Source organism: Nostoc sp. FACHB-110, from assembly GCF_014697425.1.
Classification (GTDB): domain Bacteria; phylum Cyanobacteriota; class Cyanobacteriia; order Cyanobacteriales; family Nostocaceae; genus Nostoc_B.
Window position 1 is genome coordinate 115343 of sequence record NZ_JACJRU010000012.1, and the last position, 57671, is coordinate 173013.

The 57671-nt window shown below is 41.1% G+C and carries 40 protein-coding genes and 1 tRNA gene (1 of these 41 cut by a window edge); 17 read left to right on the forward strand and 24 right to left on the reverse strand.

All coding sequences use genetic code 11. The features are described from left to right. Positions 1–23 precede the first annotated feature (23 nt). Both H6G69_RS14050 and H6G69_RS14055 read left to right on the forward strand, forming a co-directional pair. Positions 24–470 (forward strand): hypothetical protein, encoded by a 447-nt coding sequence (locus H6G69_RS14050; RefSeq protein WP_190687729.1) that lies wholly within the window; start codon positions 24–26, stop codon positions 468–470. Positions 471–816: 346 nt separating this feature from the next. Then, positions 817–3942, forward strand: coding sequence for a PAS domain S-box protein (locus H6G69_RS14055; RefSeq protein WP_190687732.1), 3126 nt, complete (start codon positions 817–819; stop codon positions 3940–3942). A gap of 280 nt (positions 3943–4222) precedes the next feature. On the opposite strand, the gene purH is transcribed toward H6G69_RS14055, so the two are convergent. The 3 genes from purH to H6G69_RS14070 form a co-directional block, all read right to left on the reverse strand. Further along, positions 4223–5743 carry a bifunctional phosphoribosylaminoimidazolecarboxamide formyltransferase/IMP cyclohydrolase gene (gene purH / locus H6G69_RS14060; protein WP_190687734.1) on the reverse strand — a complete coding sequence of 507 codons (1521 nt, stop codon included), beginning with the start codon at positions 5741–5743 and terminating at the stop codon, positions 4223–4225. Positions 5744–6140: 397 nt separating this feature from the next. After that, positions 6141–6950, reverse strand: a complete 810-nt coding sequence (locus tag H6G69_RS14065; RefSeq protein WP_190687737.1) for a carbonic anhydrase — start codon at positions 6948–6950, stop codon at positions 6141–6143. Positions 6951–7176: 226 nt separating this feature from the next. Continuing rightward, entirely contained in the window at positions 7177–8097 is a 921-nt protein-coding gene (locus H6G69_RS14070) for an LPS biosynthesis glycosyltransferase (protein ID WP_242072061.1), read from the reverse strand. 1284 nt (positions 8098–9381) lie between these two features. Between H6G69_RS14070 and H6G69_RS14075 the strand changes: the two genes are divergently transcribed. The 6 genes from H6G69_RS14075 (at position 9382) to H6G69_RS14100 (ending at position 21767) form a co-directional block, all read left to right on the forward strand. Continuing rightward, positions 9382–10305 (forward strand): DUF11 domain-containing protein, encoded by a 924-nt coding sequence (locus H6G69_RS14075; protein WP_190687740.1) that lies wholly within the window; start codon positions 9382–9384, stop codon positions 10303–10305. A 1-nt stretch (position 10306) separates the two neighbouring features. Next, positions 10307–13933 carry a hypothetical protein gene (locus H6G69_RS14080; protein ID WP_190687743.1) on the forward strand — a complete coding sequence of 1209 codons (3627 nt, stop codon included), beginning with the start codon at positions 10307–10309 and terminating at the stop codon, positions 13931–13933. A 98-nt stretch (positions 13934–14031) separates the two neighbouring features. Beyond that, a complete protein-coding gene (locus H6G69_RS14085) occupies positions 14032–16092 on the forward strand; it encodes an OmpA family protein (protein WP_242072063.1) in 2061 nt (686 codons plus the stop codon). A gap of 211 nt (positions 16093–16303) precedes the next feature. Next, a complete protein-coding gene (locus H6G69_RS14090; protein ID WP_190687746.1) occupies positions 16304–18985 on the forward strand; it encodes a DUF11 domain-containing protein in 2682 nt (893 codons plus the stop codon). Positions 18986–19970: 985 nt separating this feature from the next. Continuing rightward, complete coding sequence (locus H6G69_RS14095; RefSeq protein WP_190687749.1) at positions 19971–21266, forward strand: glycosyltransferase family 4 protein; 1296 nt, start codon at positions 19971–19973, stop codon at positions 21264–21266. Between the two features lie 300 nt (positions 21267–21566). Continuing rightward, complete coding sequence (locus H6G69_RS14100; RefSeq protein WP_190687752.1) at positions 21567–21767, forward strand: hypothetical protein; 201 nt, start codon at positions 21567–21569, stop codon at positions 21765–21767. Between the two features lie 289 nt (positions 21768–22056). Here the strand turns inward: H6G69_RS14100 and H6G69_RS14105 are convergent, their stop codons facing one another. Then, positions 22057–22737: a GntR family transcriptional regulator gene (locus H6G69_RS14105; protein WP_190687755.1), complete on the reverse strand. Its 681-nt coding sequence runs from the start codon at positions 22735–22737 to the stop codon at positions 22057–22059. 87 nt (positions 22738–22824) lie between these two features. Here H6G69_RS14105 and H6G69_RS14110 point away from each other — a divergent pair, with 87 nt between their 5' ends. Continuing rightward, positions 22825–24429, forward strand: coding sequence for a 2-isopropylmalate synthase (locus H6G69_RS14110; protein WP_190687757.1), 1605 nt, complete (start codon positions 22825–22827; stop codon positions 24427–24429). Between the two features lie 704 nt (positions 24430–25133). After that, the gene (locus tag H6G69_RS14115; RefSeq protein WP_190687760.1) at positions 25134–27419 is read left to right on the forward strand and encodes a glycoside hydrolase family 65 protein; all 2286 of its coding nucleotides are present in this window, start codon (positions 25134–25136) and stop codon (positions 27417–27419) included. Between the two features lie 201 nt (positions 27420–27620). Here H6G69_RS14115 and H6G69_RS14120 read toward each other — a convergent pair whose 3' ends face one another. From H6G69_RS14120 to H6G69_RS14140, 5 genes are all read right to left on the reverse strand, one after another. After that, on the reverse strand, positions 27621–28946 hold the full coding sequence (locus H6G69_RS14120; RefSeq protein WP_190687763.1) for a CO2 hydration protein: 1326 nt from the start codon (positions 28944–28946) through the stop codon (positions 27621–27623). Between the two features lie 27 nt (positions 28947–28973). Further along, positions 28974–29570 (reverse strand): CDP-alcohol phosphatidyltransferase family protein, encoded by a 597-nt coding sequence (locus tag H6G69_RS14125; RefSeq protein WP_190687766.1) that lies wholly within the window; start codon positions 29568–29570, stop codon positions 28974–28976. Positions 29571–29603: 33 nt separating this feature from the next. Then, complete coding sequence (locus tag H6G69_RS14130; RefSeq protein WP_190687770.1) at positions 29604–31106, reverse strand: NADH-quinone oxidoreductase subunit M; 1503 nt, start codon at positions 31104–31106, stop codon at positions 29604–29606. Between the two features lie 37 nt (positions 31107–31143). Further along, positions 31144–33003, reverse strand: coding sequence for an NAD(P)H-quinone oxidoreductase subunit F (locus H6G69_RS14135; protein ID WP_190687772.1), 1860 nt, complete (start codon positions 33001–33003; stop codon positions 31144–31146). A 523-nt stretch (positions 33004–33526) separates the two neighbouring features. Continuing rightward, complete coding sequence (locus tag H6G69_RS14140; RefSeq protein ID WP_190687775.1) at positions 33527–34036, reverse strand: GNAT family N-acetyltransferase; 510 nt, start codon at positions 34034–34036, stop codon at positions 33527–33529. A gap of 165 nt (positions 34037–34201) precedes the next feature. Between H6G69_RS14140 and H6G69_RS14145 the strand changes: the two genes are divergently transcribed. Beyond that, positions 34202–34288, forward strand: a tRNA-Ser gene (locus tag H6G69_RS14145). Between the two features lie 83 nt (positions 34289–34371). Here H6G69_RS14145 and queA read toward each other — a convergent pair. Further along, entirely contained in the window at positions 34372–35538 is a 1167-nt protein-coding gene (gene queA, locus H6G69_RS14150; protein ID WP_190687777.1) for a tRNA preQ1(34) S-adenosylmethionine ribosyltransferase-isomerase QueA, read from the reverse strand. Between the two features lie 220 nt (positions 35539–35758). Here queA and H6G69_RS14155 point away from each other — a divergent pair, with 220 nt between their 5' ends. Continuing rightward, the gene (locus H6G69_RS14155; protein WP_190687779.1) at positions 35759–36148 is read left to right on the forward strand and encodes a DUF732 domain-containing protein; all 390 of its coding nucleotides are present in this window, start codon (positions 35759–35761) and stop codon (positions 36146–36148) included. A gap of 100 nt (positions 36149–36248) precedes the next feature. Here H6G69_RS14155 and H6G69_RS14160 read toward each other — a convergent pair whose 3' ends face one another. Continuing rightward, positions 36249–36758, reverse strand: coding sequence for a YraN family protein (locus H6G69_RS14160; protein ID WP_190687782.1), 510 nt, complete (start codon positions 36756–36758; stop codon positions 36249–36251). A gap of 13 nt (positions 36759–36771) precedes the next feature. Between H6G69_RS14160 and H6G69_RS14165 the strand changes: the two genes are divergently transcribed. Then, positions 36772–37278: a pentapeptide repeat-containing protein gene (locus H6G69_RS14165; protein WP_190687785.1), complete on the forward strand. Its 507-nt coding sequence runs from the start codon at positions 36772–36774 to the stop codon at positions 37276–37278. A gap of 193 nt (positions 37279–37471) precedes the next feature. Here the strand turns inward: H6G69_RS14165 and H6G69_RS14170 are convergent, their stop codons facing one another. Beyond that, positions 37472–39118, reverse strand: a complete 1647-nt coding sequence (locus H6G69_RS14170; protein ID WP_190687788.1) for an iron uptake porin — start codon at positions 39116–39118, stop codon at positions 37472–37474. Positions 39119–39537: 419 nt separating this feature from the next. Next, entirely contained in the window at positions 39538–40440 is a 903-nt protein-coding gene (locus H6G69_RS14175; RefSeq protein WP_190687791.1) for a choice-of-anchor L domain-containing protein, read from the reverse strand. Positions 40441–41537: 1097 nt separating this feature from the next. Here H6G69_RS14175 and H6G69_RS14180 point away from each other — a divergent pair. Next, a complete protein-coding gene (locus tag H6G69_RS14180; RefSeq protein ID WP_190687793.1) occupies positions 41538–42356 on the forward strand; it encodes a SirB1 family protein in 819 nt (272 codons plus the stop codon). A 162-nt stretch (positions 42357–42518) separates the two neighbouring features. On the opposite strand, the gene H6G69_RS14185 is transcribed toward H6G69_RS14180, so the two are convergent. The 7 genes from H6G69_RS14185 to dusB form a co-directional block, all read right to left on the reverse strand. Then, the gene (locus tag H6G69_RS14185; RefSeq protein WP_190687796.1) at positions 42519–43808 is read right to left on the reverse strand and encodes a Glu/Leu/Phe/Val dehydrogenase; all 1290 of its coding nucleotides are present in this window, start codon (positions 43806–43808) and stop codon (positions 42519–42521) included. A gap of 178 nt (positions 43809–43986) precedes the next feature. After that, the gene (locus H6G69_RS14190; protein ID WP_190687799.1) at positions 43987–45483 is read right to left on the reverse strand and encodes a carotenoid oxygenase family protein; all 1497 of its coding nucleotides are present in this window, start codon (positions 45481–45483) and stop codon (positions 43987–43989) included. A gap of 47 nt (positions 45484–45530) precedes the next feature. Continuing rightward, positions 45531–46934 (reverse strand): folate/biopterin family MFS transporter, encoded by a 1404-nt coding sequence (locus H6G69_RS14195; RefSeq protein ID WP_190687802.1) that lies wholly within the window; start codon positions 46932–46934, stop codon positions 45531–45533. A gap of 222 nt (positions 46935–47156) precedes the next feature. Continuing rightward, positions 47157–49379, reverse strand: coding sequence for a CHASE2 domain-containing protein (locus H6G69_RS14200; protein ID WP_190687805.1), 2223 nt, complete (start codon positions 49377–49379; stop codon positions 47157–47159). An 80-nt stretch (positions 49380–49459) separates the two neighbouring features. Beyond that, entirely contained in the window at positions 49460–50233 is a 774-nt protein-coding gene (locus H6G69_RS14205) for a DUF928 domain-containing protein (RefSeq protein ID WP_190687808.1), read from the reverse strand. Positions 50234–50313: 80 nt separating this feature from the next. Beyond that, positions 50314–50490 (reverse strand): hypothetical protein, encoded by a 177-nt coding sequence (locus H6G69_RS14210; RefSeq protein ID WP_190687810.1) that lies wholly within the window; start codon positions 50488–50490, stop codon positions 50314–50316. A gap of 31 nt (positions 50491–50521) precedes the next feature. After that, positions 50522–51574 carry a tRNA dihydrouridine synthase DusB gene (dusB, locus tag H6G69_RS14215; protein WP_190687813.1) on the reverse strand — a complete coding sequence of 351 codons (1053 nt, stop codon included), beginning with the start codon at positions 51572–51574 and terminating at the stop codon, positions 50522–50524. 27 nt (positions 51575–51601) lie between these two features. Between dusB and H6G69_RS14220 the strand changes: the two genes are divergently transcribed. Both H6G69_RS14220 and H6G69_RS14225 read left to right on the forward strand, forming a co-directional pair. Then, a complete protein-coding gene (locus H6G69_RS14220) occupies positions 51602–51793 on the forward strand; it encodes a hypothetical protein (RefSeq protein WP_190687816.1) in 192 nt (63 codons plus the stop codon). An 83-nt stretch (positions 51794–51876) separates the two neighbouring features. After that, complete coding sequence (locus H6G69_RS14225) at positions 51877–52956, forward strand: glycosyl transferase (RefSeq protein ID WP_190687819.1); 1080 nt, start codon at positions 51877–51879, stop codon at positions 52954–52956. A gap of 10 nt (positions 52957–52966) precedes the next feature. Here H6G69_RS14225 and H6G69_RS14230 read toward each other — a convergent pair whose 3' ends face one another. From H6G69_RS14230 to purS, 3 genes are all read right to left on the reverse strand, one after another. Continuing rightward, a complete protein-coding gene (locus H6G69_RS14230; protein ID WP_190687822.1) occupies positions 52967–54901 on the reverse strand; it encodes a type I restriction enzyme HsdR N-terminal domain-containing protein in 1935 nt (644 codons plus the stop codon). A gap of 231 nt (positions 54902–55132) precedes the next feature. Then, on the reverse strand, positions 55133–55810 hold the full coding sequence (purQ, locus tag H6G69_RS14235; RefSeq protein WP_190687825.1) for a phosphoribosylformylglycinamidine synthase subunit PurQ: 678 nt from the start codon (positions 55808–55810) through the stop codon (positions 55133–55135). 107 nt (positions 55811–55917) lie between these two features. Then, positions 55918–56196, reverse strand: coding sequence for a phosphoribosylformylglycinamidine synthase subunit PurS (gene purS / locus H6G69_RS14240; protein ID WP_190687827.1), 279 nt, complete (start codon positions 56194–56196; stop codon positions 55918–55920). A gap of 145 nt (positions 56197–56341) precedes the next feature. Here purS and H6G69_RS14245 point away from each other — a divergent pair, with 145 nt between their 5' ends. Next, complete coding sequence (locus H6G69_RS14245) at positions 56342–56728, forward strand: Fur family transcriptional regulator (RefSeq protein ID WP_190687830.1); 387 nt, start codon at positions 56342–56344, stop codon at positions 56726–56728. Between the two features lie 338 nt (positions 56729–57066). Here the strand turns inward: H6G69_RS14245 and H6G69_RS14250 are convergent, their stop codons facing one another. Continuing rightward, on the reverse strand, positions 57067–57671 hold the 3' portion of the coding sequence (locus tag H6G69_RS14250; protein WP_190687831.1) for an SPFH domain-containing protein. It continues 394 nt past the right edge of the window; only the last 605 of its 999 coding nucleotides appear in the window; its start codon lies off the right edge, out of view; its stop codon occupies positions 57067–57069.

The following is a 57671-nucleotide window of genomic DNA, read 5'->3' on the forward strand; positions in this document are numbered from 1 at the left end:
ATTTATTATCCCCTATTGTCAAAATGAACGAAATTTTTGCTACACAATTAATGGCAGAACGACTAGAGTCTCTTAAGGCAGGAATTATTGGCTGTTTATCGCTTTTGCTTGCCTGGCTAGTCACTAATATTCTCAATAATCTATTTTTATCAAAGTATTTTAATATACTTACAAATATGCAATTATCCTTAAATCTGCATTGTTTAGTAAGTTTGGCGATCGCAGGTTTTTCTGGTTTGCTATTTGGTGTCACTTATCGCTATATCATCCGTCAAGACCAAAACCCACAATTAAAAGCTGGCGGAGTTTTGGCTTTTGGTTTAGTACGGGGATTAGCACAAATTGATGTCGGTTGGGGTTGGAGTGCTGTCGTGCTGGCACTTGAGAGTGTGTTGTGGTTTATTATGGCAGCGATCGTACTTGATAGTGCTATCCGCCTTGGCTGGGTTAAACCTTTTGCATCTAATTAATGTATTATGTATATTACATTAATTAAGTAATACATCCATTTCAATTAAAAAGCACCTAGAGTGTTGCCGTGTTTCCACTCTAGGTGCTTTTTTCAACTTACTCCTCACACACAACTAGAACTTAGCAGATGTTTGGGAAATTGGCAAGTATATTATGTAACACTTTATTAAGGCTGTTTCCTATTGCCTTTCAATCGTCTTTCACCAGACACTATGTGTTTGTCCTGAGCGATTCTTGGTTCTTTTTTTTTAATATTTTTAGATAGGATATATCTTGGGGCGGTTGCCCCATCAAAAAAAATATTTAAGTCTGATTAGACAGGTTACTGCCAAGGATGAATGCAGTATGTCAACAGTCCAGCGCGCTCATATGCAGCGTTATTTTGTCTGTGTTTTCTCCGTATTAATTGCGCTGCTACTAGGCTTAACGCTGGATAACCTGTTAAATCTAGAAGTTTCGCCACTTTTTTTTGCTGCTGTAGTTGTCAGTAGTTGGTATGGGGGATTAGCACCTGGCTTATTCGCTACAGTCTTAGCTGTTTTATTGAATAACTACTTCTTTATTCCACCCATTTATTCTTTATTACCAAATACTTGGACTGACATATTACAGCTAATTGTTTTTAGCTTGGTAGCGTTATTAATTAGTTCTTTAAATTCAGATTTATATTTTGCCAAACAACAATCTGAGTTTAAGCTAGCAAAGCTGAAAATGAGCTATCGTCGTCTGTTAGAAACAGCTTATGAAGGTATCTGGATATTTGACCAAGATGGGAAAACAGAATATGTGAATTCTCAGTTAGCCCAAATGCTTGGTTATAGTGTAGAGCAGATTAGCGATCGCGCAATTTTTGATTTTCTCGAACCTGATACTCAGCAGGAAATTAGGCAATGGCTAGCGCAAAATCAGCACAGTGCAGATACGAAACAGCAGTTTGAAGCACGTTTATATCGCCAAGATGCAGCTGAAATTTGGGTAATGATTTCTCTTAGCTCAATCTTGAACGAGCAGGGAAATTTTGCTGGGATGGTTGCTATGTTGACAGATATTACTAAGCGTAAACTTTCCGAAACCAAGCGCGATCGTGAAGGTCAATTACTGCGCGCTATGCTAGATATTCTGCCTGTGGGAGTAGTCATATCTGACGCTAAAGGCAAGTTTATAGAGATTAATCCAGCTATCAAAGCGATTTGGGGAGAAAACGCGCCGTTTTTAGAAGAACCAAGCCAATATCATGAATATAAAGGATGGTGGGCAGATACAGGTAAACCAATTGCCGCCCACGAGTGGACACTTGGTAGAGTTTTAGCTACAGGCGAAACAATCATTGGTGAAGAAATTGATATTGAAAGCTTTGACGGTAAACGTAAAACGATTCTCAATTCTGCTATACCTATTTGCGATGAAACTGGAACCATTATTAATGGCGTAGCTGTGAATGTAGACATCACAGAACGCAAGCAAGCAGAAGAAAAATTGCGGCAAAGTGAAGCGCTCGCCAAAGCCAGGGCAGAAGAACTCGAAACTATCATGGAAACTGTTCCCGCCGCAGTCTGGATTGCTCAAGACCCCCAATGTCATCAAATGACCGTCAACCATAGTGCTTATAAATTGATGCGCCTACAACCAGGCTCAGTGATGACGGCAACGCCAGCCAGTGGTGAATACCCCTTTCCGTTTAAAATTCACAAAAATGGTCAAGATGTAAACCTCTGCGAATTACCAATGCAGCAAGCAGGTTTAACTGGCCAAGAAACGGAAGGAGAATTTGAATTTGTTTTTGATGAAGATGATGTGCAGTTTATTTACGGTAAAGCCGCACCATTGCGTGATCATGCAGGTAATATCAGAGGCGTAATTGGAGCTTTTTTAGATATTACTGAACGCAAACAAGCAGAAGAAGCTCTCAGACAGAGCGAATTGATGTTTCGCACCTTAGCAGACACAATGGCGCAAATGTTTTGGATTACCCAGCCAGATGGCTATCATGAGTATTTTAACCGCCGTTGGTATGACTATACAGGCAAAACCCTCAAACAAGCTCAAGGCGAAGGCTGGTTAGATATCTTACATCCTGATGATGTCCAAAATACAGTTGATTGCTGGCAAGATTGCTTGCAGACTGGGAGAAAGTATGAAATTGAATTTCGTCTGCGTCGTGCTGTTGATGGTGAATATCGCTGGCACTTAGGATTAGCCTTTCCATTACGCAATGCTCACGGACAGATTATCAAATGGTTTGGCTCATGTACGGATATTCACGAACAGAAGCTATTAGTTGAAGAACGAGCGCAAGCTTTAGAAAGGGAACGTACGGCCAGAATAGAGCTAGAAAAAGCTAATAAGATGAAAGATGACTTTTTGGCTGTTGTTTCCCATGAATTGAGATCGCCGCTTAATCCCATTCTTGGCTGGGCCAAACTGCTTAAAAGCCGCAAATTAGATACAGTCAAGACAACCCAAGCCTTAGACACCATTGAGCGTAATGCCAAGTTGCAAGCGCGCTTAATCGACGATTTATTAGATGTTTCGCGGATTTTGCGCGGTAAACTCAGTTTGAATCTCGCAACAGTTGACTTAATTACAACGATTGAAGCCGCACTAGAAACAGTCCATCTCGCCGCCGAAACTAAATCGATTCAACTACAAACTGAGATTACTATTGATGACATCAAAATTGAAGGTGATGCCAACCGCCTACAGCAAGTAATTTGGAACCTACTCACAAATGCCATTAAGTTTACACCAGAGGGCGGTTTGGTGAAATTACGACTCCAAAAAGTTGGCAATTTTGCCCAAATTCAAGTCATAGATACAGGCAAAGGTATTAGCGCTGAGTTTTTACCTCATGTTTTTGAACGCTTCCGCCAAGCTGATGATGTGACAACCAGAAAGTTTGGGGGACTGGGATTAGGATTAGCAATTGTCCGTCACCTTGTGGAACTCCATCGAGGTTCTGTACAAGCCGCCAGCTTAGGAGAAAATTTAGGCGCGACCTTTACAGTGCAATTGCCTTTGATGGTTACGGCTAGTAAACAATTGACAGACTATGCTTTATCTGAAAATGCCCCAAACCTTCAAGGTGTGCAAATAGTCGTTGTAGATGATGATGTTGATACCTTAAATTTGCTTACCTTCATCCTCGAACAATATGGGGCTTCCGTCAAAGCTGTAAACTCAGCCCCAGAAGCCCTCAACGCGATCGCCCAACAACAGCCAAATTTACTACTCAGTGATATTGGTATGCCTTTAATGGATGGCTATATGCTGATTGAGCAAGTGAGAAAGACGATTTGCGCCCACAAATTACCTGCGATCGCTTTAACTGCCTTTGCTGGTGAAGCTAACTCCCAAAAAATTATTTCAGCAGGCTTTCAACGACATCTTACCAAGCCCATCGAACCAGCAGAATTAGCATCTGTGATTGCCAGTTTAATTTATACCAGGGAATTGGAGGCAGAAACAGTATGAAGTATGAAATTGAACAGTCTCACCTGCTATCACTTATTTTTTATCAAATGCTTGTGAAATCAGTCTCGATGAGACTGGCTTTTACTAAATACTAAAAAACGCCCGGGAGTGTTGCCGTGTTTCCACCCCAGACGTTTTTTAATTTCAACTTGCTCCTCACACAACTAAAAAATAACACTACTGTGAGATTAGAGCAAGTATGAGCAGTGACACTTTGGCAACTGCAACATTCAAAGTAAAAGGGAGCAGACAATAGGCAATGGAAAACACAAAGGTGTTTTTAATGTAAAAAGTGACGTATTCCAGTTAACACCATGACTAAACCCAACTCATTAGCAGCTTTGATCGAATCTTGGTCGCGTAAGCTACCTCCTGGTTGGACAATGGCAGTAATCCCAGCAGCAGCAGCGGCTCTGATAGTATCATCAAAGGGGAAAAATCCATCACTCGCTAGAATTGCCCCTTTGGCTTTGTCACCAGCTTGTTCTAGAGCAATTTTCGCGGAACCAACACGGTTCATTTGTCCTGCACCAACACCGAGAGTAGTGCGATCGCTTGTTAGTACAATGGCATTAGATTTAACGTGTTTGCAGACTTTCCACCCAAAGAGTAATTCTGCTAACTCATCTGATGTTGGTTGGCGTTCTGTGACAACTTGCCATTTACTAGTATCAGCAACAATATCATCCGTAGCTTGCACCAAGAAACCGCCGGCAATTTGTTTAACTAAAGTTTTCGGGCCACTACTTAAATCTGCAAGTGTCAAAACCCGCACATTCGTTTTCTTAGAGAGAATCTTTTCTGCTTCTGCATCACAGTCTGGTGCAACTACACATTCTAAAAATGTTTTAGTTAACTCGCTGGCTGTAGCTGCATCAATCGGACGGTTCAAAGCCACAATGCCACCAAACGCCGAAGTAGAATCGGCATTGAAGGCCTTTTGATAAGCTTCGACAATCGTATCTCCTAACGCTGTGCCGCAGGGATTGGTATGTTTAATAATTGTTGCGGCTGGTGTATCGGGAAACTCGGCAATAATCCGACGGGCGGCTTCTAAATCAACTAAGTTATTGTAGCTGAGTTCCTTGCCTTGCAGTTTCTTAGCTGCTGCCCAGCCTGTGGGTGTAGTCCCAGTTTGATACCAAGCTGCACTTTGATGGGGGTTTTCGCCGTAACGCAGAGATTGTAATTCAGTACCGCTTAAAGTGTGTTGTTGTGTACCTGCAAGGTAAGATGCGATCGCCTGATCATAACTTGCAGTATGTAAAAATCCTTTTAAGGCTGCTTTTTGGCGAAATTCTAACGAAGCTTCGCCGTTATTTTGGCGTAACTCTTGCAGATATTCATCGTACTGCGTTGGGTCACATAATACTGTTAAATGAGCAAAATTCTTTGATGATGCCCGTAACATCGCTGGGCCACCAATATCAATTTGTTCCACAGCTTCCGCCAAAGTCACCCCTGGTTTAGCAATAGTTTCCTCAAACGGATAAAGATTCACCACCACCAAATCAATCGGGCGAATTTGGTTATTTTCTAAATCTGTAATATCTTGAGGTTCATCCCGCCGTGCCAAAATCCCGCCATGAATGCGCGGATGTAGCGTTTTCACCCGTCCGCCTAAAATCTCCGGGGAACCCGTGTAATCAGAAACCTTAGTCACTGGTATTCCCGCATCCTTGAGGGCTTTGGCTGTGCCCCCACTGCTGATTAAATCAAATGCAAATTCTTCAACCAAACTACGGGCTAGGTCAATTAAACCAGTTTTGTTAGATACACTCAGCAGTGCTAGACGCGCCATTTATAAATTCCTCAAATCAACCCTGGAAGCAAAGGATCTTCAGTGTTGCACAAGCCTCGGTTCACTTCAAGACTGTTTTCCTTGATCAGCCCTAACTGTCTAAGTGAGTTCGACTAAGGCTTTTTCCTTCTTCACTTAGGACTTACGCACAGCCTACGAAAAATCGTAGACGCGATAGCGGCTTGCCGCAGGCTACCACAGAGACGCAGAGTTCACGGAGAAATGAGAGTTTGAGAGTTTTTTTGCGTAAGTCCTATTCACTAAACACACAGCGTTTTTCAGTTGTGTGTAGTACACCTTTCAAGGGGAGAGACTAGAGGTGCTGAATTAGTCTGTGTACAGTGATGTAAATTAACTAATGAGTTAATTTACATCCGCGATCGCCTATAATTTGTGACTAATTTGATCCTCGATAAATTCGCTCCATCTGTTCTGGAGAAAGGCGACTCATCGGAAATCTTTCCCGTGCAGAAACAGGAAGTTTTTGCGGAGGCGTTATCTCTATTTCTGGCTTATGAACTGTACCATTGGGTACATCGCAAATTGGGAAAGGATTGAGACGGTTCTCATCCTCTGGGTCAGAAATTTGAGTTTGGGGTAAGACGTAAGCGTGTCTTTCAGGATCGTAGGCTAAAACTTCGCCTGTCTCAATGTGATAAATCCAAGCATAAATGCTGAGTTGCCCTTGGTAAAGCTTAGAATGAATCGCTGGATAAGTTCGCAAATTTTCTATTTGGGTGAGAACATTTTCCGCAATCATAATTTCTAATAGTTCTTCCCCATCGTAATGACCATAATGGTCTAAAACTAACCTGCGAGTTGCTTCAGCATATTTAAGCCAATCATGCACAAGTGGCATTTCTTTACTGAGGCTGTTTAACTTCATCAGTCCTTTCATTGCGCCGCAATGAGAGTGGCCACAGATAATAATTTGACGAATATCTAATGCTTGGACAGCATACTCAATTGTAGCTCCTTCACCGCCATTAGTTGCCCCATATGGAGGAATGATGTTGCCTGCATTACGGATAACAAATAATTCACCTACTTGGGCTTGTGTAATTAAATTCGGATCTAGACGCGAATCAGAACAGGTAATAAACAACACCCTAGGCTTTTGACCAAGTGAAAGTTGCTCAAACAGTGATTGATGCGTCGAAAAATAACTAGACTTGAATTCACGCAGACCTTTGATTAGTTTCTTCATTACCAAATTCCACAAATACTCGCGGCTGAAATGCCAAATTAGAGGGAGTAAATTAAGGCAGTAGCGATCGCTTGTTCTTTACACTTTGACAATTGAGAGTTCCTCTATCATATAGTTAATTGGACACTTTCAGTCTTGTCATGGCATCCAGCGTGCGATCGCCTCAGATGTGGTTTTGCATGACTTTTCCAAAATCAAACTCATGTTTGATACCAATAGAAACAGTCTACAGATGAAGCGAAATTTGTCTGCGAATCGAGAAGCTGACTAATCTAGCAGGTATAGGGGAAAGTTTCAGAACTCGCAAACGTAAAAATTTCCCAACTAGCAAACGAACTATTCCTTTTATCCGAGCGTACAATCTGACAGACAAAAATTTGCAATAACTTTTTGAGGCATAAGGAGGTAGAAAGTGAAGCTGATTATAAAGAACATCCGCCCTATGAGTTTTACTCAGTCCATGCAGAAAATGTTCTAGATTGGGTAAACCACCATGTTCGCCGTAATTCCGAAAAGGTACGTAATTTTTCAATTTGTGGTGGCGCAAAAAACTATCAATTTGAGAATCCCAGGTAAAGTAGGTTTCAGGATTTGATGTTTGCAGTAACTGTGTGGCAAATTCAATTAATTTACCAGCACATTGGGGAGTCACAATATAAGCAACTGTTGATACTGAAAAACCATCTGCATACCCCTCTGCGGAAATACTATATATCTGAGAGGCACAAGTGTATAGCCAACACATACCTACATTTGTTTGATAGGGATTAAAAGGTAGAGGAAGTTCCCCCAAACCAACAACAGGAACAAAATCAGCTTCAGTAATCAAAGTGGGTTGAGATTGCATTGCGGCTATTTTCCAAGCTCTTAAATGGTTGAGTAAACATAAATAGCTAGGAGAAAAACTTTTATATTGTGGCTGATGCTGCTGTCTGATGACTTCGCAATTTAATCCCTCTTGAATTAAGGCTGTTTCAAGTAATTGAGTTTCTTCTTTATAAGCAATAATTAAAGCTCTATTAACTACATCAGATACTTTTAAAGCACCAGATTTGTTATGATTATTTATCTGATTAAAACACTGATCATGATCTAAAAAATGGGATATTTGAATTTCATCATTGCATTTATTTTTATTTCTAAACATATTAATTAGCACCTAGATAACTCCTGATGAATCAAAATAATTGCGTTTGGGTGAGCTTACTTATTCAAGCGATAATATGCAATGACATAACCAGCCAATTACAAGTTATACAATGTGTTTTTTGCTTATTAACACTTAATTTTGCTGCTTACATAGAAAATATCTACTGTAATAATACTGAGAAATAAATTAGAATCGATGAATCATATTTAATAATTGAGTATAGCAGTGTTAAAAACATTATATTTTTGTATATAAATATTGGCAAATACTTGTTTAGCTGGATAGCAAATTCCTGAATAGCCACTGCGTTAAGTGGCTTTGGCGACTTGAAGACAGTGGCGTTGCTGAGATAACATCCAGTCTGCGAGAAGTTTTAAATAATCAAGACTTTCCTAACCTATACTTCGACTGCTATATGTCCATCAATCAAACAATAAATAAAAATACTACGTATAAATTCGGGTAAATTGTAAATTTATAAACTCATAACTCAATAGGATTACATCAATTAAGTTAAAACCTAGAATTTGTATTTCCGATATAAGTAAATACTAGTAAAAATTGGTTTCAGTAATTAAATAATATTTAAAAATCTTGGTAATTTTTACATTGTCAAATTTTCAAATTTATGTTTTATAAGGCAAAAAGATGATTTTTAGATAAATCAATTGCCATTTAATATTGGTGTAGTTATATTAAGCTTAAGTGAGACGCTGCATCTACCTGAGTTATTAGCGCATTTACCTAAAAATAGATAACAATGGGAACTCATGTATTCTGTTGAGAAAAAACAGATATACAAAATAAAATTTTATTTGCATATTTTTCGTACTCGTAATTTTAAATTAATTAAAGGTATGTGTCAGTAAAATTTATAAAATAATTGCATAATCATACATTACGAACTAAAAATATTTTTGATTAGCTTTTTTTAAATAAAAGCTAACCAGATAATAAAATAATGCTGATTAATTAATATGATTTTTTGAAAATTTTCTATCATTGCCTAACAAAAAGTATGTTAAAGCCTAACAATTGCCATTTATTAAAAATCAACATAAGTTTAATTTAAGTAGGAAATATAAATTTCCTGTATTGAATATCAAAAACATCAGGACACAAATCATAGTTAGACGAAGAGCATGATATCTAATTTACGACATTTGATTTAAGTGGTAATTATTGGTGTTTTAAATAGTGATTATTAATCTTTTTTCAATACTGCTCATCTTTGTTGATTACTCGTAACTAGAAGCAAATAATCTATTTTTTGACATATTTATGACTTTAATAATCAAAAATTGGAAGCAGATTTCCTTTTTACTGCTTCTGTTTTTACCTGGGATTTTTTCTGTTGGTATTTCCGCCGTAATTGCTGACGAAACTACTAATACAGCTGTGTTAGGAGGTGATAATATTCAGCCTGTTACTTCAAATACTGTTTTATTTACTAGAGGCGTACCTACTTTAGAGATTGTCAAAACTGCCGATCGCATCGCTGTGGAACCAGGTGATACTGTTGTTTATCGGTTAGTTATCCGCAATACTGGTAACTCTCCCGCCAGCAACATTACCCTGACTGATACTCTCCCCCTCGGCTTGAATTTCGAGACGCGATCGCTGCAAGTATCTTTAACCAGTGCTAACACCACCACACCCGTAACTGTATCGAGTAGCCGAGATAACCGTACAGTAACTATCAACTATACTGGTACTATCCCTGCACAGGGAACGATGAATGTCGTTTATGCAGTCACAGTCACACCTGATGCTGTTCGTGGAAGCGGGAAAAATCTTGCAGTCGCCGCCGCAGGTAGCATCCGTAGTAACACAGCTAGTCACTTACTCAAGATTCGTCCTGGTATTATCTCTGATTGTGCAACTTTAATTGGACGAGTCTTTATTGATAAAAACTTTGACGGCGAACAGCAACCAGGAGAACCAGGGATACCCAACGCCGTAATTTATATGGATGATGGGAACCGCATCCTTACTGATGCTAATGGGATGTTTTCTCTGGCTAATGTGATTGCTGGTAATCGGACTGGAACTTTAGACTTAACCAGCCTACCCGGATATAGCCTTGCACCCAACCTCTACAACATCGAAAAAAATAGCCAATCGCGCCTCGTCCGACTCGCACCCAGAAGCATGGGACGGATGAATTTTGCAGTCACACCAGCATCAGGGGAAGGACGTAAGTAAGATGACGCAGATTAGTACTAGAAGAACTGTATTAACCGTTTGTAGTACCTTTCCGATTCTGCCTGTTGCAGCTGTTGCGGCACAAACACCACCGCAAACACAACAAAAAGTCGAATCTCCCAATGTTCCAGAGTTAATCGCGCCTGTAGAAGATGATCTAGAAGCTGTTTTCTCTCCACCAAGACCAAGCCAACCTGATAAATTGATAGTTGCAAATGACAAAGAGATAGACGCTGCACCATCCTCGATGTCCTCAGATCATATAGATAGGTTTACTGCTGAAGAGAAAGCCGAAACCAAGCAGACACCGAAAACAGCCGCAACTCCTATTAACTCAGAAATTCGCATTATCACACCAGTTGCAGGTGTAACGACTGCCAAAACAACTAACTTGGGAGTTCAATATCATCCTAGTAACCAAGTCACGGTGACGTTGAATGGAAAACCCATAGATACGTCTATCTCCCAATACTTGCATAAAGACGAAGCGCAAAAGTTAAACACCTTAATTTGGTATAACGTGCCGTTAAATAAAGGTGAAAATACGATTACGGCTCAAGGTGCTGATGGTAAATCAACCAGTGTGAAAGTCACAGTTGAAGAAGTTCAGAAAAAAATTGCGATCGCACCTACCCAAGAACCCAGAATTCCCGCCGATGGACGTTCTCTCATCACCTTACAAGGTAAAATTACCGACGAAAAAGGCGAAATTATCACCGAAGATATTTCTGTCACCTTAACAGCTAGTGCAGGTCAATTTGTCGGTGCAGACCAAGATAAAGATGCAGCAGGGTTTCAGGTACTCGCGCGGAAAGGTGAGTTTACAGCCACACTCCAAGCAGGTTTAATCGCTCAAAATGTAAAAATCCGCGCGGCTGTTAATCAAGATGCAGAGATTGAAGCTTATACTAATGTAGAATTTATTACCAACTTACGTCCTTCCTTAGCTACAGGTAGCATCAATGTGAGGATTGGTGCAGGCGGTACGGATTACCGAGGTAGTTTCCGCGACTACCTCAACCCCGATAAAATCGGTCGCACTGATGTAGATGTAGATGCAGCCGTCTTCGCCACGGGTAAAGTTGGAGATTGGTTATTTACAGGCGCATTCAATAGTAAACGTCCCCTAAATCAAGACTGCAACGGAGATAACCGTCTGTTTGGTGGTATCCAATCTTGTGAAAAAGACTATCCAGTTTATGGTGATAGTTCTAGCTTTACTAACACTGCGCCTTCTACAGATAGTGTGTATGCTCGCATTGAACGCACACCAGATATCCCAGGTGCAGAATCAGACTATTTTATGTGGGGTGATTACAGCACTGAAGAGTTTGCTAGATCATCCCAGTTATATACAGCTACCACCAGACAACTCCACGGCTTCAAAGGAAACTACAACTTCGGCAACCTGCAACTAACAGCCTTATACGCCAACAACATTCAAGGCTTCCAACGCGATGCAATTACTCCCAACGGAACCAGTGGTTACTACTTCCTCTCTCGCCGCTTAGTTATTCCCGGTAGTGAAAACGTCTTTATCGAAGCCGAAGAAATCAATCGTCCCGGTACAGTCTTGGAACGTAAAGCCTTATCCCGTGGTTCCGACTATGAAATAGATTACGATCGCGGTACATTATTATTCCGTCGTCCCATCTTCGCCACAGAATTAAACCCCTTTGGTAAAACTTTGGGACGCCGCATCGTTGTCACCTATCAAAACGACGCGGGAGAAGACAGCAAACTTTACGGTGGACGACTGCAATATAACCTGATAACTTCCGAAAATAGTCCCAACGGAAATCCCTTTATTGGTGCAAGTTACCTCAAAGAAGACCAAGGACAGCAAGATTTTGAACTATACGGATTTGATTTCTTTGCACCTTTAGGCAATTCTGGGCAAATTATCGGGGAATATGCACACTCTCGCCACAATACCCTCGCCTTTGGTAACGTCAGTGGTTCTGCGTACCGTTTAGAAGCTAGTGCAAATCTTGGTAAAAACTTTCAAGGACAAGCTTACTATCGTTCTGTCACCGAAAACTTTGCCAATAATGCCACTTGGAGTTTCACACCCGGACAAACTCGCTACGGTGCATCCTTAACTGGAAAACTGGGACAAACCACCAGCTTTAACTTAGGATACGATCGCGAAGACAATTTTGGTATCGCCCCAGCCGAACGCACCCAGTTAATTGACTTATTCAACCCCCAACCCCAAGCCGCGCCAGGAAGCAAAATTAATAATTCCCTCACCACCATCCGCGCAGGTATTCAACAAAAAATCGGTCAATCAGACTTAAGCCTGAAATACGTCAACCGTTCCCGCGAAGACCGCATTACTAACCAATTCAACGGAAACGCCAGCCAGTTAGTCTCTCGTCTTGACGTTCCCTTATCCGAATCACTCACATTCCACGCGCAAAACGAACTTAACTTAGGTAAAAGCGACCCACTTTATCCCAACCGCACCACATTCGGTTTAGATTGGGCATTGTATCCTGGCGTAAGTATGCGACTAGCACACCAATTTTATGAAGGTGGCTTATTACAAGGCAATAGCATCACCAGCCTAGATACAATTGTCGAACACAAATTTTCCCCAGATACCACCGTCAGAGGTCGTTACTCAATTTTAGGCGGTGCTGATGGAATGACAGACCAAGGTTCCGTTTCTCTAAATCACGGTATCCGCCTCGCACCAGGATTAAAATTAAGCCTTGGTTACGAACACATCTTCAAAGATATTTTTGGAGATTCCGCCACAGGGATTAGATTTGCTCAACCTTACACAGTCGGACAAACTGCTTCCTCATTAGGTTTATTTGCAGGTGATGTTTACAGCATCGGCCTAGATTACACCGATAATCCCAATTTCCAAGCCAACGCCAGATTAGAACATCGTAGTGGTAGTGAAGGTAATCAGACCGTAATTTCCGCCGCCGCCTCCGGTAAACTTTCCCCAGCTTTAACTGCGGCGGTACGCTATCAACAAGCAGGTGGCGCAAACCAACTTTTGCAAGGATTAGGAGACACCGCAAATCTGCGCGTCGGTTTAGCTTACCGTGACCCCAACGACGATAAATTCAACGCTTTATTAGGGTACGAATATCGCCAAAACCCCGCCACCACACCCGATACCTTATTAGCCGGTAGCGGTAACGGTTCCATAGATCATATTTTCTCCGCCGAAGCGATTTATGCACCCAACTGGCAATGGGAATTGTATGGTAAATACGCCTTCCGCAGCAGTTCTACTTCCCTATCCGAAGATTTTACCAACCATAGCAGCGTTCACTTAGCACAGTTACGCACAACTTATCAACTAGGCTACCGCACAGACTTAGCCGTCGAAGGACGTTGGTTAGGTCAACCAGAACAAGGCTTCAACGAATTTGGTTTAGCTGTCGAAGGTGGGTATCATTTAACACCAGATTTACGAATTGGTGTAGGTTACGCGTTTGGGAGTGCAGATGACCGAGATTTTAGCGGTTATCGCTCCGCCGGCGGCCCCTACTTAAACATCAGCTTTAAACTCAACGAGCTTTTCGGTGGTTTTGGTAGGCAAAAAGTAGTACCACCACAACAGCAAGAGTCAGTAATTCAACCAGTGGCTTTGGAGTCGAAGTGATGCTAAGAAATGAGATGGTTTTTGTCTCACGCAAAGGCGCAAAGGCGCAAAAAAGAGTTTCTCAGAGTTCTATTTGTATTGTTGTTTGTTTATGGTTGATGATAGTGCCAAAAGTTGCGATCGCTCAATCATCCCCCACAGCCTTACGAGTTATAGTCAACAGTAACCAAGACGGACAAATACAACCAGACGACAAACTCACCTTACGCGAAGCCATTGCCTTAGTAAACGGTAATCTCCCCGTAGAAAAACTGAGTACCCAAGAAAAAGCGCAGATACAACCCAGCAACGACAACGCGCGAATTGAATTTAACTTACCGCCAAATCAAACCACTATCCAACTACAACAGGAACTACCACCCCTAGCCACACCAAAATTAATCATAGACGGTACTAGCCAACCAAGTTACGATGTTTCCCGTTCAGCAACGGCGGAAATTGCCATTCCTCAACCAATAGTCACCATTACACCCGCCGCCAACCAAGAGATATTGCGTGGTTTTACGATAGTCGCTGATAATGTGCAGATTCACGGTTTAAGTATCTACGGTTTCCGTTCCCTGAACCAAGGCGCAACCTTAACCACACCGCCAGCCGATATTTTTATTTCCCATCGCTTACCGCCTCCCAATACCCAACAGCAACAACCACCAAACAGTAATTTTCCCTTTGGAGACAAAGACATTCCCCCCAAAGGCGTGGTAATTGAAAACAACTGGTTAGGCATTACCCCAGATGAGAAAATGCCAGAGAACACCTCAGCCTTTGGTGTCTACGTTTTCAACAGCACCGGCACAACAATCAGACGTAACCGTATTTCTTACCATGAAGGTAGTGCAATTATTACCTCAGTACGCGCCGAAAATACCTTGATGACAGAAAACATAATTGTTGGTAATGGTATAGCTGGAATGCCTGATGCTGTGAGGTTAGAAGGCGTAATTGCCAATTCCCAACTGCAAGGAAATTTAATTTGCGGTAACGATGGGGCTGGTGTTTATTTATTCAAGCCCACAGGTAACGTCAAAATTCACAATAACCGCATCACCTTTAACGGTAGACGTTTGCGCCGCGCCGCAGTTTACTTAATGGGTAACGCAAATCAAGTCAGCGATAACGAAATTCGCCACCAAACCGGGCCAGGAGTAGCGGTGACAGCATTTGGGACTCATGGTAGTTTTGGTAGTGCGATCGCTAACATCATCCAAAATAACAAGTTTAGCGACTTAGAAGGCTTAAGTATTGACCTTAACACCCAGCAACAACTAAATATCAGTGACTTTCAACGAGGAGACGGCCCCAACCCCAAACGCAACAGCCCTAACCGCAGACTTGAAACAGCAAACGGCGCGGTAAATGCACCAGAATTTGCCAGTTCTCAATTATTGCTAGTAAACGGTCAAGCCTTAATTAGCGGTCAAGCCGACCCTGGTACTCAAGTGCAAATATATCGCGTCCAGGGAAACGAGAACTACGGCCCCTTAAGTGAACCACTCACAACCTTAACTACCGATGAAAAAGGTAACTTTAGCAGTAGTTTAGCAGGTTTGCGGTCTGGGGAGAGAATAAGTGCGATCACCACCCATCCAAAATACGGCACATCCGAACCAGCCTATAACGCCATCATCACAGACCCCTCTGCACAAAATAACTCACCCTCTCCCACGCCAACGCCACCGCCCAAATGTGTCAGCGCCCCCCTACCACCCCAACCAACCCCACAACCCGAACCAAAACCAGAACCCATCCGGCTCAAAGTCCCCCGCATCATTCACTTTGCCTTAGATAAAGACTTCATCAGCCAAGAAAGCAGCACAGTCCTCAACCAAATTGCCCAAGTATTACAACAATATCCCTTCATTGTCATTGAAATTGAAGGTCATACCGATATTCGCGCTAGTGATGCCTACAACTTAGACCTAGGCAAACGCCGCGCCATATCCGCTAGAAATTACCTCCTAAAACAAGGCATTGCCGCCGAAAGAATGACCATTCGATCCTTTGGCGAAAAACAACGCAGAACCTCCGGTAACACCGTCATCGATACAGCCAGAGATAGACGAGTAGAAATAATTTTCAAAGATACCAGAGGACTAGAAATCATCCTTGAAGAACAAGAGAAAGACTTACAAATAGAAGCCATCGGAGGCGGCAGGTAAAAGGTGACAGAGTTAAAAGTTAGGACTTACGCAAAAAATCTCTCAAACTCTCATTCCTCCGCGAACTCTGCGCCTCTGCGGTTCGTTATTCCGTAGCTCATACGTAAGTCCTAAGTTATTTACTAATGTCCTAACCACTGCTATCAATCAAAACTTACACAAAAACCCTCTTTAACTCTTATACCTTTGCGCCCTTTGCGGTTGATTTAAAATGCTAAAATCCCACCATTCTCACAACCATCTTCTTAAACTCATCCGTAGTATCACCCTCATCCTCACTACCCTCAGCTATCAAAGCCTAATATTACTCACCCAAACACCAGCCACAGCCCAAGTCACACCCCAATTATGTGCCACCCCTGGCAAAGATGGCCCCAGCAGCTTAGGTGGCATCATCAACACCTACTACCCTGGTGCGACAAATACAACCGTTGCCGCAGGTTCAACCTCAATTCCTGTCGGTGCAATTAACCCCAACGGTTCTACCACCCCCATTACAGCTGGTGATTTGTTGCTCATCATCCAAATGCAAGGCGCAGATATTAACTCCAGCAACACAGATAGTTACGGTAATGGAGTTTCTGGCGGTGGCAACAATAGCAATCTTAACCTTGCTCCCGCAACCACAGGGGCTAGTGGCAACCTCAACAATGCCAACTTCACCGCAGGTAATTACGAATACGTTGTTGCAACCGGGCCAATATCTGGCAGTTCCATCCCCATTCAAGGCATCAATGGTGGAGGACTAATTAATTCCTACAGCAATACCCCATTTGGAACTCAAGGACAAAGAACCTATCAAGTTATCCGCGTACCGCAATATTCCAGTGCCACCATGAGTTCTAGCCTCACCGCCGCACCTTGGAACGGTGCTTCAGGGGGAATTTTAATTTACGACGTTGCAGGCAACCTAAATTTAGGAAGCGCCACTGTAGATGTTAGTGGACGTGGTTTTCGCGGTGGTGCAGGTCGTCAGCTAACTGGTGGTAGTGGTACTAATACAGATTACGTAACTTTATCAACCAACAATGCCAATGGTTCTAAAGGAGAAGGTACTGCTGGCACACCTCACTATGTACTAAACTCAGCTACCATCTCAGCCATTGACACTGGTGTTGAAGGCTATCCTGGTGGGAGTTACGGCCGTAGCTCACCCGGTAATGCTGGTGGTGGTAGCACTGATGGTAGACAATCTAACAACACGGAAAACTCCGGTGGTGGTGGCGGTAGTAATGGAGGTGCAGGCGGTCTAGGTGGTCGTTCTTGGACATCTGGTTTATTTGTTGGTGGTTTTGGTGGCGCTAACTTTCCGGCTACTAGCAGTCGTGTTGTCTTAGGTGGTGGTGCAGGCACAACAAATCAGGCAACTAGCGCAACTATAGGTGTTCCGACCAATGGTATTGCTAGTAGTGGTGCTAATGGTGGCGGTATGGTATTAGTTCGTACTGGCAGTGTCAGTGGTAGCGGCACTATTAATGCTAATGGAGCCACCGCTTTTGATGTGCGTCAGGATGGTACTGGCGGAGGCGGTGCGGGTGGTAGCGTGGTCGTGGTGGCTGCCAATAATAACCTTACTGGTTTAACCGTAAATGCCAGAGGCGGTAATGGTGGCAATGTCAAATTTAGCAACGTCAATCAACCTTTTGATGGTGCGCATGGCCCTGGTGGCGGTGGCGGCGGTGGTGTTGTTTTTACTAGTGCCGGTGCTAGTGTTAACGTTACTGGTGGGCAAAGCGGTACAGCAAAAGATCCGGTTGATCCCACTGACCCTTATTTTGGTGCTACCGCAGGAACAGGCGGCATCAGCCAAGGTGTTGGTACTATCCCTGGTGCGAATTCTGGTGCAGAATGCATTCCCCAGCTAACTATTACTAAAACCACCAGCACGCCAGGGCCAATTATCAAGCCCGGTAAGGCAACTTATACTATCACTGTTGCCAATGCAGCTAACCGAGCAACTGCTACCAATATTGATATCACCGATCCTTTGCCTAGTGGTTTTAGTTTTGATGGCTCTGTTGCTCCGACTGTGACTTTGAATGGTGGCGCAACACGCACTAGTGTGAATAACCCAACTGCTGGTGCAACGACATTGAATTTTGGCAACTTTAATATTCCCGGTGGTGCAAGTGTGCAAATTACCTTTACTACTGATGTGGCTGCGACTGTGCCTGATGGAGTGTATAACAATGGTGCTACGGCTACTTATCTTGACCCCACTCGCACTACAGTCAATGGAAGCACAAGTGTTAGTTATGACCCAGCCACTACAGGAGAGGAGGTAACGGTAAGTTCTGCAACACCGACACCGACACCGACACCAACACCAACTCCAACACCAACACCAACTCCAATCCCAACTCCTATCTTTCGGTTACGAGGTGTGAAAAGAATTACAAACATAGTGAGAAATGGTCTGCCTTTAAGTGGTGTGAACTTTGGTAGTTTTATTGACGATCCCAATGATCAAAATGATAATGCCTCTGACTGGTCTCAACTTCCACCTGTAGGAATTACTAGTCTTAGTCCACAATTGGCCTTACAAAGTGGGGATGAAGTTGAATATACAATTTACTTTCTTGCAGATGGCAACCAGCCAATACAAAATGCGAGATTTTGTGACCCAATTCCTACTGGTACAACTTATATTAGCAACAGCTTTGCTTCTGCTAGTGGTATTTTGGTCAATTTAGCTAATACAACTACAGCAAAAACTAATGCTAATGATAGCGATGATGGTAGTTTTTTCTCGCCTTTAGCACCTTTAAGTACGAATAATGTTTGTCCTAATCAGACTAATCCCACAGGTGCGGTAGTAGTAAATTTTGGTACTCTCAATTATTTATCTGGCACTAATTTTGGTTTTGTGCGCTTCCGTGTCCGAGTTGATTAGGGCTAAGGGTTGATAATTATAACTTTGAGAGGATTTACTGGCTCAGGCAAAAAATTATTGCTGAATTCCTACTTAATAGGAAAAATTGTCATTGTACTCAAAAGTATTGAAATGTATAAAGGAAGATAAGCGCTTACTTTGCTTGTTTAGCAATGACGGCTGTCGGAATTTAGCTTTGTGACTTAGCGAGTTTGAGATCATTGAAGAATTAATGGCTGTACAGGCATTTTATTCAGTTTTTTATCAAAATTTACCAGCGATCGCTCAAGATATCGAAAATGTTAAGTATTCAGGAGTCATAAGCCAAGCGTCAGAATGTGAGAAAATTTCATCACATTCTTCAGGGTAATAATAGACTCTCTATCCTCAACTACTCTTAACTTCTGACTTCTGAGTTCTGTTTGCCGAATCCTGAATCAAAAATTACTTGAATTTTTCACTATTCCCATCAATTCAAATAACAGTGATATAATATCACACTGATTAATCATCATTTGGGATATTTATGTCAAGATATTTTATTAATGCTCATCTTTACGAGTAAGTTTATACATTAAATACTATTAATAGGCATATCATCTGCTACTCCTTAAATAGGTATAGTAGTTATAAATGAATGACAAATAAATTACTCTTACTCTCTCTTCTCTGATACCACTCCTGCGTCTAAAAATCAATCTAATTGCTATATTTTCCAGTCAAGTAGAACGCAGTTTGACTTTATTACTTGATACGTGTAACATTCAATTAAAATTTAAAATTTCTATGAAATAATCAAAACCTAACAAAGTTCTTGCGTAAAATGTTACAATCTCCAAAAATAAATGCTCAGTACTAACTGCCTGTTAAATAAAAGTGTCAAAAAATAAATTCTTTGGGAATTACAGTCAGGAGTAGCACATATATGTATGGAGATTCAATAATTCAATATTTAGAAAAATACTGGAAAATTTCTGCAAGACTTAACAAAATTTATACTTAACTCATGCAAATTCTGATTTATTCCTATAACTACCATCCAGAGCCAATTGGAATAGCACCTTTGATGACTGAACTAGCAGAAGGGCTAGTGAAGCAAGGTCATGAGGTCAGGGTAATTACAGGAATGCCCAACTATCCACAGCGAGAAATTTATCCTGAATATCAAGGTAAGTGGTACGTTACAGAAAAAGTTAATGGAGTCACAATTCAACGCAGTTACTTGCGGATTAAATCAAAACCAAATTTAATCGATAGGTTGTTATTAGAGTTAAGTTTTATTATTACCAGTTTACCGCAAGCGATTAAAGGTAAACGACCAGATGTCATTCTCCTGACGATTCCACCTTTGTTAGTCACACTGCCAGCAGCTTTGTTAGGAAAAATATACAACTGTCCAGTAATTTTGAATGTCCAGGATATCTTGCCAGAAGCAGCGGTGCGCGTTGGCTTAATGACCAACAAATGGATGATTCGATTTTGCGAAGTTTTAGAAAAATTTGCTTATAAAAATGCCCAAACCATTAGCGTTATTGCTGATGGTTTTTTAGAAAATTTGCTCAAAAAACAAGTACCTGCCAAAAAAATTGTTTGTATTCCTAATTGGGTAAATGTTAATTTCATTAGCCCGCTCCCAAGGGAGAATAATCCTTGGAAAATTACTCATCAATTAGATGGGAAATTTGTGGTGATGTATTCTGGCAATATAGCACTGACGCAAGGCTTAGAAACGGTAGTTGCGGCTGCGGCTTGTTTACGTCACATTCCTCATATTACTTTTGTCATTGCAGGGGAAGCGATCGCACTGGCCAGATTACAGCAGTATTGTTTATCTTGTGGGGCGGATAATGTTTTACTGTTGCCATTACAACCCCGCGAACAACTTCCACAAATGCTAGCCGCAGCGGATGTAGGTTTGATTGTGCAAAAGCGAAATGTGATTTCCTTTAATATGCCTTCTAAAATTCCCTTGCTGTTAGCTAGTGGTCGTCCCATCATTGGTTCAGTACCTGCTAGTGGTACAGCAGCCACAGCAATTAAAGAAAGCGGTGGTGGGATAATTGTCGAGCCAGAATCAGCCCAAGCTTTAGCTGATGCAGTGTTGCAGTTATATCACAATCAGCACCTAGGGGAGCAGTTAGGTAAGAAGGGCAGACAATTTGCTCTAGAGCATTATGCTTTTGAACAGGCAATAACCAGGTATGAAACTGTATTTATGGATGCGATTTCTAAACGCAGATCACCAGGCGATCGCGTTTTAAAATTAAAGTCTCAAAAATCAGTAGTCGATGTTTGTAAATAAGTAGCCTCGCGTCTGAAGTTAAATATTTTTTGTCTCGGGCAAAGATGCCAATAAAAGCACAAAAACAACAGCTTTTGGTCATATCTAAAGGTTTACATCGCAAATCTTAGAGATATGACTGATTGGTAATTACAACATAAAGCTTAAAAACAGTAATTATTTTGTTACAAGTGTTAACGCTTAATGCAAATTTGTGATTGGTTTCAATAAAGAATTGTATTACTTGTAAAACAGTACATATATGTATTTATATACTGGAGATTAATTTCCACAGCGTGCAAATTGCACCAGGAGGTTCCAATGGTTCACACTTTTGAAGTGTTGGTTGATATTAAGGAATATGCCGATCAAGCCAACAATACCTATCAATGCGGAACGTCAAGATACGAGATTAACGCTGAGTCTAGAGAAAAAGCCGATGGGATGGCACGAATTCAAGCTAGAAGCGAACATCCAAGATGCACTGAGTATGATGTGAGAGTAACCAGGCTACTCAGATAAATTAAGCCCTGAATTCAACGACAAATTTTGTTCTCATTATTAAATTTTCGCTGTTTGTCAATATTATAAAAAGAGACTAGATGCTAGAGGTTAGGGACTAAAAGAACTTTAGATTTTGGATTACCGATTTTAGATTGAAAGATGATCCTAATTTAAAATCCTAAATTCAAAATTGATTCTGGCAGCACTTTTTTTAAGTTAACTACTCATGAGAAAAAACTCCAATCAAACATGAGCAACTTTCTTCTCTAGACCCTAGCCTCTAATCTCTAACCCCGATTTTTTATCACTATCGCTGTTGAGATTTTTGCAATAAATACATCACTAACTGTTCGCCTGCGGTGTCGATATGTTTTTTTAATAGCCGCACAGCAGTTTTATTATCCTGTTTTTTGCAAGCATCTAACAGTTGATAGTGTTCTTTTTGCGATCGCTCTTGATAATCCATTTGTGCCATCTGTACTCGCACATAGCGATCAATATTTACGTGCAAATTTTTCACCATCGTTAATAGTCGCGGACGTTCTGCACTGGCGTAAAGTGTAGCGTGAAATTCCCAATTGAGTTGCGCTAATAAACCTGCATCGGTGGTTTGATCTGCGGCTTCGAGAATTACTGCTGCTTTTTCTAAATCGGCTGTGCTGAGTTTTGGTATTGCTAACTGCATCGCTTTGACTTCTAAAGCACTGCGAATCTCACAAATTTCTTGCGCTTCACTTGCAGTGAGTACCGATACCATCGCGCCACGATTGAGATGCAGTGTCACTAAACCTTCTGCCTCTAATTGGCGCAATGCTTCCCGCACCGGAATGCGACTCACACCAAATTGTGTGGCGATTTCATCTTGTCTGAGAGATTGCCCTTCGTGAAAAATGCCGCGCAAAATCGCTTCCCGCAAGGCATCGGCAATTAAATCGGGAGTGCTGCGTTGTTGTTGCAGCAAGTTAGCCGCTAAATCATTTAAGTTCATATTTTATATTGTATACAATATCCAAAAAATTGTATACAATATCCAAAGTAACAAAACATCATTCCCCTAATTCCCTGGGAGACAGTTATGAGCATTGCATCTCAAACAGACCGAGTTATCATCTTCGACACCACCTTGCGGGATGGCGAACAATCCCCAGGCGCAACCCTAAATGTAGAAGAGAAAAGCGCGATCGCTCATCAACTGGCACTCCTTGGTGTAGATGTGATAGAAGCGGGTTTTGCCGTTTCTAGTCCCGGAGATTTTGAAGCTGTCAAAACCATTGCCGAACAAGTCGGGACAGCGAATGGCCCAATCATTTGCTCTTTAGCCAGAGCCACCCGTAAAGATATTCAAGCCGCCGCCGAAGCCTTAAAACCTGCGGCGCGTCCGCGAATTCATACGATGATTTCGACATCGGATATTCACTTGCAATATCAGTTGAAAAAGTCTCGTAGCGAAGTTTTGGCAATTACCCAAGAAATGGTGGCCTATGCCAAATCCTTTGTTGAAGATGTAGAATTCTCGCCGATGGATGCTAGCCGGACAGAAGTAGAGTTTTTGTATCAGGTATTAGAAACTGCGATCGCATCTGGCGCAACCACCATCAATATTCCCGATACTGTCGGTTACTGCACACCCAAAGATATGGGAATTCTCATTCAAGGTATTCGGGAAAATGTGCCAAATATTGACCGAGTAATTCTTTCCATCCACACCCAAAATGATTTGGGTTTAGCGACAGCCAACGCTTTAGCGGCAATTGAACATGGTGTGCGTCAAGTGGAGTGTACAATTAACGGCATTGGCGAACGTGCCGGAAATGCGGCCTTAGAAGAAATTGTCATGGCATTGCAAGTACGCAAACATTACTTCAACTCATATTTTGGCCGTTCTGTAGATTCAGATGTACCTCTAACCAATATCAACACCCAGGAAATTTATAAAACCTCTTCCTTGGTTTCGCAATTAACTGGAATACTCATTCAGCCGAATAAAGCAATTGTCGGAGCAAACGCTTTTGCTCATGAATCTGGCATTCATCAAGATGGCATCATTAAGCATCGCCAAACTTACGAAATTATGGAAGCTGCATCTATTGGCTTACCAGAAAACCGGATTGTTCTGGGTAAGCACTCTGGACGCAACGCCTTTCGCACCAGGCTGAAAGAATTAGGCTTTGAACTGAATGAAGCTGATTTAAACAAAGCCTTCAACCGCTTTAAAGAAGTGGCTGACAAGAAAAAAGAAATGTCTGATTTAGATTTAGAAGCCATTGTTCGGGATGAAACGCAAATTCAAGTAGAAAGCGGTTTTCAACTCGAACACGTCCAAGTGATTTGCGGTGACTGCACTTGTCCCACCGCGACAATTACAGTTGTCACTCCCGATGGCAAAATTCTTACAGATGCAAGTGTCGGTACTGGGCCAGTAGATGCAGTTTATCAAACAATGAACCGCTTAGTGCAGATTCCTAATCAATTAATTGAGTTTTCTGTGCAATCAGTCACCGGCGGAATTGATGCTTTAGGAACTGTGACAATTCGCTTGGCTTATGAAGAACGCATCTTTTCGGGACAAGCATCTGATACGGATATTGTAGTAGCTGCCGCTTATGCTTATCTGAATGCGGTCAATCGCCTCTATCGTTACTTGCAAGCTCAGAAAATTCCGGCTCAGGTAAGCTGTTAACCATTGAGTTTGCACATTGAGGCCGCAAGGGGGCAGGGAGCAGGGAGAAAGGGAGAGGGTTTGCAGCTTTTATCACCATGAAAATGATGCAATTTAAATGACTATTAGCTTAGGCAAATAAACAGTCATCAGTAACGACACTCGCAACCCCGACTTTTTCAACAAGCCGGGGTTGTAATTGGTATGTAATCTCAGTAGATCACAAATTTATCGGTTTAGGCAGGGTGTAGGGTGTGGGGTGTGGGGTGTAGGGGAAGAAAAGTTAATTAGAGTGAGTAAATTCAATCTATCATCATCAAAAAGCCATACTTTTGCGAAAACTTTTTGATGATTGAGGTTAGTATGACAAACTTTTTGCTGAGGCTGCTAATATTCAATGGTCGAAAAAATTGAAGAAGGCAATCCCGATAAGCAATTGTATTCAAAATATCAATTAATTGACAAATTAATTACTGTTGGTGATGTAAATAAATAAATTTATGAATTGGTAGAAAGACTGAATCTTTTAAATTAGAACTACGCTATTAATAACATCTAGCTATAGAGGGATGAAATTAGGAGCGTTATGATAATTCAAACAGTCAAAGTTAGCTGGTGAAAGTAAATTCAGGTATCTGCCTTTAAGGTAAGGATGCAGTTAATTTTAACTCCTAACTATAAATTTCATTCTACCGAACACTACAGTAATTTAGGTTTAATTGCTCATGCTTGATGAAGGATCTATTGCCAAATCTGCATCTACTCAGCAAATGTTTGACGCTACCGGATGGAACATTATTGAAACAGAATTTGACCCCAAACAGCTACACCATAAAGAAACGGTTTTTACCCTCAGTAATGGCTATCTAGGAACGCGGGGAAGCTTTGAGGAAGGCTATCCCCAAGATAAAGCTGCAACGCTGATTAATGGTGTTTATGATGATGTGGAAATTGCCTATACAGAATTGGTGAATTGTCCGAATTGGTTGCCGTTGGCAGTGATTGTGGCAGGCGATCGCTTTAGTATGGATTCTGGAGAGATTTTAAAATACGAGCGCCGCCTAGACCTACGTTTAGGTTTACTGAGTCGTGATGTGCGTTGGCGCAGTCCCCAAGGTCATACCCTAGATTTACATTTTGAGCGTTTTACTGGTTTAGCAGATCCTCATATTCTAGGAATGCGCTGTCAAATCACATCTTTAGACTTTACTGGAGAAATCACCATTGAAGCAGAAATCACAGCCGTACCAACAACCGAAGGTATTCCCCATTGGCAGACTATACATCAAGGTGGCTTCGACCAAATTATCTGGCAAGAAAGCCAAACTCTACATTCAGAAATTCACTTGGGCATGGCGGCTAAATTGGTGGTGGAAGGTGATGACAATGCACCCATCTTAGTTGAGAATTATACTGGTTTACCAATTTTGACGACTACCTTAGAATGTGCGCCAGACCAAACCTTGACTGTAGAAAAGATTGTCACAGTATTTACATCTAGAGAATGTCAGATACCGATGGCAGCGGCTTTACACAGACTAGCCGAGAAACCAAGATATAGCACTTTATTAGCTGCCCATATTGCCGCCTGGGAGCAAGTCTGGCAAGACAGCGACATTTTGATTGAAGGCGATCGCCAAGCGCAACTATGTGTGCGCTACAATCTTTTTCAAATACTTGCTGTGGCGCCTCGCGGTGATAACCAAGTAAGTATTCCCCCGAAAACTCTCTCTGGTTTTGGCTATCACGGTCATATCTTTTGGGATACAGAAATTTTCATCCTCCCTTTTCTCACCTTCACTCAGCCGTCCTTAGCCAAAAACTTACTCACATATCGCTATCACACCTTACCAGGAGCCAGGCGCAAAGCCCAAGAAGCCGGATATCAAGGCGCGATGTTTGCTTGGGAAAGTGCGACAACTGGCGATGAAGTGACTCCGCGTTGGGTTCCTAGTCCTAGCGGTGAGTTAATTCGGATTTGGTGTGGAGATATTGAAGTGCATATCACGGCTGATGTTGCTTATGCGGTATGGCACTACTGGCAAACTACCAACGATGATGAATGGATGCGCGACTATGGCGCATCCATCATCCTTGATACCGCAGTTTTTTGGGAAAGTCGGGTGCAGTGGAACGAGCAACGCCACAGCTACGATATTTTAGATGTGATTGGCCCTGATGAATATCACGATCGCATCAATAATAATGCTTTTACCAATCTGATGGTACAGTGGCATTTACAATCTGCTTTGGGATTGTGGGACTGGATGAAGCAAGCTTATCCAGAAAAATCGGCTCAATTAGCGCAACAACTGAATTTAACTACCGAACGTCTACATCAATGGGCAGAAATTCAAGAACGTATCTTCATTAATCAAGACACAGCCACAGGTTTAATTGAGCAATTTGAAGGCTTTTTTCAACTAGAAGATGTTAACCTCGCTGACTACGAACCTCGAAGTAAATCTCTACAAAGTTTGTTAGGAATTGAAGCCACTAACCAAAAGCAAATTCTCAAACAGCCGGATGTATTGATGCTACTGTATTTGCTGCGCGATCGTTTTGATATTCAGACCTTAGTCAGCAACTGGGACTATTACACCCCCCGCACCGACCATACCTATGGTTCTTCTCTTGGCCCGGCAATTCAAGCTGTCTTAGCTTGCGACCTAAATCAACCCACTGAAGCATACACCCATTTTTTACGGGCGGCACTAGTAGATTTAGAAGATGTCAGACTCAATGCCCACGAAGGTATTCACGGTGCTAGTGCGGGGGCCGTTTGGCAGTCTGTTGTTTATGGGTTTGCTGGTGTGCGGATGACGCAATTTGGCCCGATAGCTTGTCCTAAATTACCACCTAGTTGGACACGCCTGAAGTTTCGCCTGCAATGGCGCAATGAGTTGTATGACTTCGACCTTTGCCAAGACAACACAATAGTGAAGGGTAAAACTTACGCATTGTGTTATAAACATCAGACAAAGATAGAGTCGAATATCGATGCACAATAGATTCAGGAGATGCGCCATCTTAATATTAAGGATAAGTCTATAGTACAAAACAATCGCAACTTAACCTTACAGAAAAATTACCGGATTTCTCACCATTATTTCCAAAGCCTAATTCAAGTTTAAATTTCGGTTTTGCCGAAACATATTCTAGATAAGGATGATGAAAAGTGAAAAATCCGGGTAAAGTTTTGCACTATTTAATTAACGATAATCTGGGGTTTGAATATTCCGCAGACGGGCAGCGTCACGCATACCATAATCGGCGCGAGTAAAGCGACTTAATTGTTGTTCAAAAAACTCACGATTTGCTTGCAAATGTTTAGGATTAGGGTCATCTAAGGGATATAAAAGCGCAGTTCTCAATGCTTGAATTACCGCAGAAGTCACATTATACATTGAGCGTTGGAAACTAATACCCAACTGAATCAACATATCGTCTTCACCACGGCAATGTTGTTTGTAATAATCAACAAGATATTGTGGTAAGAAGTGCAACATATCTTGCATTAATAATGTTGGTGGAATACCAGCAGTACCTACAGGAAAGACATCGGCGTAGAGAATGCCGTAGTGGAAATCTTTTTGGTCATCAGGCACTTGTCCGGCTTGGGCGTTGTATGATTTTGTGCCTCTAAAGGGGGCGGTGCGGTAGAATACAGCTTCTACGTAGGGTAATGCTGCTTCGTACAGCCAGGTGAAGCCTTTTGATTTGGGGATGATTTCATAGCATTCGCCACGGATATAAACATGATGGTAAATGGGACGACCAGCGATCGCAAATATGCCATTGACCAAAAAGTTCATCGCATCGGGTACGCCCTTAAACCCGCCTTCGTCGTAGATGTCGGACATTTCAAAGAATACCGGGGCCATGACTTCCCAGAATAAGCCGAGGTTAGAGTAGTATGACATCTGGCGGCACTGTTCCAAAAACATCTCCGGAAACAGTTTGTACAGTCCCAGCATTACGGGGTTGCCTTGGAAGTAGGCTTTAATTGCCCTGTCAGCGTTGGCTTTGTATTCTTCGGAGTCGAGATACGCATCAAATTGATTGACTGGCGCATACATGTGTCTATGCCAAAGCATTGCCCGCATACAAGCTTCCGCAAATTCCATGTTGATGCGATCGTGGAATAAGTGATGCAATAATTTTGGCATTTTCAAGGTTTCACCCTTTTCCATAAATGCCAAAAGTTCAGGATGGGCAGTTGCTTCACCGCGCCAAATTCTTAAATCAGCAGTATCACCAGCGTAATGATTATGCAGGTCTAAATACTTTTGAGGTAAGAAGTATTTAAAAAAGGCAAATGGCTCTAAAAATACCTGTTCAGCTATATATAATAAGTCTCGCCAGTAAAAGTCCATCGGTACAGCGTAAGCTTTATAAATACCGATAATTTGCATCAAGTTTTCTGGCGTGTCTGGTAACATTGAACCGCCTGCTTCTAAACGATGAATTACTTCCGCAAATTCATGTTTAGAAGGTGGAAGTTTAGTAGTAACAGTTTTTTCTGGAGTCTGTACCATGTTGTTTCCTGGATGTTAAATGTATTTTTAGACAGTAGAAATATCGGTTGTTTGTAATTGCTGACGTATTTTTAAAGCATGAAAAATACTCAAAACATCATGCGTCCAAACTGGCAATATTAATGTCATCGCAATTTCTTCGATGCTGTACATAGTTCCGGCAATACAAGTTAGCCATAAAGTTATGCCAGCGTAGTTAAATCCAAACAATGCCACAATGGCAATAAATAATGTAACTCCCCAAAACTTGGCTGAGTAAGTGTGATAGCTGGCGGGTTTGCCATATTTAATTAAGTTCACTATCCACCACACAATTTGAGCAAAAATCACCATCAATAAAGGAAGGCGATAAGCTATCAAAATATCTCGGTATCCCAGCCAAGCACTTAAAAAGATACAACTAAAAAGGCAGGTATCAGCCCAGCTATCAGCTTGTCGCAATTTGGCATTGCTAACACCAAGTCGCCGGGCAATAATGCCATCAAAAATGTCGGAAAGAAAAGCAGCAGTAAAAACTACTAAAAACCAAATACTCGTATCACCATCCCAAGCATCCCACAGGAGGAAGGGTGCTATTAAAAAGCGGAACATTACAAGACCACTGGGAATTAAGGTGAGATTCATATTTTCTCCTGTATCGGTTGCGTAATTCTCTTTTTACTTCAACGCAACTTGAGAAATTACGGTTTTTTCCGCAGGGGTAATTGCTGCTACCATTGCTGTGGTTGTGGTCTCACTCCAACGCACTAACCATGTAGGTTGGACTCCTAAAAAGATGATTAAGCTTGCCAAAATGAGTGCGGGTACTTTTTCAGACCACAAAACTTTGGGATAGTAGGCTAAATCATTGTCGAGTCTACCAAAACAGGTGCGGTTCAGCAGGATGACGAAATATACCGCCGTTAAACCACTGGCGACAACACATAATATTGTCGGAATGGGGAAAACAGAGAAACTGCCCTGAAAGACGATAAATTCAGCGATAAATCCTGTTAAACCGGGAATACCCGCACTAGCCATCCCACTTAATACGAGTAAGGCACTAATTAAAGGTATGCCACGAATTGGACTCATTAAACCGTTGAGTTTGTCTAACTCGCGTGTGCCGGCTTTGGCTTCCACGACTCCTACCAAATGGAAGAGAATGGCGAGGATGATGCCGTGGCTAAACATTTGGGACACTGCACCAACTAAGGCAAGAGAGGTACTAGCGGCACTGGCCAGCAATACATAGCCCATGTGACCGATAGAACTGTATGCTACCATCCGCTTGATATCTTTTTGGGCGATCGCTACTACTGCCCCATATATCGCGCTAATTGCCCCCCAAATTGCCAAGGTTGGGGCAACAGTACTCCAAGCGTTGGGGAACATCCCCATCCCAAACCGCAATAAACCATAAGTTCCCAGCTTTGCTAATACACCACCTAACAAAATGGCGATGGGTGCGGAAGCTTCCACATAAGCATCAGGTAGCCAAGTGTGGAAGGGAACGAGAGGAATTTTGATACCAAAACCAAGGATAATTCCTGCTAGTAACAGCAGTTGCAGTCCAGCAGACAGGGTTTGAGTGGAGACAGCATCAAAGGCAAAGCTAGTGGAACCTGTCAGCCACACCATACCTAAAAAGGTGGCTAAAATTAATGCGCCGGAAACAGCAGTGTAAATTAAAAATTTAATGCCAGCGTAAGCCCGTTTTTCACCGCCCCAAATTGAAATTAATAAATAGAAGGGAATTAATTCTAATTCGTAGAACAGGAAAAACAACAGTAAGTTTTCTGCGAGGAATGCTCCTGCCACACCGCCACTTACTAACAAAATCATTGAGTAAAATAAGCGGGGGCGTTCTGTATCTTTGCTGCTGCTGTAAATAGCAATCCAAGTCAGGAGGCTATTTAAAACCAGCATTAATATTGATAGCCCATCCACCCCTAATTGGTAGCTTAAACCTAGGGTTTCATTCCAAGGTAAATATTCTTGAAACTGCATCCCAGGAGTGCTGAGGTCAAATTTAAATAGGATGAATAGATTCCACAACAGGATTAAACCAGATATGGTAAGGGCTACCAAGCGCACGCGATTTGGTGGAATAGCATTACTAGGCCAAAACCCAATAATTAAAGCAGCGATGATTGGTGTCCAGATTAAAACACTCAGCATGGTAATTTAGGGATTTATAACCACAGATGACAAATGACTAAAACATTAATTCTAAAAACTGTACGCCCCAGTATGGCCATGTCACCCAAGCGCCTAAAAGACCAACGCCTAAGAGGACTGTGAAGGCGTAAGTTTGGGTTTGTCCAGAGGTGCTATATTTCAAGCCTTCGCCACCGAGGAGGGAGAACAACCCAACAAAGTTAACAATGCCATCTACTACGAAGCGGTCAACCATATCAGCAAATTTTGCCAGTTGGGCAACGCTGAAAATGATGGTTAGGCGGTAGAGTTTGGGGGTGTAAAAGTCGTAAGCTAACAAGTCTTGCAAACCTTTCCAGGGTAAGCGGACTGGTTTGGGAATGTTGCCGAGGTAAATTACGCCACCGACGCTACAACCAAAAATACTTGACCAAATTAGTAGAAGTGCGACATCTTTATTGAGGTTTGCCCAGTCGGGTAAGAGTGATAAGCTTTGCAACACTAAAGGTAAATGGAGGACAAATCCGAATAAAATTACCATTGGCAATACCATCGGCCAGTGAACTTCAGGCGATCGCTCACTCATTTGCTTAGGTTTACCACCAAAAATCAAGCCAAATTCTCTAGCTAAACTAACGGCTGTCAATGCGTTAACTGCTATAACTATCCCAACTAGCCAAGGTTGAGTTCCCCATAACCCATCGGCTAATTTCATCAATGCCCAAAAGCTACCAAGTGGTGGGAAACCAATTAATCCTAATGTGCCGATAATAAACGCTAAACCAGAGATGGGACGACGTGACCATAAACCACCTAGTTGGGTGATATCTTGGCTGATGCTATTCCAAATCACGCCGCCAGTACTCATTACTAACAAGGCAGCAGATAAGGCGTGGGTAAGTACTAGTAACAGTGCAGCATCATCTTGCTGTGTGCCTACAGCAATGAACACTAACCCCATGTAAGCACTCACAGAATAAGATTGGCAGCGTTTAACGTCAATTTGCGCGATCGCAATTAACGAAGCACCAATAGCTGTCACCGACCCAATCGCTACCATCACAGTAGAAACTAAGGGTGATAAAGTTAACACTGGTTGCAGTTTAATCAGTACCCATGCACCACTGGCTACAACTACCGAGTTCCGCAAAATTGTACTGGGAACAGGGCCTTCCATCGCTTCATCTAACCACAAGTGCAGGGGGAATTGGGCGCATTTACCCATCGGCCCGGCAATTAAGGCTAAACCCACTAAGGTAATTACTGTGGGGTCAACTTCCGCAGTTTTCGCCCATACAGCCAGTTCGTTGTAATCCCAGGTTCCCGCCAGAGGCCATAAACCTAAAACCCCAATCAGCAGAAACAAGTCTCCTACCCGTTTGGTTAAGAAAGCGTCTCTCGCACCTGTTACCACCAAGGGTTGACTAAACCATAAACCTACTAACAAGTAGGTTCCCAAGGTGAGGACTTCGAGGATTACATAACTAAAGAACAAGTTATTACATAAGGCAAGGGCGCACAATCCCGCTTCAAATAGTCCTAATAAAGAATAGAAGCGTCCCCAACCCCAATCCATTTCCATGTAACCAATAGCGTAAATCTGTGCTAACAAATTTAAACCACTGATTACTACTAACGCGCCTACACTAATTGACGAAAGTTCAACAGCAATGGTCAAATCTAAACCTGCTGTTGATAGCCAATGAATAAATACTTCTTGGGGTGGATGATTCCAAGTTGCTTGTAAGGCGATCGCACTATGGACAAACGCCAAAAATGTCATTACTAAATTTACATAACCTGCTGGCCTTGGCCCAGTTTTGCGGATGATCCCCGGCGACCAAGGTACGGCTAAAAGCCCACCAATTAAGGCATATAAAGGAACTAGCCAAACAGTCTCTAGTAGAAACTGAGCCATGAAAATACCCCTAGATTTAAACAGAAATTAGTGTTTTGGCACCAAATTGCTTTGATCCCGCCACTATGCACTATTCAAAAACGCAAGTTTATATTTGCTTAATTTTGTTAGATTAAGCTTACCGTTATCTGAGGCAAAAGGGAATTAGTTGATTAGATAAATCAGCGATAATTACTCTAATTAATTCTTATATATCTATGGATTGAATTAATAAATATCATCTATTGATTAATATCTATGGTTTTTCCATAGATGAATCAATATAGTAATCATTATTCATATCGTGGGATCAGTCTGTTCCAGGTATGAAGATACATCATGACGATGAATCACCCTTTCACCCACTTTTCCAACTTCAGACTTCAGACTTCAGACTTCAGACTTCAGACTTCAGACTTCAGACTTCAGACTTCAGACTTCAGACTTCAGACTTCAAACTTCAGACTTCAAACTTCAGACTTCAGACTTCAGACTTCAGACTTCAGACTTCAGACTTCAGACTTCAGACTTCAGACTTCAGACTTCAGACTTCAGACTTCTTTTCCCCGATTCGCAAACCCATAATAATTAAGTCCCGTTCTATCCCATCTAATTGGGCAACTTGAGGCAAATATCCCCAACGTTGAAAACCTGATGTTTCAAATAACTTTAAACTTGGTTGATTATGGGCAAAAATAAAACCTAAAAGCGTTTTTAAACCTAATGTAGGGCTTTGCTCAATGGCTTGATCTAAAAGTTTTCGTCCCAAACCGCAACGATGAAAAGCTGGGGAAATGTAAATACTCAGTTCAGCAGTCGAATCATAAGCTGGCCGTCCATAAAAAGATTGAAAACTGAGCCAGCCTGCAATTATTGCCTGTTGTTCAATTACCCACAAAGGACGACAAGTAGGAGAGCGCCCATAAAACCAAGCGCGGCGACTTTCCACAGATATCGGGTCTAAATCAGCAGTGGCGAGACGGCTAGGAATTGCAGCATTGTAAATAGCTACGATCTCAGGTAAATCAGTTTCAGTTGCATGGCGGATAGTCATCACTGCCGAATGAGAAACAATATTGTAGAAAATATTCAAAAATCATACAGTGTTCATCACAGGAATTCTATGCCTGCTGGATCTAGAATAGGTGTCACAGCAGGCGATCGCTTTTTTTATCAGTATGCTATAATTGGATATCTATTGCCTTGTATATCCCTACCTGGAGAGGTGGCAGAGCGGTTGAATGCGGCGCACTCGAAATGCGTTTTGGCGGCAACGTCAACGGGGGTTCGAATCCCCCCCTCTCCGTTGTCAGCAAGACAGGGCAAAGGTTTGAAGTTTTGCCTTGTTTATATTAACTTTTCCATTGCTTGAAGTTTGCTGAAATACCTTTACTCAGCATTTAGCGCTTCTTTGGCTTCTGGCAAAATCAGCATCGCATCACCGAAAGAATAGAAACGGTATCGGCTAGCGATCGCTTCTTGGTAGATTTTCAATAGGCGTTTTCTACCAATCAAAGCACTCACCAACATTAACAAACTTGAACGCGGTAGGTGAAAATTAGTAATTAACCCATCTACTACCCGCCATTGGTAGCCAGGATAGATAAATAAGTTAGTTTTGCCACAAAATGGTTGCAATTCTCCAAATTGGGCTGCGCCTTCTAAGGTGCGGACTACTGTTGTGCCGACAGCAATAATTCTGCCACCAGCCGCTTGCGTAGCGCGGATTTGTTCTACTGTAGCAGCAGGTACTTCAATCCATTCTTCGTGCATTTCGTGGGTAGTGACATCTTCAACTTCCACCGGACGAAATGTGCCGACACCAACATGAAGGGTCACAAAAGCTTGATTAATGCCGCGATCGCGCAATGTTGTTAGCAGTTCTGGTGTAAAATGTAACCCAGCCGTTGGTGCTGCGATCGCTCCTGGTTGTTGGGCATAGACAGTTTGATACTGTTCATCAGCAGCTTGGGTAGTTGTGATATAGGGCGGTAAAGGAATTTCCCCAAAAGTATCTAACACTTCTACCAGTGACTTTCCTGCTGGCAGATTAAACTGCAACAATCTTCCTCCCGTGGCTGTATCAGTTTCCAAAACTTTCGCTGTCAGCGTAGAATTTTGCGACAAACCCCCCGCTTTACTAGGAAAAATAATTTCTGAACCAGTTTTAAAACGCTTACCAGGTTTAACTAAAGCTAACCAACAGTTATGTTGCCGTTCTTCTAAAAGTAAGACTTCAATTTCTGCACCAGTAGACTTATAACCATAAAGCCTTGCCGGAATCACCCTGGTATTATTCATGACCAGCAAATCCCCAGGGCGGAGAAATTCGGGTAAATCACGAAAAATATGATGTAGTGGTGCTGTTGTGTCGCCTGTACTAGGAGAATTCACCACTAACAAGCGAGAACTGTCTCTGGGAACTACAGGATTTTGGGCAATTAGTTCTGGAGGCAGTAAGTAATCATATCCAGCTAAGGAACAATCTAATTGTGTATCTTCTCGCTCTGGGGCAGTAACTTTATTAAAATTTTCTGTTGTTATTTGTGGCTCCATTGAAAGTTATGTTACTTTTTACAGGTTTATCTGATATTTTCTAAGGAAATACCCAATTTAGTTCATCAAGATTTAAGATTGACATCATTGAGCAATAGGCAATGACCCATCTAAATTGGGTAAAACTCCCCATAGGAAGACGGGGGCTTCTACCCTACCAAGAAATGAATCTATTGATGAAGATAGAAGTGTAGGATTGGCTTTGATCCCAAGCACCAACATGGAATACTTGTATTACCTGGCAAATGCCAGTCTAACCTTGAGGGCTGTACAACATTTGCACGCTAGACCTCAGTTACCTGTCTCTTTCGTTACTGTCATTCATCAGATTGATGGCTGGGTGGTTAGGATCAAACTCAAAAGTCAAATTTCAGCCCAAGACGATGGGGATTTTCGGGCTTTTCTTAACGAATTGGGAATTAGCTACGAACCACCAATGCGGGTACAAATGGCACTTTGGAGTTTGGAAGCAGGGCAATCTCCTGTAGATGTGATGCGTCGCTATCAAGTAGCGATCGTCTCTCATGGTAGCCCAGAGCGAGAAGAAATTGAAGCATTTCGACAACAGTTTGTCAGAGGATTAGGTTATTGTCCAGAAACTTTGGCTTGAAACTGTTGATTGTGAGGGTGAATAGAAAGAATTTCTAATTGGTCGATTGCTGTTGAGATATTGAAGCCATTACCAATGACTTATTCGCCCTCATCTCAATTCAGAAGATTGAAGCATCAAAAGCTGCGGGGATATATTCTTGAAGATATAATTCGTATCCAGGCAGCGATAAACTAAATAAAGCATCCGGGGCCGAAATTACCCCGGTTTTTAATTGTGATTTTTGCTGATAAGACACAACAGCCACATCAAAGCGACAGTTATAGTCTGCTTTTTCGGGATATTTAGCTAGATATACCTGGGCTGTTCGCCACAGTTTTGTTTGCTTTTGCGCGGTAATAGCACTCCGCCCTCCATCATCCCAATTATTTGGGCTACGAGTTTTTACTTCCACAAATGCAAGTGTCAAGTTCTGAGTGTTGAGTAAAATATTTTTACTCGGTTCCTGTGTCTCTCCCCCTTGATATTCAGCAATAATATCAATCTCTCCCCAACGGCAATTAAAGCGGCGATGCAGAATCAGCCAACCTGTAGACTCTAACCATTGTGTAACTAGGTCTTCACCTTGTTGACCAATATCGAGATAATGGGATGGAGGATGATTCGCCATTGGTTAAAAACCCATGAATTCTAGGTTAAGCAATCGGATTTGGGCAAGCATACTCAGTTTTGTACTGTGTTTATTTAGCATGACAGTAGCTTTCGGTGACGTGCCGAATGCTTTCGCGCTTGATTACAACAAAGAAATATTGATTGAGGCTGATTTTTCAGGACGTGATTTATCAGACTCTAGTTTTACAAAAGCTAATCTTCGCCAAAGTAACTTTAGCAATAGTAACTTGCAAGGTGTGAGCTTTTTTGCCGCTAATTTGGAGTCAGCCAATTTGCAAGGAACCAACCTCTCAAACGCTACTTTAGACTCCGCACGCCTGATTAAAGCAAACTTGACCAATGCAGTTTTAGAAGGTGCTTTTGCTGCTAATGCCAAGTTTGATGGTGCAATTGTTGATGGCGCAGATTTTACTGATGTACTGCTGCGTCCTGATGAACAAAAAAAATTGTGCAGAACGGCTAAAGGCACTAACCCAACTACAGGAAGAGATACCCGCGATACTTTATTTTGTCCGTAACAGGAGTTACAAGCAAAGTTTATTTGTTAAGTATGGGTGTAGGGAAGAACAAGCCCCCACAAGCAGTGGGTACAGCTTTCCTGCCCTTTATGGCAATTGTGTTGTTAGGGGATACAAGCCCTTAACAACACAGTTTTTCCACTCAGCTACCCCAACACCCTTCTTCTTGAGCAACTCAGATGAATCTAGAGTGTTAGAAATTGAAGGTTGTTCTTAAAGTTCCAATCACTGCATCATCATTGTTATTTTGACCAGGATTGGTTAACCAAATAAGACCTGGGGTAATAGAGATATTGTCGCTGACGCGGTATCTGTAAAAGCCTTCAACGTGGTAGGGAGTATCGCCGCCAACACTACCTGCATAAGGTTGGGCGCCTGCAAAGATGCCCAAGAGATTTCCAGGCTTACCAAAGTCAGGTAAGGCCACTCCTAAACCGTAACTCCAAACTTCATCATCATCACCTGCACCAAAGCCTGTAATGTCACTGTAAAGAACGAAACCGCTAACTGAGAGTTTGTTGCTAGGTTTGAAAGCCGCTTCGATACCATAGGAATTACTGACGTATGGGTTGCCACCACCAACAAAGTTAGCTTGTGCAGTTCCTACAACGCCAGTAGTTGTGGAGGCGGAACCTGCATCGAATAAAACAGTACCACCACCATGATAACCATGAACGTAGGTTGCAGCCAAGGTCAAGCGATCGCCTAAATTAAATGTCAACTGTCCCAATGCTGCATAGTTACCATCAAATAAACCTGAACCTTGATTGGGGTTATTTGCTTCTGATCCTAAGTAGCCCAAGGTTAACGAAGGTTTAAAATTACCACTGCCAAAAGGTATAGTTACACCTGCACCAGCACCACCACCAATGCGATAAATAGGGCTTTCTGAGGCAAAGGTAGATAAAGCTCCATTACCACCGTCATAATCCTCAAAGTAGGGATTGACAGTAGGAACGTAATCACTTTGAATACCACCAGTTGCAGCAACGTAAACTTGAGCGCCACCCAAGGGGAAGTAATAAGCTAACCAATCGATAAAGGCACTATTGTTGTTGCCAGGATTCAAGTTAAATGTTTGCGTACTCTCAAAACTGCCATTTGGTAATGGTAATGCGCCTGCATTCCCAGCTGCAATTCTGGTGTGTAAGACATCTTGCCCAGTGAAGCTGCTTTGCAAATCTAAACGCACCCTGTCTTGAAAGACAGTATTGTTGTTGTCGTTGTCGCCAAAGCTATCAGTAACTGCAAAAATTGCTTCACCGACTAATTTGGTGGTGGTAGAAAATTGATTTGCTTCTAACTCAGCAGTGCGTGTTTCTAAAGCATCAACTCGACCACGTAGAGTTGCTAATTCTGCTTGAAATTCTTCTTGCAAACGCTGAATTGTAGCCAGGTCTTCTTTTCTGGCTAAGTCAGCAGTGGCTGTGGCAATTAGTTCATTTACTCTTTCTAAACAAGCATTCAAACCTGCGGCAAATTCATAACGTGTCATGGCACGATTACCCCGGAATGTGCCGTTAGGATATCCGGCAATACATCCGTAGCGTTCTACTAAAGACTGCAATGCTTGAAATGCCCAGTCTGTTGGTTGCACATCCGAAAATTGCGAAACTGATGTGACTTGGGAGAAGGAATTTTGGTTGTTTCCTTCACGACTATATTGGTTGACTTGCTCGAGAATTCCATTTTCTTCAGTTTTAGCTTGAGCAAGTAACTGTTGATTAGTTTTTGGTGACTCGGTTGCTGTATTTGCCGCCATGACTTTAGCTGTAAATACCACGCTTAGTCCCAAGCATACAGGGGATAGTACTAGTGTCTTCCACAATAAATGAGACATATTCTCTTTCCTCACACTATCTTGTTAGAATGACGCGATCGCTTTCCCTAAAATGTATTTTTTAATACTTTTTTTAGGTTTTTTGATTTTAAAGCTATATGTACCCTAAAATCTATCAAAATAGATTTTTTCCGTGTAAACTCTGAATTTCCTGGTTTTTTGCTGCTGATGCCAGCATTAAATATCGTATTTTTGTAGTCAGTAATAATTATATTATTAATTGTGACAATTAAATTTTGTGGCAATTTACACTGAGAGCCGAGCGCAAGTATCTACTTTGTAAGTGGAGATCGCACTTAGGACTAGACAACCAGAAGCTGTAACGAAATAATCAATAACTCTGGAAACAAGAAAATCCCCATCATAGAAATTAGGGGATTGAAAGCGGATATAGTATATTTGTTCTCAAGCAATAAATATTAAGCTTTAGTTGCTGCTTTTTGTCTGCGTTTTAGGTAAGAATTAGCTGCAACCGCACTAAAAGCTAATAGACCGACAGCTGATGTTGGTTCAGGAACATTTTTGGTTTTTAAAGACTGTCCAGCAAAAGTACCTGCTTGAATAAATACTGCTGAGTCCCAACTATAATCTCCTACATCGGCAATCGCTAGTTTAATATGATGTTTGCCTGGGGTTAACCCTTGAATTTTAGCAGTCATGACTTTTGTAAATCCATCATATTGAATGTTATAAAATGGCCCGCCATCTGATACGTCATTGTTGTTAAAATACTGGGAATTTTTGGCATTTAATCCATAAGGATTACCGCCATTAACAGTATTAATGGAAACTGGTGTGTTTGTTCCGGGAATTAAGGCAATATTTTGGCCATCAACAAAAAAACCAAATACGTCATTATAACTACTATTTACGTATTCGTTATACTCTTCGGAAGCAAAAACATAGTTAAAAAATAAGTTGCCAGTGGTTGAGGTAAAATCAAATTCAAGCACACTAGCATCAGTAGTAACTGCGCCGGAAACTAGAGAATTTAAATTCGAGTCTCCAGGTAGGTTATTAATTGTTGTTTTGCTATCACTGTCATTTGGCCCTACTGCGGATTTAGCATTACCAGTAGTGAGAATAATACCTTGTTCAATACCAATACCAGAGGCTAAACCCCCTGTAAAAATTCCAGAAGCTATTGATGCACCTTTGTAAGTAGCATTAGAGAATGTAATACCTGAGCCTACAATATTGTTAACTAATAGATTAGCGTCACTACTAGTAGTAATATTCACAGCATGAGCAGGCGCAGTTAATAAACCTAACCCTAATAAAGAAAAGGCACTATTCTTGAGAAGATTCTGGATAACTTGCATATCTTTAAAATAATTGAAAGTCAGTAGCAGATGAATAAATCTATTAGGAAAATGCCAGCAAATTTTTCCTTAACACATCAAGTGCTATGGTGAAAAACTTACTTAACTTATCTAGCCTCTAGCTGCGATCGCAGATTATAAATATCTGTGCAATCACTACACATTTACAATCTACTTTTGGTATTCCAAGTCTTTGGGAGTTACTGAATTCTTGCTTGCTCGTATATTTAATTAGATTAATAGTTAACTACTTTCCTGGCTAGTAGAAATACGGTAATTTACCAAATAATTATTTTTTGGCTTTTTTTCATAAACGTCTGAAAAATCCTATCTGTATAAGAATTGACTCAAAATATCAGCTTTTGAATGACTAAAACTTTGTAAAGCTTACTATCTGCTTTAGAGCAATTTAATATATAGCTGAATTCATAATTGTCAGCATTTAATAAAAAATATTTAAAGCATTTTTTCTGTAAAATCTTTATAAAAATATGACAAAAACAAGATTTTAAATTTGGCTTTTAAATAGCAAATTTTTAATAGTAAATACACTGAAAATGGCTGTTATTTTAAATAAAATATTTTGATTATATATATATATAATGTGATATGCGATACTCTTATAACAATCCTATCTGAGTTGTGAGAAAGTATTCTTTTTAACGAACCGCAAAGGACACAAAGCAAGAGAAGGAAGAAAAGAAAGGGAATTTCACAAATTATTTAGGATTGCTATAGGAGTAAAGTGAAAATTGCCAGGTACTTTAAGCGTTGTCATAACGCATTGATAATCTTGATTTTCTCTAACTCCTAAACCCAGCAATAGCCGTAACACACGCTACTATTTACTACAGTTCGATAAATCAAACCTTTTGCTGATTTTTGCTGAAGTCCTAACTAAGTACCAGATAAAAATTGTTGGATAGATTGCTTTGTTTATCTATTGATGAATTTTTGATAAAATTAGAGCCTATATACTTACGTAACGACAAAATCGGCATTTTTGTTGAATGCTATTAACTTAAGATAGAAGTAGATGCAAAAATAGCTCATACCTTATTTGCTTTAGCTTCATATACATACACCAGAGCTTGCTTATGAATTTCTCGTCAGCACGACAATATTTTTACCAAGAGATTCAGCAACCTGACGAGCAGATAAACTTGGCAAAGACAGCTTTGTATATTGCTCAAGAAGAATATCCCAAGCTTGACCCAGAGGAATATATTAATGCCCTCGATACAATGGCACAAGAAGTTCAAGAACGTTTACCTAAGTCTCGATATCCACTGCGGCTAATTCAAAGCCTGAATCAGTATCTTTATGATGACTTAGGATTTTATGGCAATCACTCTAATTACTATGACCCGCGCAACAGCTTTTTAAATGAAGTGATTGACCGACGTACAGGAATTCCCATTACCTTAGCCATAGTTTATTTAGAAATTGCCCAGAGGATTGATTTTCCAATGGTGGGTGTAGGGATGCCTGGACATTTTCTCATTCGCCCTAACATTCCCGATATGGAAATTTTTGTTGATGCTTTCAATCGCGGTGAGGTGATGTTTGCAGAAGACTGCCAAGAAAGATTAACACAAATGTTTCAGCAACCTGTGAGTTTAAAGCCGGAATTTTTAGCTACTGTCAGTAATAGACAGATTTTAGCACGGATACTCACGAACTTGAAGTATATTTATCTCAAACAGCAAAATTTAGAGAAAACACTGGCTGCGGTTGAACGAATTTTATTATTATTTCCGACTGCAATGTTAGAAATCCGCGATCGCGGTTTGTTGTACTATCAACTTGGTTATCATCCCCAAGCCGTTCAAGACTTACAAAATTATCTGGCTAAAGTGCCTGATGCTGAAGATGAGGCAGTCATTCGACGGCTACTCACTGAATTAGATAAGTGAGGGCGTAAGTAGACAAAGAAAAGCCCCAGAGTTGTCATCTGAGGCATCAATCAATCCAGTTAAGTAATCGTTGTGGTTTCCCTTGTTCTTGCTTTGTCCCTCCTTGTCTAAACAGATAAACTTTGATTTCGCTCCAATTCTCTAGGCTTCATCTCCAAACAATTAAGGATAAAGCCCTCTATCATTGAGTGCTTGTGCTACTCGTCCCACACCCAAGGTGTAAGCAGCTAAACGCAAGGGAACTTGCCGTACCTGAGACTGTTGGATAACCTGACGGTATGCTTGCACCATCAAATGTTCCATTTCGCGGTTGACTCTTTCTTCATCCCAAAATAGGTAAGATAAACCTTGCACCCATTCGAGATAACTCACTACCACACCCCCAGCATTCGCCAAAATATCTGGTAAGACAGTTACACCGCGTGCTTCTAAAACTCGGTTGGCTTCTAGAGTTACAGGGCCGTTGGCTGCTTCGGCGATAATTTGCGCCTGTATTTGATGGACATTCTCTTGAGTAATTTGATTTTCTAAAGCAGCCGGAATCAAGACATCACAAGGTAAAGTCAGTAATTCGGCATTACTAATTTCTGTAACGTTGGGGAAGCCTGCAAGATGGTGATGATTTTCGGCAGCGTAAGCTTTTAAAGCTGGGATATCCAACCCATCAGCAGAATATACTCCACCTGTGGCTGTGGAAACAGCTATAACTTTCGCGCCTGCTTGATAGAGTAATTCGGCCGCTGCACCACCAACATTACCAAAACCTTGAATAACAACTCTTACCCCTTCTAAAGTTTTACCTTGGTCTGCTAATGCTTCCCGCACAATAATCATCGTGCCGCGTCCGGTTGCCTTTTCCCTACCGAGGGAACCACCAACAGATAGCGGTTTACCAGTCACAACTCCTGGTACAGCATGACCAACATTCACGGAATAAGTGTCCATCATCCAAGCCATTTCACGGGCAGAAGTACCCATATCTGGCGCAGGGATATCTAGAGAAGGGCCGATATCTTTAATTAATTCGCTGGTGTAACGCCGGGTAATGCGTTCTAGTTCTCCGACACTATAACGTTGTGGATCAATTGCTATCCCTCCTTTCGCACCACCGTAGGGAATACCCAACAACGCACATTTCCAAGTCATCAACATTGCCAGTGCGGAAACTTCCCGCAGCGTCACCGCCGGATGGTAACGAATTCCGCCTTTGTAGGGGCCTAAAATATCAGAGTGTTGGACTCGATGTCCTGCTAATACGCGTATTTCGCCATTATCTAGTTTCACGGGAATGGAAACTGTCACCACCTTGCGTGGATGGCTGAGAATTTCTAATACACCTTGGTCTAACCTTAATTCTTTAGCCGCTGCATCTAAGTAGCTACAAGCTTGATCATAAGGGCATATATGGGCTGGGGTAGCGGCTTCCAGAGGTAATGTAGGTGTTGCAATCATAAAAGTTTCTCCTAATCGCGGTATCTTTGCGAACCGGATACATATATGCCTAGCTTATCCTCTATATCTAAAAAACGAGAATTTTCTGTAGTTTTTGTTACAATTTTATTTTTTGTTAAAAAAAGCACAGTTCTTGTGAAATGTGCTTAATAAACAGTGAAGAATCAATATTTACACATCAGGGATCAATTGGACAGAATACCTGGGAAGTGAAATGACCATGAAAGCCATAGGGTATGTGATGTTTGAGGTGTAGACGAGCGATCGTACCTTTAGCTAAATTACTAGCATCTAAAATTACCACATCTGAACGGTGATGAGCCGCATCATAAACTAAAGTGAGTATCCAACCATCATCTTCTTGTTCAGCATCAGGGCGGGGTACAAAAATTGGTTCGCCCACAAAACCACGGGGTGCATCACTCCAAAGTTGTTTTGCTCCTGTTTCTAAATCTAGTTTGAGAATTGCTTGTCCAGGAGCATGTCCCGTCTCTGCATGAGCCGCAGCTACATACACATAGCGATAATAACGCCCAACTTTACTAGGATTTACACTCGGAAATTCGCAACTATGATTTGTGATTAATTTCTTTTGTACTGTTTGACTATCAAGATTTAGGTGGAACCGCCAAATATTCCCGGGGGGAAACTGCTCAAAATCAACTTGGCGAAAATCGCTGTTTGGTTCTAGTTCGGGAAAGTTCTCATAGCAAATAGTATCAATGAATATTTCATTTCCCACCTCAAAAGCATTGGCGTGATGGAAAATAAAGCCTGCTTGAGTTTCTAATACTTGGATGTTTTGTTGTCCTTTTTGGGAAGTGCGGGGAATTACTAAAATCCGTGTCGGCTTGTTGGGTTGAAACTTGATACTTTCTGCGGCACTACTAATACCTAAAGCAAATAATAAGGGATTAAAGGTGACAGGATTTTGAAAGAATATATAGTAATTGGGTGTAATGACAAAATCGTGAATAAAGCAGAAGCCAGGAATAGTGTAATCATACTTTCTCAGAACTTTACCAATTTGATTAAGTTCCAAAACACTTAGTTTAGTTGATAGCCCTGGGTTGCTGGAAAAGTTCACTAGACAAGGCACGCCCCCATCTTGATAACTACTGGGGTCGATGCGGGGATGGGCGCTAAATGGTTGACGCTCTGATAATAACCCATGAAAATTTTCTCTTCCCAAGGTTTCTAGTGTGTAGGGGTCGAGGCGATAAGGGTCTTCACCTTCCCACAATGCCAAAAGTTTTTCTGCCCAATAAATAACGCTGGTGTTGGCAGTATTTTTAATTTTGAAATCGAAAAGATTCGCTAACCAACCACCGGGTTTTTGAGTGCCAAAAGCACCGCGATATAAAATTTTTCCGGCTTTTTGTTCTGCTAAATAATCATCAGTCTGCACAAAGCGATTACGAAAATGAGCGCGACCTTGATTGAATGTAATGCGGCTAATCATCCCATCGCCATCAATGGGATGATGAATACGTTGTCCATTTATCTCCAATAATCCAGGGCCATTTCTAAAAAGTGTACCTTGGAGTTCTAGAGGGATTTGCCCTTCTATATCATCAATCCAATAGTCATATTCTTGGGGTAGAGATTCATATCCTTTCTGCCAATCTTCAAGTGTGTAGGATTTTTGTAATTCTTGATTTTTTAAATTTTGCATAGTTTAGGATTTGTTTCGCGCAAAGGCGCAAAGGCGCAAAGAGATTTTTATTCAATCACTTGTGATTCTTGTTCTGGGAGGAGTAAATTTTGAATGAATGGTTCGCTGTTAGTTGGTAAGCTTTCGGTTTGGGTGTTGTCTTTGGGTAGCCAATTGAGAAATACCAATGGTAACAAGGTGCTGAGATTGGTGATAGTTACCAAAATCCACAGTGAGTCAAAGTTCCTCTCGGTGATACCTAGCCAGTGCATGATGATGGCTCCAAATTCATAAGAGACCATACCAGCTAAGTTAAAGACGGACATTAATAAGGCGAATAAGGTGGCTTCTACTCCAGGCGGGCAAAGTCTGGCAGCTAATACCAGTACTGGCATATAGGCGATTTGTCCCATCACGGTGAGGATGAGGCTGTCTCCCAAACTAAACCAGCGGTCATCTATACCTAAAGCGCGGTTGGTGTGAGTTACCAAAAGCAGCATTGTCATACCTAAAGCTGCTGAAATTACGGTACTCCAACCAAATATGAGCCGGAATGAAACACTTTTGAGAAAACGTTGAAAAATCCAAATACCTAATAAGGAGGCGAGACTTGTAACTAGGCGGACTCTGCCTAAAAATTCTGGTTCAAAGTGGAGTTCGTTGGTGCTGAAGTAGAAAAAAGCTGATTCGGCGGTTGGGGTAGCTTGCAAAATAAAGACAAAAGCTGCTGGTAGCCAAATTGTTTTTTGGCTGACTGCTTGGCGTAGTTGTTTAAGTTGATGTTTGATACTTAGGTCTTGAGTGTTATTAGTATCGTTAGTTTCTTGATTAACAGGAGATTCAGCAATAAACCAAGCCGCCACAGAGACAATTAATGGAAAAGAAGCGGTAATAAAGAATACTGTACGGGTAGTGAAATGTTCGAGCAAGATGCCACTAAAGTATGCTGTGACTAAACCCCCAACAGCCGATGCACCCCAACATAAAGATTGTAATGAACCTGCATCTGCTTGGGATTCGACTCTGGCTCTTTCGACAACCAGGGAATCGACTATGACATCACTGACAGCTACAGCTAGGGAACTGAGGGCGATCGCGGCGGTTGCAGCCCAGCTACTATTAACTACTGTGGCCATACTCAACCATGCAATAGCACCTAATATCCCAGACAATACTAAATATGGGCGGCGACGATAACCAAAAATCGGTAAGCCATCAGACATAAAGCCAAATAGCGGCTTAATCATCCAAGGTAAGGCGACAACGCCAAATAATGCTGATACCTGCGCCGGACTCAGCATTAATTCATCCTTGAGGAAAAAGCTAACAGCTAAACGCGCCAGTCCTAAAATTCCTTGGACAAAGTAGACGCTAAGAATAGCAATTAACTCGGCACTGGGTTCATGGCCGAAGAAGATTTTTTCGGTTATCGAGTCTTTGACCTTGGACAAGCCAGACGAGTCAATGAGCATTTGATAAATATTTTTTAAGTTTTGTCTACTTTTCTATAATATCGGGAAAGTCTGAAGTCTGAAGTCTGAAGTCTGAAGTATTTTGACAACTGCTGAGGTTTGAATTGCGTCTGCTGGTGCTTGAGCTAACATTTGGCTTTCATGCACTGAGCCAAAACAATCAAGGAAAAAGTCTGATTGATTTACCTGGAGTTAAAAATTTCACACTTCACACTTCACACTTCACACTTCAGACTTGATCAATTTATCTAGAATTGCGATCGCTTTTGGTGGCACAGATGTAAAGCAAATTATCACGATATGTTCGTCAATATCAGATTTTTTCATCACTTTAGCGTAAATAAATTCTTCTGTGGTGAGTTCAGCAGTTAGTAATTTCAGTTTGAGGTTATGGAAAATTTCTAAGGAATTTGGCGATCGCATCTGTGCAACCTTGTCAGAAAGGCTAATCAATTCAGCCTGGAATACTCCGCCACCTGCTTGTTTTCCCTGCAAAACTGTATACTCAATTGGCATTGGTTGATTGAGATTGACCATGCCTGCATCGTCGTTGGGTAAGAACAAGTTATATTGACCACCAACGCCACGAATTTCGTAAATAGTGATTGTTTCTTTGATGCCTTTCGGCTGGATTTCCATTTGGCTACCAATTTGCAGTTCAATGTTGGCATCTTCGAGGGTATTTTTGGAAATTAAAACTTGTCCGCCAACTGTATAAGTTTCTACACGGGAAGCCAAATTAACATGGCTACCAACCACTGTATATTGAGCGCGTTTTTGCGAACCGATATTACCTGCAACGACTTCACCTGTATTAATTCCGATTCCCATTGCTAGGATAGGGAGATTCATTTGGCGATTATGTTCGTTGACTTGCTGCATCGCTAATTGCATCGCCACAGCACAAGCGATCGCTCTTTGAGAATCATCAGGACGATTAATTGGCGCACCGAAGATGACAAAAATACCGTCACCCATGAACTCGTTAATTGTACCTTTGTATTGATTAATGACATCGGTCATGGTTCCGAGGTAAAAATTGAGAATTGTCACAACTTGCTCTGGTGAAAGTTGTTCTGACATAGCCGAGAAGCCGCGTAAATCGGAAAATAGCAACGTAACTTTGCGGCGATCGCCACCTATTTGTAAGCCAGCAGGATTTTCGAGTAAATTAGCAACTACTTCATCTGTGAGGTAACGACTGAAAGTTTTCCGCATTCCCGATGCGCTTTCAGCAATGTATTGTGTCACTGCGATCGCGGAACCTGCCAAAGCCAAAAACGACGGTACAACTGGTAGCCACCAACCAGCCAGAAAAGCCACAAAACTAGTGCCTACCAAAGTGCCAGTTGTTAACACCACATTGATCGGCAAGCGAATTTTTTGATAGCTACTATGGCGTTGTACCCAGCATAAAGTTGCACCTGCGATCGACCAAATCAAAATCGCTACATATTCTAAAGGTTCAGGTAAACATTGAATTTGTTGACGGCCATCTATCGCTGCACTCAAAATTTGACTAATCAAATTTGCATGGATAGTGACACCTGCCATACGTTCGGGATTGGCAAAAACATTACTACTATAAGGTGTATAAAATAAATCTTTTAAGCTCTCAGCCGTTGCCCCAATTAATACCACCTTATCGCGCATAAAGTTAGGCGGAATTCGATTTTCTTGGACTTGGGTTAACGAAATTCTGTGAAACTCTTGAATACGTCCTCGGTAGTTTAACAGCACTTGATAACTGCCAGCATTAGCACGAATATAACCACCATCATTAGGTTCAAAAATCGGGAAAACTCCTTTACCTAACTGCAAATAATTAGGGTTATTTGCTGATGGTTTTTCTGTAATTCCTTCAGGTTTTAAGTACAACAAAGCCAATTTTAACGCAAAACTTTCGATAACCTCTTCATTTTTTGAATTAACGTAGAGCAATCCGCGTCTAATTTTGCCATCCCCATCTAACGGTAAATCATTTGACCCAACTTGATTGCGTTCTTTGAGTACTGGAGCCGCATCAACTGGAGAACTATCAATAGTATCAGATACTTTTTGCACTCCAATTATATTAGGTGTAGATTCAAATACTTTCACTAAAGCTGGATGACCAGGATGAACTGGTAAATCACGATAAATATCTAACCCGATCGCTCTGGGTTTTTGTTGTTTAATTTGCTCTATTAAACTAGCCAAATTCCCATCAGACATTGGCCATTGTGCTTGTTTACGCACATCATCTTCATTAATTTCCACTATGACAATACGGCTATCAACTGGTTCTGATGGACGTAGCAGGAAAAAATGATCCAAAGCAGCTAATTCTAATAATTGCAAACATCCTGTGTATCGTAACCCCAGCACTAAAGCTGTCACACTAGGAACAGCAAATAAAACACCCCGCCATTGCCAAATTCGCGGTTTAATTTTTGACCAATTCATACATTTTTATCATGAAAATTAAAAAGTTAAAAGGCAAAAGATGTGATTTTTGCTGACTTTTGCCTTGGATATTTATCTTGTTATTCTCGACTCACTTTTTCACTTGTACAGCAATCGATAAACTGCTCAGAAGCTAGGGTATTTAATTTCACAGATTTCAATAATGTCCACCAATCCATTCTAAATTTAATATTTTTTGGATCGGTGCGGCGTAAATGTGCTGAAGTAGTTAGGGCTTCATACCAAATACCAGCTTCTGCATAGAGACTAGGCAATTTATTCGGTGGTGCTTTTGCTAAATCTGCGGATAATTTTGCTTCTGCTTTAGTGCGTTCTACCCAGCCATCTACCCAAGGATTGTTACTAGAATCTTGAGAATTACAAACAACAGTCAAATACCAGTGATAAGTTTTACCAAGAGCAAGTTTGGGAGCATTATTTGGTATGGTAAAACTAATAATTCCTGTTTGATTTGGTAGCGTTAAAGTTGTTTCATAAATAGAGTTTTCATCCTTGTCTGCTAAGATAGCAAACTTCGCTGTCTTAACAGTAGATTGCGGCACAAACCAAAAAAATGTCGGGCGTTCGGCTAATGTTAAACCTAGTTTATTTGGAGGTAATAAAGCAACTATTTTTTTATTTCCTTTCAAACAAGCAGAACCGCGAGTAGAACCACCAGCACTTGGAGGCGGATCTGCTCGTTTTGGTGGCTTATATGCTTGGCTAATTTGCCAGGTTTTTTCTCCAGAAAAAGATTCAGCTTTTACCTGTGATGAAAAACTAAAAACTGGCAGTACATCTAAACACAGTAAAGAAGAGACTGCAAAATTGGCGGACGACTTAATCCATTTCATAGTGGTGAGTTTGCCTTGGTTGTTGATTTACCAAAACTACTTATTAGCCCAGGAGTTGAAAAATCCCTGGAATTCAGCAGTCAGCTAAATTTAAGTGTTCCCAAAAGCAAACTCAAAATTCTATTGTCTAAAAATGCTTTGATTTTTCGCAGAATTTCCTTCTTACTCATCCCTGCTAATTCATCTATAATCGCCAAAGCATCACTGTAGCGACCATCTAAAATACTAGCTCTCAAATCTATAAGTTCTTGGGTCATTTTTGATTAACCTGCCAGAAACTTTCGCTAATTATGCCATTTGAAAATTCTCAGCTTCTTCGACCAATTCATAACCATTTGCTAATTTTTCAATTGCTTTGTCAATTAAATCTAAACCTTGTTCAACTGTTTCAATCACGCTTAATTGACCACGTAATTCAGCCGCACCCACGAAACCTTTAGCATACCAAGTCATGTGCTTACGGGCTTGACGTACGCCGCGATCGCCTTTATATTCCCACAAGGCTTGTAAATGATCTCTGGCACATTCCAATCTTTGGATTGGGGTTGGTGGTGCTAAAAGTTCCCCGGTTTTTAAGAAATGGTCAACTTCGCCTACCAAAAACGGATAACCCAAAGTTCCACGGGAACACATTATGCCGTCAGCCCCAGTTTGTTCTAAACATTTCACCGCCGCTTCTACAGAAAATATATCACCGTTGCCAATTACAGGAATTGCCAGCACTTCTTTCACACGGGCTATCCATTCCCAACGGGCGTTGCCATTGTAACCTTGCGCGCGGGTGCGACCATGCACAGTGATCATTTTTGCGCCCGCATCTTCCATCCGCTTGGCAAAGTCGAGAATGGTAATTTCTTTGTCATTCCAACCAATACGGGTTTTCACTGTAACTGGAACATCAACAGCTTTCACTACTTCCCGCACAATTGCTTCGGCGACTTCTGGCTGGCGCAACAGCGAAGAACCACCACCATTTTTAGTAATTTTATTTACCGGACACCCCATATTAATATCAACAGTGTCTGCACCTTCAGCTACGGCTTTGACAGCAGCTTCTGCCAAAAAATCAGGACGACAGTCAAATAACTGAATACTAATCGGGCGTTCGTTGGGGTCTACCTCCATGATTTTGGGTAACTGCTTGACGTAATGCAGCCCTGTGGCGTTAACCATTTCGGTATACATCATAGAATCTGGTGCATAGCGCCGTACCAAACGACGAAACACCAAATCTGTCACCCCAGATAAAGGTGATTGCAGCACTCGGCTGTTGACTTCAAACGAGCCGATTTTTAAAGGTTGGGCGAGTCTAGCTTGCAGACTGGGTGACAGAGTAAGCATATATAAAAGCTGGGGGTTAGAGGCTCGATGTTACCTCTTGAATATATATTTCAGAAATATAATGATATCGCTTTATTTACTAAGCTTGTTGGCAATGGAGGCGATCGCTCAATACAATTTTCGGACAATAAGCCTGGCCCTGGTATAGGAATTATCCCCAATTGCTACATCAAACGGGAGCAAGTTACTTTGACCCCATTGTTCTACGAGTTGATGTAATTGCACGAGTTGAAGTCACTCTACTTAATTAAGATTTCACACTTCATACTTCACACTTCATACTTCACACTTCATACTTTTCTATGAAACGCCCCATCTTATACTTAGCTATTACTAATCACGGTTTTGGTCATGCTACTCGCACCGCATCGGTAGCAGCAACTATCCAAAAGTTGTGTCCAGATGTGCTGTTAATTATGGTGACAACTGCACCGCGCTGGTTATTAGAGTCATACATAGAAGGTGATTTTATCCATCGTCCCCGCGCTTTTGATTTGGGTGTGATACAAGCTGATAGTTTGACAATGGATAAAGACGCGACTTTAGCAAAATTATTAGAGATTAAACAGCAGCAAAATTCTTTAATTGCTTCAGAAGTGAACTTTATCCGCCAAAATCGTGTGGATTTAATCTTAGCTGATATTCCTTTTCTTGCGCCTTTATTTGCCAAAGCCGCACAAATTCCCTGTTGGATGATGAGTAATTTTGGTTGGGATTTTATCTATAGAGATTGGGGAGGTGAATTTATGGCGATCGCAGATTGGATTAGTGAGTGTTATTCTAAGTGCGATCGCTTGTTTCGTTTACCATTTCATGAATCAATGCAGGCTTTTGCCAATATCACAGATGTTGGTTTAACAGGAGGTTATCCGCGTTATTCTCTTGATGAATTACGCACTAATTGGGGCATAACTGCACTACAAGAAAAAACTATTTTGCTGACTTTTGGCGGCTTAGGTTTACAACAAATCCCTTACACCAACTTACAAAATTTTCCCGATTGGCAATTTATTACTTTTGATAAATCTGCACCAGATTTACCTAATTTAGTCAAAATTAATGATAGTAAATATCGTCCTGTAGATTTTATGCCTCTTTGTGACAGGATAATTTCTAAACCAGGTTACGGCACTTTTTCCGAGGCGACGCGTTTAGAAACACCAATGGTGACAATTCCGCGCGATGATTTTGCCGAAGCTAGTTATCTGTTAGAGGGAATCACTAATTACAACCATCATCAAATTGTTACCCCCGCAGAATTTTTTACAGGTAATTGGAATTTTCTCAATGAACTACCCCAGCCGCCACAGCAAACCCAACCAATTGCTAAGGATGGAAATGAAGCGATCGCCCAAGCTATTATTAGGCAAATAGGCAATTAGTCAATCATAATTAACGATAAGGATATACATGGCGCATTTCAAATCGGCATTGTTCCCATAATGGTAATAATGCCTGTTTAGCTGCATTTAATTGTGATTGAGAATAATGAATCTTGCAATTTTCAATTATCCAAATAAATAGGCGAGTCATTAAATTTGCCTTCCAACTGTTTTCGTATTGACAGTTATTGATTCTGGCTAATTGGGTATCGAGGTTTTGCAGAGCTTCTTTCAAATTACCAATTTCCCAATTTTTCAAATTCTTGGGGTTGGCTTTTGCTGAATTTTCCCAATCTAACTTTTGCAAATTTTTAGTAATATAGTCAATACTTGCAGTAGCAGAATCAGAATTTTTGACTAAATCGGTCAATACTTGATAATATTGTCGCAAGCTGGCAGCAGGAATGTTTTCTCTATATATACTAAGCCACGCTTCTAGATTACGAAGATAAGGTAATAAATCTGGAATAACATTGATTTCTTTGAGAATAGTATTTTGGGGTTGATAATTTAAAATATTTTTGGTTAAATCAAATTCTAATACTTGATATTGTTGCGAATAATCATCTATTACTTTGGGAATATATTTTTCGATTAACCAAGTTTTAGTATATTTAGCTGTCCAAGTTCCGCGCGGGCCAATATCTTCGTGCCAATAATTTAACTGACTTCTTTCTAAAGAAGCTATATGAACATCACTAACTTCATATAATATATCAACTTGGTTATTAGATAGTGCAGAGGAAAATTTACCAAGTATTGGTAAAATAAACGCATGATCACGAATACCGCGACTAATCCGAATTGAAGTATTTTCTTGGTTGAATAAATGCCACTCTGATTTACCTTGGGCATAGTTAAATCTTTTAATAAAATTATGCATAATTTTCCATAGTTTTAAGTCTACAGAAAATAGATGAAAGCCTCTAGCATTAGGCATTTCTACTAAGTGAAAATCCCAGGTTGCTAAATTGTTTTCAAATTCAATAATTTTTTGTTTATATTCCTGACAAATCACATCTACACATAAGCATAAATCAGCTGCTTCTAACTCTGATAAAATTACTGTTGTTTGGCCTAAATATGCTTCAAAATTATCTGCATCTATTTGTTGAAGAAACCGACGACAACCCCATTGCGCCTCAGTATGCAGTCCGGTCATTAAATAACCTAAAATTTGTTGATGGTTGAGGACAATTTTTAAACCTCTTAAAATAATGCTACTAAATTTAATTAAACAATCTCCTTTACCAAAAGCTTGCGGTAAGTTACATTCAATTAAAACTTTAGGCTTTACCACAACTAAGCGATCGCCTTCTTTAATTAAACATGGTTCAAAGTCAGATTTTTCTAAATAAATCCCAAATTCTTGATGTCGTCTTAAATACTTTTCTATGTTAACCAATTGCCAGGGTAAATCGTTAAATAAATTTTTACGGTTATTTTTAATTTGCTTAAAATTAAGCTCTTGATAGAAAGCTTCTGCTACTTGACTATTTCTGAGTTGATCAATCATCGTATCAAATATTGATTCTTCTCGATGATAATGAAAATATTTAAATGCCTTAATTTCATATCCATTAGTGACAATAAAAATTAAAGGCTTCAGATATTTACTATAAAATTTTGCTTGGTTAATAGCTTCTGGAAAATAATGGGTATTGGGAGATAGATAAATCACAATCACCAAGGATGTGTCTGCATTTTGTCGCACCACATCATCGGTTGCAAAATAAATTTGAGCATTTTTGAGTTGCTTGGCTGGATTATCTAAATCATTACTTGTTAAAGTATATTTACTCTGCCGATAGGAATCTGGATATCCCAAGTGTTGAAACATCGGCCAAATAAACTTTTTTTCTACATCTGCTTCTGTTTGTAAAACTCGAATATCAAAAGCTTGTATCCAACCAATAAATAATTGCCGCGAGTCAGGAATATACATTATATAAATTTACTGCTTGTATAAATTTGCTTGCGTTGAGAAAGTAAATTAATTAGCAATTTATCAATTTAGTTTATCCAAGATAGTAATTTGAACTACCTCACTAACTTGCAGCAGTAATTTTCAATTGTGGCAAAAATATCTGAGAAATTCTATGATATTTTATACAAAAAAATTAGGGAACATAACTGTCCCCTGACTTACTTGTGATTTTCGCTGTAAACTGCAACTTTAAACGACAGCCGCGACTTTTTCTAACAATCCTTGAAATAGACTTAAACCATCGCTATCACCTAGCATCGTATCTGATGCCCTTTCTGGGTGTGGCATCATTCCTAAGACATTGCCTTGGCGATTGCAAATTCCAGCAATATTTCTCAGTGAACCGTTGGGGTTTTCGCCTGCGTAGCGGAATACTACTTGGCCATTGTCTTCTATTGCTGACAAAGTAGCTCTATCAGCATAAAAGCGTCCCTCTCCGTGGGCAATAGGTAGGGTGATTACTTCACCACTGCTGTAAGTTTGTGTCCAAAGAAGATTGGTATTTTCAACTTTTAAGGGGACACGATCGCAAATAAAATGCAAATCTCGATTTCTCGTTAATGCCCCAGGTAATAGTTTAGCTTCAGTTAATACCTGAAACCCGTTACAAATACCGAGAACAAACTTACCCTTTTGGGCGTGTTCAATTACCTGCTGCATCACAGGCGAGAACCGGGCTATAGCACCGCAACGCAGATAATCTCCATAACTAAAGCCACCAGGGATGATAATCACATCCAAATCCGCAATGTCGGTATCTTGATGCCAAACCATCCGTGTTGGTTGACCCAACAAATCTCTGGTGACATAAGCAACATCACGATCGCAATTAGAACCGGGAAAAACAATAACTCCGAATTTTGTCATTTGTTATGTGTCATTGCTCATTGATCATTTGTCATCTGCCAGTAAAAAGTCAAAAGTAAAAGGGACATCATTTTGCCCTTTTACTTTTTCCTTTTACCTTTTAACTTTTAAAACACTCCCGTCTGTGTTTCGACTTCAATTAAGTCAAATCGATAGTTTTCAATTACAGGATTGGCTAGCATCTGGTCACAAATGCTATCTAAGTCTCTCCGTGCTTTAGTCTCATCTTGAGAGATGATGGTAAGTTCTATGTACTTACCAATCCGCACGTTTTCCACTGTTTCGTATCCCATCTGCCTGAGACCAGATTGTACAGCCACACCAGCAGGGTCTAGGACTGAAGGACGAAGCGTTACATGAATTTTGGCTAAATACTTCCGTTGCACAGGTTTTTTGCTGAATGCTGCGATCGCTATACTATAACTTTCTGTTCCAACTGAGTGAAAATAAGATTGTGAAACAGTTAAAGTTAATTTATTAGATAGCCAGTATAACAGCTTCCACTACAGTGGCGAATATCGATTATTGCTTATGAGAGCCATACGCACCCGCAGTCAAGATCGGATTTTGAATCTGCTAAAAACCGTCAAACAAGGCATTTCTGCTCAAGATATTTACGTAGAATTACGTAATCGCAATCAGAATATGGGTTTAGCCACAGTCTACCGATCCTTGGAAGCTTTAAAACTCGAAGGCCTAGTGCAAGTCCGGACATTAGCTAACGGTGAAGCCCTCTATAGTCTAGCCCAGCAAGACAAACACCATCTCACCTGTCTACAATGTGGCACTTCTATACCTATTAATCAATGTCCAGTTCATGACCTAGAAGACCAACTCCAAACTAGCCATCAATTTAAAATTTTTTACCACACTTTGGAGTTTTTTGGCTTGTGCGGTCAGTGTCAGACTAATGAATAGTCATTTATCCTTTGTTACTTTCTCAGGGATATAAGTACTAGTAACTGAATGGCACTAAGATAAGTAAGTCGGAGTAAATAATTATTGTTAGAATAAGGCAGGGGGCAGGGAGCAGGGGGAAAAAGCGTTTGAGCCTTATTTACTTTTCTTCACATAGTTTGGTTTTATTGCATCGACTTACTTAACGCCAAATCCATTACCTATAATGCTTTTGGGTGTGGGGAATTCAGAAGATGTGAACTCCCAAGCACAATTAAAATTTAATTGTCTTAAACACTACACCCTACACCCTGCCCTAACGACGTTTCACGTTTACAAGAGTGCCATTCTACTAGTAACTATTGACCATTCACATCTGAGATTTGTCTGGTAAACAAAGGGTTAGAGTCGGTTGGTGTATCAGCCACTATAGAGCGAATACCCTCGAAGGTAGCCGGGATAGTGCGAGGATCCATAAACATGACTTTGCTGCTATCGCTTTTACCGATAGTTGCTCCCATATCGAGATAGCCCAATGCAAACAACACTTCTAAGGCTTTGCTAGCATTGGCGTTAGTGTTGATTTTTTGAGCAATAATTTCTGCCGACTCAGCAATGGCTTGGGCTTTGAGAACTTGCTGTTGGCGTTCAGCTTGGGCTTTTAACACAATCGCTTTTTGTTCAGCTTCAGCCTGTAAAATCACTGCTTTTTGCCGTGCTTCTGCATCTAAAATTTGGGCTTCTGCTTTACCTCTAGCACTATTTATGGCTGCTTCCCTTTCACCCTCAGAATTTAAAATAGCTGCTCTTCTGCGTCGTTCTGCTGACATTTGTAATTCCATCGATTCGCGCACCGCTTGAGATGGAATAATATCGCGCAGTTCTACCCTTGTGACCTTCACACCCCAAGGATCAGTAGCAATATCTAAATCTCTGAGTAAAATTTCATTAATTTGCGATCGGG

Excerpts from the sequence above, each read along its gene's own strand:
- H6G69_RS14050 (WP_190687729.1), top strand. The coding sequence starts at position 24 with ATGAACGAAATTTTTGCTACACAATTAATGGCAGAACGACTAGAGTCT.
- H6G69_RS14055 (WP_190687732.1), top strand. The coding sequence starts at position 817 with ATGTCAACAGTCCAGCGCGCTCATATGCAGCGTTATTTTGTCTGTGTT.
- purH (WP_190687734.1), bottom strand. The coding sequence starts at position 5,743 with ATGGCGCGTCTAGCACTGCTGAGTGTATCTAACAAAACTGGTTTAATT.
- H6G69_RS14065 (WP_190687737.1), bottom strand. The coding sequence starts at position 6,950 with ATGAAGAAACTAATCAAAGGTCTGCGTGAATTCAAGTCTAGTTATTTT.
- H6G69_RS14070 (WP_242072061.1), bottom strand. The coding sequence starts at position 8,097 with ATGTTTAGAAATAAAAATAAATGCAATGATGAAATTCAAATATCCCAT.
- H6G69_RS14075 (WP_190687740.1), top strand. The coding sequence starts at position 9,382 with ATGACTTTAATAATCAAAAATTGGAAGCAGATTTCCTTTTTACTGCTT.
- H6G69_RS14080 (WP_190687743.1), top strand. The coding sequence starts at position 10,307 with ATGACGCAGATTAGTACTAGAAGAACTGTATTAACCGTTTGTAGTACC.
- H6G69_RS14085 (WP_242072063.1), top strand. The coding sequence starts at position 14,032 with ATGATAGTGCCAAAAGTTGCGATCGCTCAATCATCCCCCACAGCCTTA.
- H6G69_RS14090 (WP_190687746.1), top strand. The coding sequence starts at position 16,304 with ATGCTAAAATCCCACCATTCTCACAACCATCTTCTTAAACTCATCCGT.
- H6G69_RS14095 (WP_190687749.1), top strand. The coding sequence starts at position 19,971 with ATGCAAATTCTGATTTATTCCTATAACTACCATCCAGAGCCAATTGGA.
- H6G69_RS14100 (WP_190687752.1), top strand. The coding sequence starts at position 21,567 with ATGGTTCACACTTTTGAAGTGTTGGTTGATATTAAGGAATATGCCGAT.
- H6G69_RS14105 (WP_190687755.1), bottom strand. The coding sequence starts at position 22,737 with ATGAACTTAAATGATTTAGCGGCTAACTTGCTGCAACAACAACGCAGC.
- H6G69_RS14110 (WP_190687757.1), top strand. The coding sequence starts at position 22,825 with ATGAGCATTGCATCTCAAACAGACCGAGTTATCATCTTCGACACCACC.
- H6G69_RS14115 (WP_190687760.1), top strand. The coding sequence starts at position 25,134 with ATGCTTGATGAAGGATCTATTGCCAAATCTGCATCTACTCAGCAAATG.
- H6G69_RS14120 (WP_190687763.1), bottom strand. The coding sequence starts at position 28,946 with ATGGTACAGACTCCAGAAAAAACTGTTACTACTAAACTTCCACCTTCT.
- H6G69_RS14125 (WP_190687766.1), bottom strand. The coding sequence starts at position 29,570 with ATGAATCTCACCTTAATTCCCAGTGGTCTTGTAATGTTCCGCTTTTTA.
- H6G69_RS14130 (WP_190687770.1), bottom strand. The coding sequence starts at position 31,106 with ATGCTGAGTGTTTTAATCTGGACACCAATCATCGCTGCTTTAATTATT.
- H6G69_RS14135 (WP_190687772.1), bottom strand. The coding sequence starts at position 33,003 with ATGGCTCAGTTTCTACTAGAGACTGTTTGGCTAGTTCCTTTATATGCC.
- H6G69_RS14140 (WP_190687775.1), bottom strand. The coding sequence starts at position 34,036 with ATGACTATCCGCCATGCAACTGAAACTGATTTACCTGAGATCGTAGCT.
- queA (WP_190687777.1), bottom strand. The coding sequence starts at position 35,538 with ATGGAGCCACAAATAACAACAGAAAATTTTAATAAAGTTACTGCCCCA.
- H6G69_RS14155 (WP_190687779.1), top strand. The coding sequence starts at position 35,759 with ATGGAATACTTGTATTACCTGGCAAATGCCAGTCTAACCTTGAGGGCT.
- H6G69_RS14160 (WP_190687782.1), bottom strand. The coding sequence starts at position 36,758 with ATGGCGAATCATCCTCCATCCCATTATCTCGATATTGGTCAACAAGGT.
- H6G69_RS14165 (WP_190687785.1), top strand. The coding sequence starts at position 36,772 with ATGAATTCTAGGTTAAGCAATCGGATTTGGGCAAGCATACTCAGTTTT.
- H6G69_RS14170 (WP_190687788.1), bottom strand. The coding sequence starts at position 39,118 with ATGTCTCATTTATTGTGGAAGACACTAGTACTATCCCCTGTATGCTTG.
- H6G69_RS14175 (WP_190687791.1), bottom strand. The coding sequence starts at position 40,440 with ATGCAAGTTATCCAGAATCTTCTCAAGAATAGTGCCTTTTCTTTATTA.
- H6G69_RS14180 (WP_190687793.1), top strand. The coding sequence starts at position 41,538 with ATGAATTTCTCGTCAGCACGACAATATTTTTACCAAGAGATTCAGCAA.
- H6G69_RS14185 (WP_190687796.1), bottom strand. The coding sequence starts at position 43,808 with ATGATTGCAACACCTACATTACCTCTGGAAGCCGCTACCCCAGCCCAT.
- H6G69_RS14190 (WP_190687799.1), bottom strand. The coding sequence starts at position 45,483 with ATGCAAAATTTAAAAAATCAAGAATTACAAAAATCCTACACACTTGAA.
- H6G69_RS14195 (WP_190687802.1), bottom strand. The coding sequence starts at position 46,934 with ATGCTCATTGACTCGTCTGGCTTGTCCAAGGTCAAAGACTCGATAACC.
- H6G69_RS14200 (WP_190687805.1), bottom strand. The coding sequence starts at position 49,379 with ATGAATTGGTCAAAAATTAAACCGCGAATTTGGCAATGGCGGGGTGTT.
- H6G69_RS14205 (WP_190687808.1), bottom strand. The coding sequence starts at position 50,233 with ATGAAATGGATTAAGTCGTCCGCCAATTTTGCAGTCTCTTCTTTACTG.
- H6G69_RS14210 (WP_190687810.1), bottom strand. The coding sequence starts at position 50,490 with ATGACCCAAGAACTTATAGATTTGAGAGCTAGTATTTTAGATGGTCGC.
- dusB (WP_190687813.1), bottom strand. The coding sequence starts at position 51,574 with ATGCTTACTCTGTCACCCAGTCTGCAAGCTAGACTCGCCCAACCTTTA.
- H6G69_RS14220 (WP_190687816.1), top strand. The coding sequence starts at position 51,602 with ATGTTACCTCTTGAATATATATTTCAGAAATATAATGATATCGCTTTA.
- H6G69_RS14225 (WP_190687819.1), top strand. The coding sequence starts at position 51,877 with ATGAAACGCCCCATCTTATACTTAGCTATTACTAATCACGGTTTTGGT.
- H6G69_RS14230 (WP_190687822.1), bottom strand. The coding sequence starts at position 54,901 with ATGTATATTCCTGACTCGCGGCAATTATTTATTGGTTGGATACAAGCT.
- purQ (WP_190687825.1), bottom strand. The coding sequence starts at position 55,810 with ATGACAAAATTCGGAGTTATTGTTTTTCCCGGTTCTAATTGCGATCGT.
- H6G69_RS14245 (WP_190687830.1), top strand. The coding sequence starts at position 56,342 with ATGAGAGCCATACGCACCCGCAGTCAAGATCGGATTTTGAATCTGCTA.